Here is a 41,836-nt window from a genome sequence, read left to right as displayed (position 1 = left end):
GACGGAGAAGACGGACCGCATCCCGGCGGGTGTGATACGGACGGACGACGAGCGGACCCACCACTACGACAGCCAGCACCGCCTGGTGTTCTACACGCGGATACAGCATGGCGAGCCGCAGGTGGAGAGCCGCTACCTCTACGACCCGCTGGGCCGCCGGACGGGTAAACGGGTGTGGCGGCGGGTACGTGACCTGACGGGGTGGATGTCGCTGTCGCGTAAACCGGAGGTAACGTGGTACGGCTGGGACGGTGACAGGCTGACGACGATACAGACACAACAGAGCCGGATCCAGACGGTATACGAGCCGGGAAGCTTCACACCACTCATCCGCATCGAAACAGACAACGGCGAGCGGGAGAAAACGCAGCGGCGGAGCCTGGCGGAGAAGTTGCAGCAGGAAGGAAGCGAGGACGGCCACGGTGTGGTGTTCCCGGCAGAACTTGTGAGGATGCTGGACAGGCTGGAGGGGGAAATCCGGGCAGACCGCGTGAGCAGTGAAAGCCGCCAGTGGCTGGCACAGTGCGGGCTGACGGTGGAGCAACTGGAAAAACAGGTGGAGCCGGAATACACACCGGCGCGAAAAGTTCATCTTTACCACTGCGACCACCGGGGCCTGCCGCTGGCGCTCATCAGCGAAGACGGCAATACGGCGTGGAGCGGGGAGTATGATGAATGGGGCAACCTGCTGAATGAGGAAAACCCGCATCACCTGCACCAGCCGTACCGTCTGCCAGGGCAGCAACACGATGAGGAGTCGGGGCTGTATTATAACCGTCACCGGTACTACGATCCGTTGCAGGGGCGGTATATCATCCAGGACCCGATAGGGCTGGCGGGGGGAATAAACCCGTACAGTTATGTTATGAACAATCCTGTGCAATGGATTGATCCATTGGGATTAGCTCATACTTCAGGAAAATGGAAGGACTGTGGTAAAGGTTGTCGAATCCGAATAGATGGCGATGCTGTTGGTGACGGAAGACATTTGCATTGGGAGTGTAAAAATGGGAGTGGTGTAATGGGGGAATTTGGAGGTATGTCCCATGGTGAGGATTACTCATCAGCACCAAATAGCATTAAGAAATGTGCAAAAAAATATGGTTTCGAGCCAGAACCAAGTAAAGATCTGTCATGCAAAACCTCCGGGCTATCAACTACTGATGCGGCTCTTGCAACTGGTGCTACAATTGGCGCAGGGTATGTTATATATAGAGTGATTCGATTTATACCTTCACTTGCACCACCTCTTTGGTGGTCAATACCTGCAAACGTTGTTACTCCATGATTAAAACGGATAATGGAGATTATATAATGAGCGATTTTGACATTGTGAGTTCAATTGACTGGCATGATGGGGTTTTGTTAGAAGTAAAAACGACATTCAAAGAATCTCATTTTAACATGACGTTATTTATTGACATTTATAAAAATGAGAACATTAGGGAAAAAATGATAGTTGAATTTTCTGATGTAGATGATTTAGTGTTCGCTATGGATTCTGCTGAGTTAATCGATAATCACAAGTCAGGTAATATAAGTAATGGGTATATAAAGAAATTAAAAAACAAAAGGATATATAAATTTTTTCTTTATTTTTCTGATGGCTTATTAAGCATGACATTTAAAAATTCACAATTAATAAAACCATTAGAGTAACCAAATAAAAGGACTGGAGGAATCAGGGGAAGATCATTAAAGTTGTGATTATCATCACAACTTTAATCTTGGTTTTACCTTGTTGATTTGATTAAAATTCAATCGCCAAATAATTAAATATATTAGAAAAGGACGTCTGGTGAACATTCAAAGTCTTCTTGAGCATATTCCCATTATTCTTGATCTTAATGAACCCAATGGGCAGGGAAAGATCATCAGAAGTTCACTTTCTGTACTAAATAATTCGCATTTTATGTTTAAAAATTGAGATATTCCTCATTACCTAAAGCTGTTTTTATTGCTTATACATGATCAAATACTCCTTACATAATTAAGGAGAACAAAATGGAACTTAAAAAAATGATGGAACATATTTCTATTATCCCCGATTACAGACAAGCCTGGAAAGTGGAACATAAATTATCGGATATTCTACTGTTGACTATTTGTGCCGTTATTTCGGGTGCAGAAGGTTGGGAAGGTATAGAGGATTTTGGGGAAACACATCTCGATTTTTTAAAACAATATGGTGATTTTGAAAATGGTATTCCTGTTCACGATACCATCGCCAGAGTTGTATCCTGTATCAGTCCTGCAAAATTTCACGAGTGCTTTTTAACTGGATGCGTGATTGTCATTCTTCAGATGATAAAGACGTCATCTCAATTGATGGAAAAACACTCCGGCACTCTTATGACAAGAGTCGCCGCAAGGGAGCGATTCATGTCATTAGTGCGTTCTCAACAATGCACAGTCTGGTCATCGGACAGATCAGGACGGATGAGAAATCCAATGAAATTACAGCTATCCCTGAACTTCTTAAGATGCTGGATATTAAAGGAAAAATCATCACAACTGATGCGATGGGTTGCCAGAAAGATATTGCAGAGAAGATACAAAAACAGGGCGGTGATTATTTATTCGCTGTAAAAGGAAATCAGGGACGACTAAATAAAGCCTTTGAGGGAAAATTTCCGCTGAAAGAATTAAATAATCCAGAGCATGACAGTTACGAAATAAGTGAAAAGAGTCACGGCAGAGAAGAAATCCGTCTTCATATTGTTTGCGATGTCCCTGATGAACTTATTGATTTCACGTTTGAATGGAAAGGACTGAAGAAATTATGCGTGGCAGTCTCTTTTCGGTCAATAATAGCAGAACAAAAGAAAGAGCCAGAAATGACGGTCAGATATTATATCAGTTCTGCTGATTTAACCGCAGAAAAGTTCGCCACAGCGATCCGAAATCACTGGCACGTAGAGAATAAGCTGCACTGGCGTCTGGACGTGGTAATGAATGAAGACGACTGCAAAATAAGAAGAGGAAACGCCGCAGAATTATTTTCAGGGATACGGCACATCGCTATTAATATTTTGACGAATGATAAGGTATTCAAGGCAGGGTTAAGACGTAAGATGCGAAAAGCAGCCATGGACAGAAACTATCTCGCGTCAGTCCTTGCGGGGAGCGGGCTTTCGTAATCTTTCCCTGTATTGTGAAATCATCAAGAGTACATATAGATCATGATAAAGATATTTTTGATGGCCTTGACAAAATCTTGGCTTTTTCCGATAATAATAAACATGAGTATTTTTTATATATAAAGGCATATTGGCTCAGTTTATACTTTTGTGAAATTTCACAGAACGTGAGAGAAAGAGATAAGTTGTCATTTTATTATAATGAATTTTCTGTCCGATTTCCTAATGTTGTCCTATATCCGTCATGCTACAAATTGTAAGGCTTGGCACCTGAAATTCATTGTTAATTCGAGACGCTTGATTGTCCACTATATCAAAACAGTCATACCTCGGAATTTTCTCACATTAGTCCATACGGTATTCAATTTTCGCAACTGTGCCCTGAAATAAAAAACTGCAAAACTGCTTTTTCTTGACCTGTCCCAATCACGCAAGACTACTTTTAGTAGAGACCTCCAGCTATGTCGATTTTAGTGCCACCCGCGCATTTTATACAAAACAGGGCTTTATCAATGAAGCTATAATACGCAATTACTATGATATTGGTGAGGATAAATTAATCTTCACTAAAAATATACAATCGTAAATAAAGTATGCTTTTAACTCATATTGAAACATTGCTTAAGCAACTTGGTTGCTGCATATGATTCTTTAGCCCGCGGTGACTCGCTTGCCGCTGGTAACAAACGTGCCAGCACCTAAGTGATGTAGTGTATTGAGTTTATCATCATCAAACTGCCAGCGGCCTTCGACAAATACCCGTGCGTCTGCCGCTGCTGATACCACCTCGCCAAACAGCGTGTCGTATTTTTCTTGCGCGGAAGTCGCAGGTAGCAAGCGGCACTCCATCCACGCCAGACATTTTTCCTCGACCAGAGGCAAACCAAGTACCGGACCTTTCACAACCGGAATACCATAGCAATTAAACTTATCTTCATCACGCCCCGACACACTTCCCACCGCCCACGTCCAGTTAGTTGCTGCAACACCCGGGATAACGATGCCAAACTTACCATTACGTTCAATCAACTCCCTGGTCCATGTCGATTTATCTACCACAATCGCCACGCGTGGCGGTTCAAACTCCACCGGCATTGACCAGGCTGCTGCCATAATGTTACGCCGCTGGGATTGCTCATCGAAACTGGTGATCAAGACAGTTGGGCCATGATTTAACAGACGGCTGGCATGGTGTAATTCGACGGGGATAAATCGGCTCACGGTATCGCCTCGCTAAGAAGGGTGTTTTAAAAGCGTAGCTCGTAACGCTATAAGTAACGAAATTAACGGGATTGGCGATTTGCGAACGTGATGCATGTCCGCGATCGCACAAAATAGCCGGTGCGGCGTCTATTCCAGGTTATAAGTTGAGAAAACCACTAAGGGAAACGCCTGATGACGCCCATTCTGAATCATTATTTTGCCCGTATTAACTGGTCGGGAGCTGCTGCGGTCAATGTTGATACGCTGCGTGCATTGCACCTGAAACACAATTGCACCATTCCATTTGAAAACCTCGACGTTTTGCTGCCAAGGGAAATACAGCTTGATGATCAATCGCTGGAAGAGAAACTGGTGACAGCCCGTCGTGGCGGTTACTGTTTTGAGCAGAATGGCGTGTTTGAGCGGGTGTTACGCGAGCTGGGGTTTAACGTTCGCAGCTTGTTAGGGCGCGTAGTGTTATCAAATCCGCCAGCATTACCGCCGCGCACCCATCGTTTGTTGTTGGTGGAACTGGAAGGGGAAAAATGGATTGCTGATGTCGGTTTCGGTGGACAGACGCTAACCGCGCCGATTCGTTTAGTTCCCGATCTCGTGCAGATCACGCCACACGGAGAGTATCGGTTGTTACAGGAGGGTGATGATTGGGTGTTGCAGTTTAATCATCATCAGCACTGGCAGTCGATGTACCGTTTTGATCTCTGCGAGCAGCAACAAAGCGATTATGTAATGGGCAATTTCTGGTCTGCGCACTGGCCGCAGTCGCATTTTCGCCATCATTTGCTGATGTGCCGCCATTTGCCGGACGGTGGCAAGCTAACGCTGACCAATTTTCATTTTACCCATTATGAAAATGGGCACGCGGTGGAGCAGCGAAATCTACCAGATGTGGCGTCGTTATATACCGTGATGCAGGAACAGTTTGGTCTGGGCGTAGATGATGCGAAACATGGCTTTACTGTGGATGAGTTAGCGATGGTGATGGCGGCGTTTGATACGCACCCGGAGGCGGGAAAATAATTTATGTCAGGTTGCCGGATGCGGCGTAAACGCCTTATCCGGCATACATAGACCTGATAAGCGAAGCGCATCAGGCAACGGTTTCAGAATTCAATTGCCCATTCGGCATGAAACAAAATCACCGCTGTGCCAGAAATGGTGACTTTCTCCGGTTGGTTATTGCGAATTATCACCGTCACTTCAATCACGCCGTCACGCCCCAATGCGCGCCCCTGATGGCCTTTAACACGCAACACGTTGCCATCGTGGGGCAATACGTTGTGATGTACCAACCATGCACCCATCGGGCCATTGGCATTGCCAGTCACCGGATCTTCCACAATACCAATGGCAGGCGAGAACATACGACCATCGGTTTCGTTTTTGCCTGGGCGGATCTGGAACGGGAAGAAACCATTGCAGCCAATCTGTTTGCTGATAGCGGTCAGCGCAGCAAGATCAGGCGAAAGGGCGTCGATATCCACTTCTGGTTTCAGTGGGATCATCACTTTTGAGTGTCCTGTGGTTGCCACCTGAATTGGCAAGCCTGGCAGAATATCGTCTTCAGTGAGATGAAGCGCGTTGATAATTGCCGTGCGAGCTTCACCTTCCAGCGGTGGCTCAAAGCCCGGCGGACCTTGTTCCAGTGAAATACGATAATCATCATTGTGATTTTCGATAGTCACGCGATGTTTTCCTGCCAGTGACGTTTGCCAGATCGTGCAATTTCCTAAACCTAGCACCTTCGCACGGACATAGTGCGCAGCTACTGTCGCGTGACCGCAAATCGGCACTTCAACCGTTGGCGTAAAGTAGCGGATGCGTACATCGCTGTCGTCGCTGTGCAGCAGAAAAGCAGTTTCGGAATGACCTAATTCGCGGGCGATAAGCTGCATTTGCGCTTCACTGAGATTATCGGCGGGGAAAACAACACCGGCAGAATTGCCGCGAAACGGTTGTGAGGTAAAAGCATCGACGTGGTACACCTGCGGTTTCATTAACGTTCTCCTGTGGCTGGAGAACTATCATAGCCTGCAAGTGGCCGGAGAGCGAAGGGCTATCCGGCCAGGGTGAAAATTATCGCCGCGAACGCACAATCTGATACCGACGAGTAAAGTACTCAAACGGCGCGCTCCACACATGCACCAGTCGGGTGAACGGGAAGAGCAGGAAGATGGTCATTCCCAATACCAGATGCAGGCGGAAAACGAACGCTACGCCGTTAAGCATTTCTGACGATCCACCACGGAAAGTGACAATGCTTTGCGCCCAACCCACCAGCTTCATCATTTCGCTACCATCAGGATACTGTGCTGAAAACGGTATGGTACTTAGCCCCAGCAGACACTGGATCAGCAAAATGCTCATGATGATAATATCCGGCGTAGTGGAAGTTGCACGCACACGCTGATTAGTCAGCCTGCGCCACAGCAGTCCTGCGCCGCCAATCAACGTCAATACACCGCAAATACCACCGAGCACCATCGCCATCTGCTGTTTTACCGCCACCGGCAGAAACCACGCGTACATCCAGTGCGGCGTTAACATGCCGAACAGGTGCCCGAAGAAAATCCCCAAAATACCGATATGGAACAGATTCGACCATATCACCATCCCGCGTTTATCGAGCATCTGACTCGAGGAGGCGCGCCAGGTATACTGCCCGTAGTCGTAGCGCAGCCAGCTGCCGAGGAAAAACACTGTCGCACAAATGTACGGGTAGATATCATAAAAAAAGACGTTCAGATACTGAATCATTTCCCACCTCCCGCACTGATGTCGACATACTGCGGCGCGACATCCTGGCTAAAGCGTCGCTGATATTGATTAAGCGGCGAGCTGTCACACGCCGTGGCGTTATCTTCAATAAACTTCACCTGTTCCTCTTCCCACACCGCATCCAGTGCCTGGCGGGTGTCATCGCGCTCCTCGTTGTTTACTTGTTTTGTGACACTGTCACTTGAAAGTGTACTTCCCGCCAGATGCAGCAGGGCGTCAAACAACGAATACCACGGAGCCTCGCGTTGTTTTAAGCGTCCGCCAAGCAGGGCGAGGATCGGCGCAACGTTGAGCAAGCCTTCTTTCGCCTGATCGTCCGGCAGTACGCTTAAGTACTCCAGATACAGCGGCAGATAATCGGGCAGTTCTCGACAATCCAACTGCAGGCCGACCTTTTCATACTCCGCCAGCAGGTCCACCATTGCCTGGCCGCGATCGCGGGACTCGGCATGAACATGTTCGAATAGCAGCAGCGATGTGGTACGTCCACGGTCAAACACTTCGCACCATTCGGCCTGTTTATCCAGCAGCGGCGCGTTAAGCAGGTTACGGGTAAAATCCGTAAGCATCGGTGCGTCGCGGCGGATCAACGCCAGCGCGTCCTCCTTACATTCCCATAGCAGCTCGTCCGGATACTCCATCAACAGGCCGATCACTTTGAGGATCTGCATTATTCGCCCTCCGCTTTGTCGCGCACTTCGGTGATGTTGATGGCATCGATACGGCTACTGTTGAACAGGTTGAATTTGCTGTCCGAGCCGTGGCAACCGTCGCCAAAGGTAAAACCGCAGCCATTGCGTTCTGCGAAGGCATCGCCCGCCATTTCCCGATGACTGGTTGGAATGACAAAACGGTCTTCATAGTTGGCAATGGCGAGGTAGCGATACATCTCTTCGACCTGGGCGACGCTCAGGCCTACTTCGTCGATGGCACGAGTATCAGTAACGCCTTCCACGGTTTGTGAACGCATATAGTGGCGCATCGCCATCATCCGTTTCAGCGCCCGCAGTACCGGACCGGTATCGCCGGCACTCAACATATTGGCGAGATATTGCACCGGAATACGCAGGCTTTCGATGGCGGGCAGCACGCCTTCGCTTTTCGGCAAACCGCCCGCATCTGCGTAGGACTGAATCGGTGACAGCGGAGGAACGTACCAGACCATCGGCAGGGTGCGGTATTCAGGGTGCAACGGTAGCGCCAGTTTCCAGTCCATCGCCATTTTGTAGACAGGCGAACGCTGGGCAGCGTCAATCACATTTTGTGGAATACCTTGTTTCAGGGCTTCCTCGATCACTGAGGGATCGTGTGGATCGAGGAATACTTCGCACTGGCGTTCATAGAGGTCAACTTCACGCTCGGTGCTCGCCGCTTCCTCGATGCGGTCAGCGTCGTAAAGCAGCACGCCCAGATACCGGATGCGACCCACGCAGGTTTCTGAGCACACGGTGGGTTGGCCTGACTCAATTCGTGGGTAACAGAAGATACATTTTTCTGACTTGCCGCTTTTCCAGTTGAAGTAGATTTTTTTGTACGGACAACCGCTAATGCACAAACGCCAGCCACGGCATTTATCCTGATCGATCAGCACAATGCCGTCTTCTTCGCGTTTGTAGATAGCGCCGCTTGGGCAGGTTGCCACGCAACTGGGATTGAGGCAGTGTTCGCACAGGCGCGGCAGGTACATCATGAAGGTGTTTTCAAACTGCCCGTACATCTCCTTTTGCATGGCCTCGAAGTTGCGGTCACGGGCGCGTTTTTCGAATTCGCCGCCCAACAATTCTTCCCAGTTTGGCCCCCAGATCACTTTGTCCATCCGTTTGCCGTCAATCAGTGAACGCGGGCGAGCAGTAGGGATATGTTTGCCTTCCGGTGCGCTATGCAAATGTTCGTAGTCGAAGGTGAAAGGTTCGTAGTAATCATCAATCTGCGGCACCACCGGGTTGGCGAAGATTTTGGTTATTACGCCCATCTTGCTGCCCAGACGCGGGCGGATCTTGCCATTCACATCACGCACCCAGCCGCCTTGCCACTCTTCCTGATCTTCCCAGTTTTTCGGATAACCAATGCCCGGTTTGGTTTCGACGTTGTTAAACCATGCGTACTCCATGCCTTCGCGTCCGGTCCAGACGTTTTTACAGGTCACCGAACAGGTATGGCAGCCGATACATTTATCGAGGTTAAGCACCATGCCGACTTGCGAACGTATTTTCATTTTTTCGCCTCCTGTACTTGATCGCGACCTTCATCATCCAGCCAGTTAACGTTCTTCATCTTGCGGATCATGATGAATTCGTCACGGTTCGAGCCGACGGTGCCGTAGTAATTAAAGCCCCAGGCCAGCTGCGCGTAACCGCCAATCATATGCGTTGGTTTCGGACAAACGCGGGTGACCGAGTTATGAATGCCGCCGCGTATTCCGGTCACTTCCGAGCCCGGGATATTCATAATGCGTTCCTGAGCGTGATACATCATGGTCATACCCGGCGGTACACGTTGGCTGACCACCGCGCGGGCAGTCAGCGCGCCGTTGGCGTTAAACACTTCCACCCAGTCGTTATCGACAATGGTCAGTTCACGGGCATCGGTTTCGCTGATCCAGACAATTGGTCCACCGCGAGAGAGCGTCAGCATTAGCAGGTTTTCACTGTAGGTTGAGTGAATGCCCCATTTCTGGTGCGGCGTCAGGAAGTTAAGTGCTTTTTCCGGGAAGCCGTTTGGCGGTATCTGGCGCATTTCACTGACGCTACGGGTGTCGATAGGCGGGCGATAAGCCACCAGGCTTTCACCAAAAGCACGCATCCACGGATGATCCTGATAGAGTTGCTGGCGTCCCGACAGCGTGCGCCACGGAATTAACTCATGAACGTTGGTGTATCCCGCGTTATAGGAAACGTGATCGCTTTCCAGACCGGACCATGTGGGGCTGGAGATAATTTTACGTGGCTGCGCCTGAATATCGCGAAAGCGAATCTTCTCGTCCTCTTTGTGCAGCGCCAGATGGGTATGTTCGCGTCCGGTGATCTCGCCCAGTGCCTGCCACGCTTTGACTGCAACATGACCGTTGGTTTCCGGTGCCAGCGCCAGAATCACTTCTGATGCGTCAATGGCGGTGTCAATCAGCGGACGCCCCTGTGCCGGGCCTTCACGCTTGGTGTAGTTGAGTTTGCCGAGGAAATCGATTTCATCCTGGGTATTCCACGAAATCCCTTTACCGCCGTTGCCAAGTTTGTCCATCAATGGCCCGAGCGAGGTAAAGCGTTCATAGGTAGCAGGGTAGTCGCGTTCCACCGCCACAATATTGGGCGCAGTTTTACCTGGAATCAGATCGCATTCGCCTTTGCGCCAGTCGAGCACTTCACACGGCTGTGAGAGTTCTGCCGGAGAGTCATGCAGCAGTGGTTGTAATACCACGTCGGTTTCTTTGCCAAGATGGCCCACGCACACTTGCGAAAAGGCTTTGGCGATACCTTTGTAGATTTCCCAGTCGCTGCGTGATTCCCACGCCGGATCGACCGCCGCAGAAAGCGGATGAATAAACGGATGCATATCCGAGGTGTTCATATCGTCTTTTTCGTACCAGGTGGCGGTGGGCAGAACGATATCGGAGAACAGGCAGGTACTGGACATACGGAAGTCGAGCGTCACCAGCAGGTCGAGCTTGCCTTCAATCGCCGCAGTTTGCCACTCGACTTCTTCTGGTTTGATCCCGTCGCTGGCACCGAGTTCCTGACCCTGAATCCCACTTTCGGTTCCCAGCAGATACTTCTGCATATACTCGTGGCCTTTGCCGGAGGAGCCAAGCAGGTTAGAACGCCAGACAAACAAATTACGCGGATGATTGCTGCCGCTATCTGGTTGTTCGCAGGCCATGCGTAAATCGCCCGATTTCAGCGCCTGGGCGGTAAATTCTGTGGGGGATAATCCGGCCTTGTCGGCTTCAGCTTTAATCCCGAGCGGGTTACGCCCCAGCTGCGGCGCAGAAGGTAGCCAGCCCATACGTTCGGCACGAACGTTGAAATCAATCAGATGACCGCTGTACTTACTGGCATCGGCGAGCGGTGAAAGTAACTCCTGAGCAGAGACTTTTTCATAGCGCCATTGGCTGGAATGATTGTAGAAAAACGAGGTGCTGTTCATCTGGCGCGGTGGGCGGTTCCAGTCGAGCGCAAAGGCCAGCGGCAACCAGCCGGTTTGTGGGCGCAGTTTTTCCTGACCGACATAGTGTGCCCATCCGCCACCGCTTTGCCCGACACAACCGCAGAAGATCAGCATATTGATCATTCCCCGGTAGTTCATGTCCATGTGGTACCAGTGGTTAACACCTGCGCCGAGGATAATCATCGAGCGCCCATGCGTTTTATGGGCAGTATCGGCAAATTCACGAGCGATGGTTTCAATATACTGGCGCGGCACACCGGTAATTTGCTCACCCCAGGCTGGGGTGTACGGTTTGATTTCAGCGTAATCTTTCGCGCTGTTTTCATCTTCCAGCCCGCGATCGAGGCCGTAATTCGCCAGTACCAAATCATAAACGCTAACCACCGGACAGGTGCTGCCATCGGCTAATGTCAGGTTTTTAACGGGTAATTGACGCACCAGGACAGGATCATGTTTTACGCTACGAAAATGCGGATTTTCAATGCCGCCAAAGTAGGGGAAGGCCACGCCTGCAACGGCGTCATGTTGACCAAGCAGGGTTAATGACAATTCGGTTTCCGTACCGGCGGCAATAGATTCCAGATTCCATTTGCCTTTTTCTCCCCAGCGAAAACCAATCGAACCGTTCGGCACCACCAGTTCACCTGCGGTATTAACCGCCACGGTTTTCCACTGCGGATTGTTGCTTTCGCCCAGTCCATCTACCAGGTCAGACGCGCGGATCATGCGCCCGGGTACGTAGCTGCCATCGTCGCGAGGTTCCAGCATTACCAGCATCGGCATGTCGCTGTAGCGGCGGCAGTAGTTGATAAAGTAGTCGCTGGGATTATCGAGATGAAACTCTTTTAAAATCACATGGCCCATTGCCATCGCCAGGGCGCTATCAGTGCCTTGTTTTGGTGCCAGCCACTGGTCGCACAATTTGGCCACTTCAGAGTAGTCAGGGGTAATGGCGATGGTTTTAGTGCCTTTGTAGCGTACTTCGGTAAAGAAATGGGCGTCCGGCGTACGTGTCTGCGGTACGTTAGACCCCCAGGCGATGATGTAGCTGGAGTTATACCAGTCGGCAGATTCCGGTACGTCGGTTTGCTCGCCCCAGGTCATCGGCGAGGCAGGCGGCAGGTCGCAATACCAGTCATAGAAACTTAAACAGGTGCCACCTAACAGCGACAGATAACGTGTTCCGGCGGCGTAAGAAACCATCGACATCGCCGGGATCGGCGAGAAACCGGCAACGCGATCCGGGCCGTAAGTTTTGATGGTCCAGACGTTAGCAGCGGCAATCAGCTGGTTTAGCTCCTGCCAGTTGGAGCGGATAAAGCCGCCGCGTCCACGTACTTGTTTGTAGCTTAGGCACTTTTGCGGATCGTTCATAATCGATGCCCACGCCAGTACCGGATCGCTGTGTTGCTTGAGGGCTTCGCGCCACAGTTCAATCAGTCGTTTACGAATGAGAGGGTATTTCAGGCGGTTAGCGCTGTAGAGATACCAGGAGTAACTTGCGCCGCGCGGGCAGCCGCGAGGTTCATGATTGGGCAGGTCAGGGCGAGTGCGCGGGTAGTCGGTCTGTTGGATTTCCCAGGTCACCAGACCATTTTTAACGTAGATTTTCCAGCTACAGGAGCCTGTACAGTTAACACCGTGGGTGGAACGCACGATTTTGTCGAACTGCCAACGCTGGCGATAGCTGTCCTCCCAGTCGCGGTTGCTATGCATCACCTGTCCGTGACCATCGGCAAAGGTTTCGCCCTTTTGTTTGAAGTAGCGAAAGCGATCCAAAAGTTTACTCATGACATAACTCCTGCTCCAGGAATGAATTGGGATCTGATGCCTTGTCGGGTGCGACACGGTTGTAGCCTGATAAGACGTGTCAGGCATCGATCTCTTATTTTTGGCTGAACTTCCGCCGACCATAAACCAGCCAGGTCAGCAGCACACAAACGATGTAGAAGATTAAAAACACTTTCATCGCGCCTACCGGAGAGCCGGTCATATTGAGCGACATGCCAAACGCCTGCGGAATGAAAAAGCCGCCCACTGCGCCAATGGCTGAGATAAAGCCCAGAGCCGCCGCCGTTTCGGTGACGGCTTCTCTCTGAGCTTGCTCATCACTACCGCCTTTCATCTTCACCCGATAAATGGTTATCTGGCGAAAGATGACGGCGATCATCTGGAAAGTAGAACCACTTCCCAGACCTGCGGTCAGAAACAACCCCATAAATACGGCGTAAAATGCGATGAAATTACCGGAGCCTGTGCCCGGTAAGGTAAGGAACAGCAGGGCGCTGAAAATCGCCATAAAAATGAAGTTGATCAACGTCACCCGCACGCCGCCGAATTTATCGGAAATAGCACCACCAACCGACCGCGCGATGGCACCAATAAATGGGCCAAAGAACGCCAGGCGCAGAATATTCACATCAGGGAACTGAGTTTTCGCCAGCATGGCAAAACCCGCAGAAAAACCGATAAACGAACCGAAGGTGGCAAGGTAAAGCAGGCTCAGCAGCCAGAGATGCAGGCGTTGTAACACTGGCAGCTGGTCGGCAATTGACGCGCGTGAACTGGCGATATCATTCATCCCTGACCAGGCGGCTATCGTGGCAATCGCCAGTAATGGCACCCAAATCCATGCGGCATTCGCCAGCGACATCACCGAACCGTCGGCCTGCGGTACGCCATTGACGCCGAGAAAGGCAAATACGGGTACAAAAATGACCAGCGGTGCAACCAGCTGCATCACACTTACACCTAAGTTTCCTAATCCGCCATTAATCCCAAGTGCGCTCCCTTGTTTGGCTTTTGGGAAGAAGAAACTGATATTGCCCATGCTCGAAGCAAAGTTCGCACCTGCAAAACCGCATAGCAAAGCGATAACGATAAATATCCCAAAAGGAGTATTCGGATTCTGCACGGCAATTCCGAGCCAGACGCAAGGAATAATCAGGATTGCAGTACTAAAAACCGTCCATCGGCGTCCACCAAATATAGGCACCATAAAGGAGTAGGGGACACGTAATAATGCGCCAGAAACGGAGGGTAATGCGGTTAATAAAAAGAGTTGATCGGTAGTGAAATTAAAACCGATTTTATTGAGATTAACAGTAACTGCGCTAAATAGCATCCAGACACAGAAGGCAAGAAGTAGACAACTGACTGATATCCAGAGGTTTCTTCGAGCAATATGTTTTCCTTTATTTTCCCAGAAGGCCGGATTTTCTGGTTTCCAGTCGCGCAAAAGATAACGACTAGTTTTCTCATTTTGCAGTGCCATATTGTTCCTCACATGTACACATTGGTAATGAAAAAAAGACAAAACAGGAGGTAAGGCGCAATAGCCAGTTATTAGAATTAAGGATGAATTAGGTGAAGTGCTGATTGAAAGAATAGATAAGAAAGCGTAACCGCGGGGGCAGAATGGGGATTAAACAGACAGATATGTGTTACTAAATGTAACTAACAAGCTAACCATTAAACGGATGTTAAGCTATGTATGCATGTCATGATCCAACCCTTCAGATGATGAATCCAAAGGGTTTATATTTTTAACAAGACCAGACACTTATAGAATTAGTGATGATTTATTCACTGAAAAGGCCATGAGCTGGAGGAAAACGATCTGTCCAGAAAGTCTATCGGTTCCTCTCTTATCGCCTCATTGTAATAATCGTTATTACAGTAAGTATTGTTTATTTCATCTAATGTCATATTTTTAATTTTTATATTCATCTGATTTACAACTTCTTCTGTTTTATAAGTGTGTATATTATATGGGGTATATGCTTCTTTAATAGTATAGTGAAACAATTCGTTATCCACATCTACTCCGTCAGAGTGAACTTCAAATGCACCAGGCGAAAGAATTGCCAGGCCAGTATTAAGCTTAAGTGCTGGGGAAAATAAATTAAATAACATGAGCTGGATAGTAGGGCAATTGTTCTTCCCAGAAACATTTAAAAAATTTAAGTTTTTGCTCTGTTTTATTATGGGGAATAAAGTTCCAATATCGGACGTATTCTTAGTGTCAATGCGGGTTATTTTATTATTGTCCAGCCTTAAACTTTTGATAGATGAAAGATAAGTCAGGAAATGAAGGTTTATTTTTTCCAACTGATTGTTCGCAGCGTTTAATGTCTGAACATTGCAGAAGTTGCTAAAGAATATTTTAATTTCAGAAAGCAAGTTGTTGTTGATAAGTAACGTATTCAAGTTGGGAAATAAGGTGTTATGTAAACTTGTTAGTTTATTATGGGATAGATCCAGAAGTAAGAGTTCATCTTTATTCCCTGCAACAATATCAGTTAATTGATTGTGGCTGAGATTCAGGTACTGCAACCTTTCGCAACATTCTAATTGCACAAACTCTAGTTGATTATGTGTCGCACTAAAATAAGTAATTGATGAAAGCCTATCTATATCAATATTTCTGAGAGAATTATTATTCATAGATATATGTGTAATGCTTACATTTCTACCTTGAGGAAAATTTATTGACTCAAGAGCATTACTATTCAGACTAAGGTTGATGAGTCTATCGTAGGTGGTTGCATCAAAATGTTTGAGTTGGTTCTCATCAAGATTGATAGAGGTGAAGTTTTGCAGTCCTGGTGGTTGGGTAGTTAAATTAAGCCCTGATAAATCAATATCATTCTGTTTCGACAAAAAAGCACAATTTATCCTTTTAGCGGCTTCGTTTCGGCATTCCGGACGATGGATTTCACCTGTAAGTATGCGTTCTGCTTTCCATTTATTTAATTCGCGCATCCAGTTAAGTTCATTTTTTTCTGGATGTTGCTGTATGGATTGTGGATTTATTTTATTAAATATTGAAGGGAATTTCATAACTGCTCCGTAGTAATGCTTTATTTTAATGATTTATTACCCTTGATAAATCAGGATGTGTTTTATAACTCTGTTGTAAAGGATTGGCTTAACCAATTATTGGATGTTGGACCAAAACCTAAGGAAGGTTTATCCTCATTATGAATATAATAACAGACGGGTGTACCCGTTGGGTCCTTTAGCCCCGAGTGTGAGGGTAGAGAAGAGGAATTTGACTTATAGTCACCAACCCCGTACATGCGATGCATAGGCAGAATGGCTTTTAGTTCTGCGTCAGAAAATATTGTTTCTTCTTCTATTAAGGCGTACTCTCTGGAATAATATTTTGATCTATAACGAATAGACATTGAGTCATTGTCTTTTATATGATTTCCTTCGGAATTCTCGCTTACTTCTACAAGATGTTCATCACTGGTATCGATATTTGTGATTGCCAGGTTATAAGATAAATCAATGGTCACTTCATTAGTGTCATCAATTATATTTCTTACTGCAGTCCAGTACTGCATTTGGGCAAGTGGATCATTGTTGATGCCGTTAACTAATACATGCCAAAGATGTTTTGATGATATTAATTGATCAATGTCATCTGTTGGCAATAAATTGTTATTGCTTAAGTTTAAATATTCTAGTTTTGTAGTGGTTTTCGCGTTTAAATGTGCAATATGGTTGTCGTTTAAAGTGATTTTCTCCACTATGGGGTGATTGTGTAATATTAGGTCATTGATCATATTGTGATGGGCACTTAACTCAATCAGAGATTCTTGCCGGGAGAGATCCAGCGATGCTAGCTTGTTATAATCAAGGTTAAGAAATTTCAGTTTATAACTATCAGAAATATTAATTTTTGTCAGTTTGTTATTTTGCGCTTCCAGATTGACCAATGAATGCTGATTTTTTAAATCCAAATTTTCCAGATTGTTGTGATCAATATAAATATTTTCCAGTTTTGATTCATTTGGAAAGGTTATCGTTTTAATTTTATTAAAGCTGAGGTTGATATTGACGAGGCTGGCATTGTCAGTAAAGTCAAGACAAGTGAGACAATTGTTTTCCAGATTTAACGTGTTAACTGTCGAGGGGATAGGCGGTAACTCACTCAAATCAAGATATGACAAATCAAGAGATGCCATGTTCGAATTGTAAGCTTCTTTAATTCGCTCTACGGCAATTGCTCTTTCTTCACCATTATTAAGCGACTTATTACCCCATTGTGCCAGTCGTTCACAAAAATTGCTGGAGATGGTTTCTTTGTTAGGTAATGCGTTATTTAATTGATAACTGGCATTATTTTTTACACAAGCTGTATTAATATTGGTCATAATCACTCATCAATAAATATTATAGTAAGATGTCCCCGGAGGGTATGGAAGAATATTAATTGAGGTGAATGACCAGAAATATCAAAAATTGCTCATTTTTACTTAAGGAGTCATACAGCAGCACTTAAATCAAAAACCAGCCCAGAGAAGGGCTGGTCAGGAGAGGATGTTAGAACTGATAGGTAATGCCCGTTGCGACGATGTTATCGGTGCGAATATCTACGGCACGGGTAAAGTCGCTTTCATCAATCAGGTTGATTTTATAATCAACATAGGTCGACATATTTTTGTTGAAGAAATACGTCGCACCAACGTCGATATACTCAATCATGTCCTGGTCGCCGTAGCGGCCCAAATCTCTGCCTTTTGATTTCAGGTAAGCGAGTGATGGGCGCAAGCCGAAGTCGAATTGATATTGTGCCACTACTTCAAAACTTTGTGCTTTGTTAGAGATATAACCATCGCCATAGGTGGTCATGTTTAATGTTTCAGCGTAATTAGCTGCAAAGTAGATGTTGTTGGCATCATATTTTATACCTGTAGCCCACAGTTCTGCATTCTTACCGGAGGCATTGAGAGGATTAGCAGCGGCTCTTTCCTGCGCATTTGTCCGATCGGATTTGGTATACACCGCACCGATACCAAAGCCATCATAAACATAAGTTGAGGAGATACCGAAACCGTCACCATTGGCACGCGTGTAGTCAGCACCATAAAGATGACCATTGTCAGTGCGTTCATTTTTGCCTTGATATTGCGCGGCAAAGTTCAGACCTTCAATTAAGCCGAAGAAATCGTAGTTGCGATAGGTTGCCACACCGGTAGTACGGTATGTCATGAAGACATCTTTCTGACTCCAGGTATCGCCACCAAATTCTGGCAACATATCGGTCCATGAACCAATGTCATAGCCGACACCGTAGTTACGACCATAGTCCAGAGAGCCAAATTCACTAATTTTTAAACCTGCATAGGCCAGACGGGTCTTGTTACCGCGCGAGCCGTTGGCTTCATCGTTATAGCCTTTAAAATCATATTCCCAGTGACCAAAACCAATCATTTGATCATTGATTTGCGTTTCTCCTTTAAAGCCGAGACGGGCATAAGTTTTATCACCATCGTCACGCTTATCATCAGTAAAATAACGTAGAGCGGTAACCTTGCCATAAAGGTCGAGTTTATTACCATCCTTGTTATAGACTTCGGCAGCGTGTGCTACGTTCGCAGCTAACAAACCAGTTACAACCACCGCAACTATTTTTAATTTCATTTAACAGAATCCTTTTAATTATCGTTAAACGTATTTTCTAAACGAATTTTAAACGACGTCATTTATAAATGACATACTGTTTTTAAAATGGAATGGTGATTAAACACAATGAGAAAAATAGATGAAATAATATTATTTATCGATATGTGATCGAAGTCGAAATGAAATATAAGGTGAACTACTGGTATTTGAAATTTATTTTTTATATTGTCGGAATTTATCTGATTAACTGCCGGGCCGTAGACCCGACAATTATTTTAGCCACGACGTGTCGCCAGCCAGCAGAGCAGGGAACCGCCGCAGACCATTAGCGCGCCTTGCCAGAACGAGAACGACAGCGGGGCGCTGAGCAGCACGGCTGCAAGCGCTGAGGAAAGGACGGGCGTAAAATACGAACCTACCGCCATAATGGTGACGTTGCCATGTAATATACCGACGTTCCATGCAGCATAAGCAAATCCTAAGGTAAATGCCGCAGAGATGAGTTTAATCATGACTGGCGTGCTAAATACCATTTCTGGTTGTGGCGTGAGAAAATAGTAAACCCACAGACTTGCTCCCGTTAGCAGGACAAAAACGGTAATTCCGTTAAATCCGCGTGCGTATTTATTCGTTACTGTGCAATAGGCTGCCCAGATAAACGCACCAATAAACGCCAGGAAATAACTCAATGGGCTGGTGGTGATATTATTGATGATTTCATCATAATGTAACCCATTGTCACCACCTAACACCCAGCAGACGCCAACCAGGGCTAATAATAATCCTGGTACAATCAGCCAGTTGGTTTTCTGACCATTAAACAGAATGGCAAAGAGAATTGTCAGGCTGGGCCACAGATAGTTCACCATACCCACTTCAATCGCCTGATGACGGGTCGCCGCATATCCTAAGGAAAGCGCCAGACAGATTTCATAGCTGACGAATAACAGACACCCGGCGAGTAAATAGCCTTTCGGGATCTGCCGAATACGCGGAAATCCAACCGTGAAGATTAACAGCAGCCCGCTTAATGAATAGATAGCAGCTGCGCCGCCGACCGGGCCGAGCCCCTCACTGACACCGCGAATCAATCCTACCATCGTGCTCCACAGGACGATCGCTATTAGCCCTATGAGCGTTGCTTTTTGTCGTGTCATGCTCGCTGTTTTGTCTCTCTTGCCGTTAAAAATTAAGCTGAATTTTATAGCATTTTTTTAACTGGCCTGTCAGGCAGTGGTGCGTTTTTCTACCGCTATTGAGGTAGGTCAATTTGCGCAGGCGGATTATTTTGTGGCAAACACGTGTTCTTTTTGATTTCGCGCAAAAAGATTCAGAATTTTACTGTTAGTTTCCTCGCGCAGTAATACCCCTGAAAAAAGAGGAAAGCAATGGACGTCAGTCGCAGACAATTTTTTAAAATCTGCGCGGGCGGTATGGCTGGAACAACAGTAGCGGCATTGGGCTTTGCCCCAAAGCAAGCACTGGCTCAGGCGCGAAACTACAAATTATTACGCGCTAAAGAGATCCGTAACACCTGCACATACTGTTCCGTAGGTTGCGGGCTATTGATGTATAGCCTGGGTGATGGCGCGAAAAACGCCAGAGAAGCGATTTATCACATTGAAGGTGACCCGGATCATCCGGTAAGCCGTGGTGCGCTGTGCCCGAAAGGGGCCGGTTTGCTGGATTACGTCAACAGCGAAAACCGTCTGCGCTACCCGGAATATCGTGCGCCAGGTTCTGACAAATGGCAGCGCATTAGCTGGGAAGAAGCATTCTCCCGTATTGCGAAGCTGATGAAAGCTGACCGTGACGCTAACTTTATTGAAAAGAACGAGCAGGGCGTAACGGTAAACCGTTGGCTTTCTACCGGTATGCTGTGTGCCTCCGGTGCCAGCAACGAAACCGGGATGCTGACCCAGAAATTTGCCCGCTCCCTCGGGATGCTGGCGGTAGACAACCAGGCGCGCGTCTGACACGGACCAACGGTAGCAAGTCTTGCTCCAACATTTGGTCGCGGTGCGATGACCAACCACTGGGTGGATATCAAAAACGCTAACGTCGTAATGGTGATGGGTGGTAACGCTGCGGAAGCGCATCCCGTCGGTTTCCGCTGGGCGATGGAAGCGAAAAACAACAACGATGCAACCTTGATCGTTGTCGATCCCCGTTTTACGCGTACCGCTTCTGTGGCGGATATTTACGCACCTATTCGTTCCGGTACGGACATTACGTTCCTGTCTGGCGTTTTGCGCTACCTGATCGAAAACAACAAAATCAACGCCGAATACGTTAAGCATTACACCAACGCCAGCCTGCTGGTGCGTGATGATTTTGCTTTCGAAGATGGCCTGTTCAGCGGTTATGACGCTGAAAAACGCCAGTACGATAAATCGTCCTGGAACTATCAGTTCGATGAAAACGGCTATGCGAAACGCGATGAAACACTGACTCATCCGCGCTGTGTGTGGAACCTGCTGAAAGCGCACGTTTCCCGCTACACGCCGGATGTAGTAGAAAACATCTGCGGTACGCCAAAAGCCGACTTCCTGAAAGTGTGTGAAGTGCTGGCCTCCACCAGCGCGCCGGATCGCACTACCACCTTCCTGTACGCGCTGGGCTGGACGCAGCACACCGTGGGTGCGCAGAACATCCGCACCATGGCGATGATCCAATTGCTGCTCGGTAACATGGGTATGGCTGGTGGCGGCGTGAACGCATTGCGTGGTCACTCCAACATTCAGGGCCTGACCGACTTAGGTCTGCTCTCAACCAGCCTGCCGGGTTATCTGACGCTGCCGTCAGAAAAACAGGTTGATTTGCAGTCGTATCTGGAAGCGAATACGCCGAAAGCGACGCTGGCTGATCAGGTGAACTACTGGAGCAACTATCCGAAGTTCTTCGTTAGCCTGATGAAATCTTTCTATGGCGATGCCGCGCAGAAAGAAAACAACTGGGGCTACGACTGGCTGCCGAAGTGGGACCAGACCTACGACGTCATCAAGTATTTCAACATGATGGACGAAGGCAAAGTCACCGGTTATTTCTGCCAGGGCTTTAACCCGGTTGCGTCCTTCCCGGACAAAAACAAAGTGGTGAGCTGCCTGAGCAAACTGAAGTACATGGTGGTTATCGATCCGCTGGTGACTGAAACCTCTACCTTCTGGCAGAACCACGGCGAGTCGAACGATGTCGATCCGGCGTCTATTCAGACTGAAGTATTCCGTCTGCCTTCGACCTGCTTTGCTGAAGAAGATGGTTCTATCGCTAACTCCGGTCGCTGGTTACAGTGGCACTGGAAAGGTCAGGACGCGCCGGGCGAAGCGCGTAACGACGGCGAAATTCTGGCGGGTATCTACCATCATCTGCGCGAGTTGTACCAGGCCGAAGGTGGTAAAGGCGTAGAACCGCTGATGAAGATGAGCTGGAACTACAAGCAGCCGCACGAACCGCAATCTGACGAAGTAGCTAAAGAGAACAACGGCTACGCGCTGGAAGATCTCTATGATGCCAATGGCGTGCTGATTGCGAAGAAAGGTCAGTTGCTGAGTAGCTTTGCGCATCTGCGTGATGACGGTACAACCGCATCTTCTTGCTGGATCTACACCGGTAGCTGGACAGAGCAGGGCAACCAGATGGCTAACCGCGATAACTCCGACCCGTCCGGTCTGGGGAATACGCTGGGATGGGCCTGGGCGTGGCCGCTCAACCGTCGCGTACTCTACAACCGTGCTTCGGCGGATATCAACGGTAAACCGTGGGATCCGAAACGGATGCTGATCCAGTGGAACGGCAGCAAGTGGACGGGTAACGATATTCCGGACTTCGGCAATGCCGCGCCGGGTACGCCAACCGGGCCGTTTATCATGCAGCCGGAAGGGATGGGACGCCTGTTTGCCATCAACAAAATGGCGGAAGGTCCGTTCCCGGAACACTACGAGCCAATTGAAACGCCGCTGGGCACTAACCCGCTGCATCCGAACGTGGTGTCTAACCCGGTCGTTCGTCTGTATGAACAAGACGCGCTGCGGATGGGTAAAAAAGAGCAGTTCCCGTATGTGGGTACGACCTATCGTCTGACCGAGCACTTCCACACCTGGACCAAGCACGCGTTGCTCAACGCAATTGCTCAGCCGGAACAGTTTGTGGAAATCAGCGAAACGCTGGCGGCGGCGAAAGGCATCGCCAATGGCGACCGTGTCACCGTATCCAGCAAGCGTGGCTTTATCCGCGCGGTGGCTGTGGTAACGCGCCGTCTGAAGCCGCTGAATGTAAACGGTCAGCAGGTTGAAACGGTGGGTATTCCAATCCACTGGGGCTTTGAGGGTGTCGCGCGTAAAGGTTATATCGCTAACACTCTGACGCCGAATGTCGGTGATGCAAACTCGCAAACGCCGGAATATAAAGCGTTCTTAGTCAACATCGAGAAGGCGTAAGGGGGCGAACAGATGGCTATGGAAACGCAGGACATTATCAAAAGGTCCGCAACTAACTCCATCACGCCGCCTTCTCAGGTGCGTGATTACAAAGCAGAAGTCGCAAAACTTATCGACGTTTCCACCTGTATCGGCTGTAAAGCCTGTCAGGTGGCGTGTTCAGAGTGGAACGACATCCGTGATGAAGTGGGGCACTGCGTCGGGGTTTACGATAACCCCGCCGATCTGAGCGCCAAGTCCTGGACGGTGATGCGCTTTAGCGAAACCGAACAGAACGGCAAGCTGGAGTGGCTGATCCGTAAAGACGGCTGTATGCACTGTGAAGATCCGGGCTGCCTGAAGGCGTGCCCGTCTGCTGGTGCAATCATTCAGTACGCTAACGGGATTGTCGATTTCCAGTCGGAAAACTGCATCGGCTGTGGTTACTGCATTGCCGGGTGTCCGTTTAATATTCCGCGCCTCAACAAAGAGGATAACCGGGTATATAAATGCACGCTCTGCGTCGATCGCGTCAGCGTCGGCCAGGAACCGGCTTGTGTGAAAACCTGTCCGACCGGGGCTATCCACTTCGGCACCAAGAAGGAGATGCTGGAGCTGGCGGAACAGCGCGTGGCGAAACTGAAAGCGCGTGGTTACGAACATGCTGGCGTCTACAACCCGGAAGGGGTCGGTGGTACGCATGTCATGTACGTGCTGCATCATGCCGATCAGCCGGAGCTGTATCACGGTCTGCCGAAAGATCCGAAGATCGACACCTCGGTAAGCCTGTGGAAAGGCGCGTTGAAACCGCTGGCAGCGGCTGGCTTTATTGCCACTTTTGCCGGGTTGATTTTCCACTACATCGGTATTGGCCCGAATAAGGAAGTGGACGATGACGAGGAGGCTCATCATGAGTAAGTCGAAAATGATTGTGCGCACCAAATTTATTGATCGCGCCTGTCACTGGACCGTGGTGATTTGCTTCTTCCTGGTGGCGCTGTCCGGGATATCGTTCTTCTTCCCGACGCTGCAATGGCTGACGCAAACCTTCGGTACGCCGCAGATGGGGCGCATTTTGCACCCGTTCTTCGGCATTGCGATTTTCGTCGCGCTGATGTTTATGTTTGTGCGTTTTGTGCATCACAACATCCCGGATAAGAAAGATATTCCGTGGCTGTTGAACATTGTCGAAGTATTAAAAGGCAATGAGCACAAAGTGGCGGATGTTGGTAAGTACAACGCCGGGCAAAAGATGATGTTCTGGTCGATCATGAGCATGATTTTCGTGCTGCTGGTGACCGGGGTGATTATCTGGCGTCCGTACTTTGCGCAGTACTTCCCGATACAGGTTGTCCGTTATAGCCTGCTGATCCACGCGGCTGCGGGTATCATCCTGATCCACGCCATCCTGATCCATATGTATATGGCATTCTGGGTGAAAGGATCGATTAAAGGGATGATCGAAGGAAAGGTGAGCCGTCGCTGGGCGAAGAAACACCATCCGCGCTGGTATCGTGAAATCGAGAAGGCAGAAGCGAAAAAAGAGAGTGAAGAAGGGATATAATCTCTTTTGAACTTTAAGCTGAAAATGGCGCTTTAAGAAGCGCCATTTTTTTTATTGCGTAACCAGACGGCGTAATCGCGACACATCCACCGTTTTTTCTGCCTCTGCCAGACTCCAGGCGTTTTGCAGATTCAGCCACATTTGCGGCGAACTGCCGATCACCACGGAAAGTTTAATCGCCATTTCTGGTGTCAAAGCTGCTTTTCCGGTCAGCAATCGGCTTGCCGTTGAGGGCGCAATTTCCATTGCTCTGGCAAACTCGCGCAGGCTGACATTAAGTTCGTCCAGTGATTCCTGAATAATGTCCCCCGGGCGGGGATGATTGGCCATTTTCATTAGTGTCTTTACTCTCAGTAGCGTTCCTTCCTACGCAACAATAATCCATTTAGCCATTTCATGTTGGAGAGTGTGCGATGCTGCGACCCGAACATGGCAGTCGCAGCAAAGGCCTCTTAGTGACGGAAATCAATCACCATACGGCCACGGATTTTGCCTTCTTCCATCTCAGTAAAGATGGTGTTGATGTCCGCTAACGGACGCAGGGCGACCTTCGGTACCACTTTGCCTTCGGCGGCAAACTGGAAGGCTTCGGTTAGATCCTGGCGCGTGCCGACCAGCGAACCGACCACTTCAATACCATCCAGCACAAGGCGTGGGATATCCAGGCTCATAGACTCCGGCGGCAGACCGACTGCCACAACACGCCCGCCTGCACGGACAGCATCAACTGCCGAGTTAAACGCAGCTTTAGCTACCGCTGTCACCACCGCGGCGTGAGCGCCACCGGTTTTTTCTTGCACAATTTTGGCGGCGTCTTCAGTGCGTGAGTTAATCGCTAAATCAGCGCCCATTTCGGTTGCCAGTTTTAACTGCTCATCATTGACATCAATGGCGATCACTTTCGCGTTAAAGACATTCTTCGCGTATTGCAGGGCGAGGTTACCCAGACCGCCAAGACCGTAGATAGCAATCCACTGCCCTGGACGAATTTTTGACAGCTTAACGGCTTTGTAGGTGGTGACCCCTGCACAGGTAATGCTGCTGGCCGCCGCCGAGTCCAGGCCATCTGGCACTTTTACCGCGTAATCCGCCACCACGATGCACTCTTCCGCCATCCCGCCATCAACGCTGTATCCGGCATTTTTAACTGAACGGCAGAGCGTTTCGTTACCACTGTTACAGTATTCGCAATGACCGCATCCTTCGTAAAACCACGCCACGCTGGCACGATCGCCTGGTTTTAATGAGGTGACTCCTGGGCCAACTTCTGCCACCACACCGATGCCTTCATGGCCCAGAATTACGCCGGTTTTGTCACCAAAATCGCCATTCTTAACATGAAGATCGGTGTGACATACACCACAACACTCCATTTTCAGCAGGGCTTCGCCATGTTTCAGTGAGCGCAGTGTTTTATCCGTAACGTCAACATGATGATCCTTCGTAACAACTGCAGCCTTCATAGTTCCTCCTTTTCGGATGATGTTCTGCATAGCAGGTGAGGCAAATGAGATTTATTCGCCACTACCCAGTATGGATGAGATCTGAAAAAGGGAGAGGGAAATTGCCCGGTAGCCTTCACTACCGGGCGCAGGCTTAGATGGAGGTACGGCGGTAGTCGCGGTATTCGGCGTGCCAGAAATTATCATCAATGGCCTGTTGCAGAGCTTCGGCGGAGGTTTTCACCGCCACGCCTTGCTGCTGCGCCATTTTGCCAACCGCAAAGGCAATTGCGCGGGAGACTTTCTGAATATCTTTCAGTTCCGGTAGTACCAGACCTTCGCCGTTCAGGACCAGCGGCGAATACTGAGCAAGCGTTTCACTCGCCGACATCAGCATCTCATCGGTGATACGTGACGCGCCGGAAGCAATAACGCCCAGCCCGATGCCCGGGAAAATAAAGGCGTTGTTACACTGGGCGATAGGGTAGATTTTATCTTTCCATACCACTGGGTTAAACGGACTGCCAGTGGCGACCAGCGCGTTACCTTCGGTCCAGGCGATAATGTCCTGCGGTGTGGCTTCCACGCGTGACGTCGGGTTAGACAGCGGCATCACGATCGGACGCGGACAGTGTTTATGCATCTCACGGATGATCTCTTCCGTAAACAGCCCGGTCTGTCCTGAGACGCCAATCAGAATATCTGGTTTTACATTACGCACCACATCCAGCAGTGACAGCACATCGCTGTCGGTATCCCAGTCACTGAGGTTTTCGCGTTTCTGCACCAGTTTGGTCTGGAAAGGCAGCAGGTTTGGCATCTTGTCGGTCAGCAGGCCAAAGCGATCGACCATAAAGACTTTCTGCCGCGCCGCTTCCTCGCTTAATCCTTCGCGCTGGGTCTGGGCGATGATCATTTCGGCAATGCCGCATCCCGCTGAACCTGCGCCAAGGAAGACGATTTTTTTCTCGCTCAGTTGACCACCCGCCGCGCGGCTGGCTGCGATCAGTGTGCCGACCGTTACCGCCGCGGTGCCCTGAATGTCATCGTTAAAAGAACAAATTTCATTGCGATAGCGGTTAAGTAACGGCATCGCATTTTTTTGTGCGAAGTCTTCAAACTGCAACAGCACGTCCGGCCAGCGTTGTTTCACAGCCTGGATAAATTCATCAACGAATTCATAGTATTCGTCGTCAGTGATACGCGGATTACGCCAGCCCATATACAGCGGATCGTTAAGCAGCTGTTGGTTGTTCGTTCCGACATCCAGCACCACCGGAAGGGTATACGCCGGGCTGATGCCGCCACAAGCGGTATAGAGCGACAGTTTACCGATCGGAATGCCCATCCCGCCGATGCCCTGGTCACCAAGCCCCAGAATACGTTCGCCGTCAGTCACCACAATCACTTTAATATTATGGTTCGGCACGTTTTGCAGAATATCGTCCATATTGTGGCGGTTCTGGTAAGAGATAAACACGCCGCGTGAACGGCGGTAGATCTCAGAAAAACGCTCACAGGCTGCGCCGACGGTTGGGGTATAAATAACAGGCATCATCTCATCAAGATGATTGTTTACCAGACGGTAGAAGAGGGTTTCGTTAGTGTCCTGGATGTTACGCAGGTAGATGTGTTTGTCGATTTCGGTTTTGAATCCCTGATACTGGATCCATGCTCGTTCCGCTTGTTCTTCGATGGTTTCGACCACTTCCGGCAGTAACCCCAGCAGGTTGAAGTTACGGCGTTCTTCCATGCTGAAGGCGCTGCCTTTATTCAACAACGGAAATTCCAGCAGTACAGGGCCAGCGTAAGGAATATAAAGCGAACGCTGTTTTTTTGTTTTTGGTTCCATGTCACTCACTCTTTTTTGAATATCCATCCCTGGCACGCTTTTATCGTCTTTGCTTTACCGCCAGGGCGTCGGCCCCAAGTATAAAGCAGATAAAAACAAAAACACCATTGCGCAGGCAATGGTGTTTAATCGTCATTGAGGACTGATGGTTATGAATTACTTTTCAGCGGGGCGTTTTCTGCCGGTTGGGTTATTTACCACGCTGGATTTGTCACCTTCGGTAACTATTTTGCGCTGGTTAGAAATTTTATGGTCCAGTCCAAGAATATGACGTGCCTGACGGTTCGATTTCATTTTAACTCCTCAATCCTGTTGCTAGTTTTAAGGACAACATCGCCGTAGCGAAGAAACACGTGCTAAACCCCTAAATTAGGTTGCCGATCAAGCATAGCACCTTAAAGCGTAGGGTGCTGGCCACTGACCACATAATTGATCGTTTGCTGGTAGATATCACTGAGGATGTCGTTATCAGAAGCTTCCACCCATTTGGTCAGCTCCATGAGAATGTCATCTTCAGTGACAACACCGTGCTCTGCCCGAAGGCCTTGCTCAATGGCATTAACCAGAGCGGGTTCTGCTGTTGAATTTTCTGCCTGATAATAAGTAAACATAGCGATTCTCCGTGTCTGTGTATTTTTGGTGTCTGCTACGGATCGCAGATATATAAAGCACATTCAGCATGGCAAATATTTGCCGCTTCGTTGTTAAGATTAGTCCTGGTTGATAATTTTTATATTATAACACCATGATATTCATAGGGATTGTAATTGGGGCGATCCGATTAATATTGATACAATATCTTTTGGATATATATTCCCCGTTATCTATTGTGGGAATTTAATTTAAGTACAGAGATAATGTTTTCGCCGGATTTTATTCGGAATATCCTGCTTATCCTCGTGCGGTTTCTCACGTAGTCTATAATTTCCTTTTTAAGCCCACAGGAGAGCAACAATGACAATCCATAAGAAAGGTCAGGCACACTGGGAAGGCGATATCAAACGCGGGAAGGGAACTGTATCCACCGAGAGCGGCGTGCTGAACCAACAGCCGTATGGATTTAACACGCGTTTTGAAGGCGAAAAAGGAACCAACCCTGAAGAACTGATTGGCGCAGCGCATGCCGCATGTTTCTCAATGGCGCTTTCATTAATGCTGGGGGAAGCGGGATTCACGCCAACATCGATTGATACCACCGCCGATGTGTCGCTGGATAAAGTGGATGCAGGTTTTGCGATTACTAAAATCGCACTGAAGAGCGAAGTTGCGGTGCCGGGTATTGATGCCTCTACTTTTGACGGCATTATCCAGAAAGCAAAAGCAGGATGCCCGGTCTCTCAGGTACTGAAAGCGGAAATTACGCTGGATTACCAGTTGAAATCGTAAAGCATTGCCGGATGACGCGTCATCCGGCGAACACTTACTGCGCTACCCAACCGCCATCCATATTCCACGCCACCCCACGCACTTGTGCTGCCGCATCCGAACAGAGAAACAGCGCCAGTTCACCCAGTTGTTGCGGAGTCACAAATTCACGAGAAGGCTGTTTTTCTGACAGTAAGGCGTCACGCGCGCTTTCCGCATCTTCGCCTTGCGCAATGCGCTTATCAATCTGCTGTTGTACCAGCGGCGTCAGCACCCAGCCAGGGCAGAGCGCGTTGCAGGTAATACCCGTCTGCGCAGTTTCCAGAGCAATGGTCTTTGTGAGTCCCACCACGCCATGTTTTGCCGCAACATAAGCTGATTTGTCTTTCGACGCTACCAGCCCATGCACAGAGGCAATGTTAATGATCCGACCCCAGTTACGAGTGCGCATTTCTGGCAGTGCCAGACGCGTGGTGTGAAAGACAGAAGAGAGATTGATAGCGATAATGGCGTTCCATTTTTCTACAGGGAAAGATTCAACCGGGGAGACATACTGGATCCCGGCGTTATTCACCAGAATGTCCACACCGCCAAATTCCCGCCGTGCGTAGGCCATCATGTTGATAATTTGCGATTCATCGCTGAGGTCTGCCTCATGATAGCCAGGCGTTTTACCCATACGAGAAACCGCATTGATTGCCGCGTCAACATCACCGAAGCCGTTGAGGATCACTTGCGCGCCAGCGTTTGCCAGTGTCTGAGCAATACCGAGTCCGATACCGCTGGTGGACCCCGTCACCAGCGCAGTTTTACCTTGTAAATTCATGATGATTTTCCTTAGACAATGCCGGTGGTGTAGTACACGCCGATGATAAACAGCACGGCCAGACTTTTAATGATCGTAATTGCGAAGATGCCGCCGTAAGCCTGACGGTGACTCAGCCCAGTAATTGCCAGCAGGGTGATCACAGCGCCGTTATGGGGCAATGTATCCATGCCGCCACTGGCCATAGATGCCACGCGGTGAAAAACTTCCAGTGGAATATTGGCAGCGTGCGCAGCGGCAATAAAAGTGTCGGACATCGCCGCAAGAGCAATACTCATCCCGCCGGACGCTGAACCGGTAATTCCGGCAAGTGTGGTGATGCTGATGGCTTCGTTGAGTAATGGATCAGGAATGGCGGCCAGCGCCTTTGAGAGCACCAGAAAACCGGGTAGGGCGGCGATAACCGCACCGAAGCCATATTCTGAGGCGGTGTTCATCGCAGCCAGAATTGCGCCGCCTACCGCTGTACGGCTTCCTTCTGCCAGTCTTCCATGAATATTGCGATATCCAAAAATCACTACCAGCAAAATTCCGGCAATGAGCGCAGCTTCGACGGCCCAGATTGCGGTGATTTTGGCGACATCTGTGGTAATCGGGGCGGCAAGTCCCGGCAACTCCAGTTGGTGGCTCGCACCGTACCAAACAGGGATCCACCAGGTAAACAACAAGTTCAACAGCCCCACCAGAATCAATGGTGAAATCGCAATGAGTGGGTTCGGTAAATTGATGTTATCTGGTGTTTCAGGTTCATTAAGTAACTCTGTGCCGTAACCTTCATTTTTTGCCTGCGCTTTACTACGCTGCCGCTCCAGATAGATAAGCCCGACGGCAATGATAAACAGTGAACCAATAAGCCCCAGCCACGGCGCGGCCCAGGCGTTGGTGCCAAAGAAACTGGTAGGAATAATGTTCTGAATTTGTGGCGTGCCGGGCAGAGCGTCCATAGTAAAAGAGAATGCCCCCAGGGCCACCGTTGCCGGTATAAGTCGTTTTGGGATGTTACTCTGGCGGAACAGTTCAGCCGCGAACGGATAAACGGCAAATGCCACCACAAACAGCGACACTCCGCCATAGGTGAGTAATGCACATACCAGCACAATCACCGGAATCGCATGCCGCCGGCCGAGAATGTTGATTGCAGCAGCGACAATCGAACGAGAAAATCCTGAAAGTTCAATCAGTTTTCCGAACACGGCCCCGAGCAGAAACACCGGGAAGTACAATTTCACGAAGCCGACCATTTTTTCCATGAACAGGCCGGTAAATGCTGGGCCAACGGCCCCCGGATCGGTGACAAGAACAGCGCCTAATGCTGCGATGGGGGCAAAAAGGATAACGCTGTATCCGCGATAGGCTGCCAGCATTAGCAGCCCAAGCGCAGCAAGGGCGATTAATACACTCATCGGGACTCCTCAATATCGTTGTTATAGTGGGTACAGCGAGAGAAGTTATGGTTTAAGGGCGAAGCGAAGTTGATGTTCCCGACGCTGCTGGATGTACTGCTTCCGCGATTCATCCCAGCAGTAAAATCCCTGACCGCTACGTACGCCGATGTCTCCACGTTCCACTTTTTCGGCAACTAATGACATCATGTCGCTGCCAGTCGCTAGTTCAGGGAGCAGATGGCGACAAATATCCTGCACCGTCGAAAGTCCGGTCATGTCGGCGGCCTCCAGCGGGCCGACCATGGCATAACGTCGCCCAAGCGAGGCGCGCATCACCTGATCCACCACTTCTGCACTGGCGATGCCGCTTTTTACGATATGCAGGGCTTCACGCAACAGTGCAAATTGCAGACGGTTGCCGACAAATCCTGGCGCAGCGCGATCCAGCAACACTGCTTCCAGTTGCAGTGACACAAGCAAGTGTTGCAGCCAGTGCAAATGCTTTGGCTCGGTAACGCTGCCGGGGATAATCTCCACAAGTGGAATGAAGTGCGGCGGATGCCAGAAATGGGCGATCAGCAGTCGTTGCGGGTAGCGCATCTTCGCGGCCAGATCATCGGGCGGCAGACCGCTGGTATTGCTGGCGACAATGGCCTCAGGAGAAATAAGCGTTTCAAGCTCGGTATATAATGCGTGTTTTAGTTCAAGTCGCTCCGGGATCGCCTCAATCAGTAGTTGCGAGTCGGCGATGTCTGCAAGAGAAGTCGTGCCGTGCAGACGTTTAAGCACATTCTCTTTTTCCGGGGCAGTAAACTGTTCGCAGCTAATCAGCTCATCAAGAATTCCGCCTGCAACTACGTGGATTTCTGCAATCCGGCTCTGCTCGGTATCGTACAGCCAGATATCATGACCAAAGCGGGCGAAATGAGTGGCAATCCCCACGCCCATCAATCCGGCGCCCAATACCGCAAATTGTTCAGTTTGCATGGTGTTCTCCTGTGGTTCTTTCCAGTGTCAGCGCCACGCCCTGACCGCCACCGACGCACAGCGTCGCCAGCCCTTTTTGCGCATTACGTCGCGCCATTTCATAAATGAGAGTGACCAGAATGCGGCAACCGGAAGCGCCAATAGGATGCCCAAGTGCGATTGCGCCGCCGTTAACATTCACTTTGTCGCAATCCCAGTTCAGTTCGTCGCCAACGGCCAGCGCCTGCGCTGCGAAAGCCTCGTTGGCTTCAATAAGATCAATATCTTCCAGCGTCCATCCGCAACGCTTAAGACATTCGCGGGTAGCGGCGACCGGACCAATGCCCATAAAGGCAGGATCGACGCCAGAAACGGCATAACCAGCCACCCGAGCCAGCACTGGGAGGCCAAGTTCGGCAGCTTTGCTGGCGCGCATTAACATGACTGCGGCGGCACCATCATTGATGGAAGAAGCATTTCCTGCGGTGACGCTTCCCGCCCCCGGAAGAAAGGCCGGTTTCAGTTGTGCTAGTTTTTCCAGTTGCGTCCCGGAACGTGGTTGTTCGTCGGTATTTACCCTGCGTGGTGGTTTTTTACCTTGTGGTACGCTGACCGGAGTAATTTCGTCTGCAAAGCGCCCGGCTTCCATTGCGGCAGCGGCTTTTTGCTGAGAACGTAGCGCGAATGTGTCCTGTCGCTCGCGACTGATGGCATATTTTTGCGCTAGGTTTTCTGCAGTAATGCCCATGTGGTAATCATTGAAAGCGTCCCATAGTCCGTCATGCACCACGCTGTCTTTCATGCTGGTATGCCCGAGGCGTAAACCTGCCCGTGCGCCATCAATAAAATAGGGCGCGTTACTCATGCTTTCCTGGCCACCTGCGATAATTATCTGTGCATCACCGCAACGGATCGCCTGTACGGCCTGGTGTACTGCTTTCAGACCGGAACCACATACCAGGTTGATGGTAACGGCGGGTGTATCGTGGCTTAACCCGGCTTTGAGCGCCGATTGCCGTGCCGGATTTTGTCCGCTTCCGGCAGTCAGGACCTGACCAAAAATCACTTCGTCGATCTGTTCTGCTGCAAGTGCTGTTTTCTCCAGCAATGAACGGATGGTGGCAGCGCCGAGATCAACCGCAGAAAGTGGGGCGAGAGCGCCATGAAAACAGCCAATCGGTGTGCGCGTAGCGGCAACAATAACAACGTCCTGCATGGTGATTCCTCAGTTGAATTGCATTTCCGGGACATGTTCCGGCACAAACAACTTACCGGCGGTTTTGGCGATGATTTCCGCAACGCTGATTCCCGGCGCGCGCTCGCGCAGAATGAAAGCTCCGTCAGCAATTTCCAGCAGAGCAAGGTCGGTTAAGACGCGTTTGATGCATCCGGCGCCGGTCAACGGAAGGGTACAGTCAGGAAGCAGTTTGGATTCGCCGGATTTGGAGGCGTGGGTCATTACCACAATAATATTCTCGGCACCGGCAACCAGATCCATGGCACCGCCCATGCCTTTAACCATCTTGCCGGGGATCATCCATGAGGCAATGTTGCCATTCACATCCACTTCAAATGCGCCAAGTACAGTCAGATCCACATGACCGCCACGGATCATGGCGAATGATTGCGCCGAATCGAAAATTGCCGCGCCTTTCCGCGCGGTAACGGTTTGTTTACCGGCATTAATCATGTCGGCGTCCAGTTCGTCTTCCGTAGGAAATGCGCCCATACCCAGCAAACCGTTTTCTGACTGCAACATCACATCCATCCCGTCAGGAATGTAGTTTGCCACCAGGGTCGGGATACCAATGCCGAGATTGACGTAATAGCCATCGCGCAATTCGCGGGCGACTCGCATCGCCATTTGTTCACGGGTTAACATGGTCAGGCTCCTTTGCAGCTAAGGGTGCGTTGTTCAATGCGTTTTTCAAATTGCCCCTGAATGACGCGATTAACAAAAATCCCCGGGGTATGGATAGCGGCAGGATCAAGTTCACCAGGTGGCACTATTTCTTCCACTTCCACTACGGTGATTTTTCCGGCAGTCGCCATCAGTGGGTTGAAGTTTTGCGCGGTATGACGATAAATCACGTTGCCGTACCAGTCGGCTTTCCAGCCTTTGACCAGGGCAAAATCACCGGTCATAGCCTGTTCCATAATGTACGGGCGACCGTTGAATTCGCGGACTTCTTTCCCTTCGGCAACGGGAGTACCGTAACCGGTGGCAGTAAAGAACGCCGGGATACCCGCGCCGCCTGCGCGCAGTTGTTCTGCCAGGGTTCCTTGTGGTGTGAGAATCGCCTCCAGTTCGCCGTTAAGCACCTGTTTTTCAAACAAAGCATTCTCGCCAACATAAGAAGCGACGACTTTACGGATCTGTCGGCTTTCCAGTAGTACACCCAGTCCAAAACCATCTACGCCACAGTTATTGGAAACCACCGTTAATCCGGTTACTCCACGGTGGCGAACTTCAGCAATCAGATTCTCCGGGATGCCGCACAGGCCAAAACCTCCTGCCAGAATCGTCATCTCATTGGTAAGTCCTTCAAGCGCCTCGTGATACGTAGCGACCCGTTTATCCAACCCAGCCATACAGTTGCCCTCCAGTTGTCCTTTTCAACATCATTAAGGGCAAAAAATGATTTGTTAATTTTAAATTTGTGACTCATTCATTTGTATTATTTATCAATATAATGTTAATTAAATGTATTCAGTAGGTTAACGGAGTGCCAGATGAAAATGAGCATCAAACAGTTACGCGCGTTTTTAGCGGTAGCTCACACTCTGAACTTTGCCCATGCCAGTGAACGGCTGAATATGTCGCAGCCTGCGCTAAGTCTTGCCATTAAAGGACTGGAAGATGCCTTAGGGGGCGCTTTACTGCTGCGTACTACGCGAAAAGTGACATTAACCCAGGAGGGGGAAACGCTATTGTCGATGGCACGGCCTTTGCTGGCTGACTGGGATAACACTGAGGAGGCCATGCGTCAGCGATTCACGCTCAGGCGGGGCAAAGTCTCGGTGGCAGCGATGCCGTCATTTGCAGCCAACGTTCTGCCTCCGGTGCTGAAAACCTTCCGCGATTGTTATTCAGGGATTAATGTCACCGTGCACGATGTGGTGAATGAGCAGGTGATCGAAATGGTGAGCGAAGGGCGTGTGGAGATGGGTATTGCCTTTGAACCTGACTATTGCGGCCATGTGCATTTTACCCCACTGGGCGTGGATCGGTTTGTCGCTATTGTTCCAGCCGATTCACGACTGGCAAATCGGCAACGCGTGAGTTGGCGGGATTTGCTGACGCTCGATTTTATCACCCTCCAGCGACCGTCAGCCGTCAGGTTGATGCTGGAGGAGCAGTTGGCACAAAGTGGAACGCAACTGGAAGTGGCGCTGGAAAGCCATCAACTGGTTACGGTTGGGCGGCTGGTGGCAAACGGTTTGGGAGGAAGCGCTGTGCCTGCGCTGTGCCGCAGGCAGATGAGCGAACTGGGCGCAGTGTGTCTGGAACTGGATAATCCAGTGATTGAGCGACGAGTAGGCGTACTGCGTTCGTCACACCATAAGCTTTCTACTGCGGCGCAGGCGTTGATGGAAACGTTAAAAAAAACCTATGACGCATAACGTTTCCGTAGACATGCAATAGCCGGATGCCGCGTCCTACAGCGACCGCCAGCACCGGATCTCACGTCCGTCCTCCCTTATTGTTAATGATTGCCGGACTTCACATCCGTGGGTTGCCAGAGGGCAGCGTTCGCGGAAAAAACAGCCTTGTGGCAACGTGCGGTTTCCTGGTAGATCCGTTTTACGTAATGCCCATTCTTCCTCCAGCGGTTTATCAATGGCGGGGAGGGAATCCAGCAATAATCGGGTGTATGGATGTGCCGGAGCTGTCAGCACCTGTTGCGCGTCGCCCAGTTCTACAATCTGCCCGAGATACATCACCGCCACCCGATCGCTCATATGACGTATCACGGAGACATTGTGTGAAATCAGCACATAAGTCAGCTCGCGATTTTCCTGTAGCGTTACCAGTAAATTGAGGATCTGCGCCTGCACGGAGATATCCAGCGCCGAGGTTGGTTCATCAAGCACAATCACGTCAGGCTGCGAAGAGAGTGCTCTGGCAATGGCGATACGTTGCCGCTGCCCGCCTGAGAACGCATGAGGCAAGCGATCGAGATACTCCGGACGAATACCCACCTGCACAGCCAGCTCCTCTGCCAACGCTCGCCGCTGTTGTTCACTACTACGCTTAGCAATCCAGAGCGGTTCCGTGATGATGCGCCACACCGGTAAGCGCGGATTAAGCGAAGAGAGCGGGTCCTGAAACACCATCTGCATAATGCGTTGTGATCCTGAACGGATGTACTGCCCGTGGCTCGGTTGCAGCATACCCATTAAAAGCTGTGCGAGGGTGCTTTTGCCGCAGCCTGACTCACCGACGATCCCTAAGGTTTCACCACGACGGATCTGTAAATCAATACCATTGATGACATGAACATGTTCCGTAGTTTTACCAAGCCAGTTTTTTCGGGCCGGGAAATTGATATGGACGTCGCGTAACGTTAATAACGTGTCAGACACTAATGACCTCCTGCTGAGGATACCAACAGGCGCAGCGGTGGTTGTTGTCACCACACGCTGTCAGCGCCGGGACGTTTTCACACTGTGCACCTGCCGCATAGCAACGATCGCGAAAAGCGCAGCCGTCAGGCAAATGGGTGAGGTTTGGTACCGTCCCCGGAATAGCGGGTAATGGCTGGCGCGGTATTCCATGTTCCGGTGCGCATTGCAGCAAACCAATGGTATACGGATGCCGGGGATGATGGATAACGTCTGCCGTCACGCCGCTTTCAATCACGCTTCCGGCATACATCACGTAAACGCTATCGCACAGTTGCGACACCACGGCCATATCATGGCTGATGAACAGTACCGCAGTTCCACTGGCGCGGGCTTTATGTTTAAGCAGACGCAGTACCTGCAACTGTACCGTGACGTCCAGCGCCGTAGTCGGTTCGTCGGCAATAATCAATTGCGGCTCGCAGGAGAATGCCAGCGCAATCATTACCCGCTGGCGCATACCACCTGAAAGCTCAAACGGATAGCGCGACATAACTTCCACGGCATCCGGGATTTGCATCTCTTCCAGCAGGGCAATCGCTTTAGCTCTGGCTTCCCGACGACTTATTGGTTGATGATGGCGGATCACGTCCATCATCTGAAGACCTATTCGACGTGTCGGATTAAGGGTGGTCATCGGTTCCTGAAAGATCATCGCCACTCGTGCGCCGCGCCACTGACGAAGCTGCTTTTCCCGAGCGTTAAGAGCATCTTCTCCCAGCAGTGAAATATGTCCCCGATGTACGCAATAACTGCCCGTCGGTAACAGACGCATAATCAACATTGCAGTGACTGATTTACCCGAGCCGGATTCTCCCACCAGACCGACAATTTCACCGCGGTTGATTTTCAATGACACATTGTTGAGCGCGTGAACGTCGCCGTTAAAACCGGGGAAACTCAAATGCAGCTGTTGAATGTCCAGAACGGGTTGGGTCATGACTGCTTTCCTCCTGCTTTCGGGTCAAGCAGATCGCGAATACCATCGCCAAAGAGATTAAACCCGACGGCGGTAAGCAAAATCGCTGCCCCCGGAAATGCGCAATACCACCATTGATCGAGCACATAGTTGCGACCATTCGCCACCATCGCCCCCCATTCAGCACTCGGTTGTTGAGCACCCAGGCCAATAAATCCCAACGTGGCGGCCATTAAAATCGCGCTACCGATATCCAGCGATGCCTGCACAATCAGCGGCGGCAGGGAGTTACGTAAAATATGCCAGTTGATCAGATGCCAACGCGACGCACCAAAGGTTTTCGCCGCCTGAACATAGGTATACTGGCGAACAACTAATGTTTGCCCCCGCGCCAGGCGCACATAAAAGGGAATTCGCACAATAGCAATCGCCAGCATGGCGTTAAACAAACTCGGCCCGAGAGCGGCTGCCAGTGCCATTGTCAGCACCAGCGAAGGAATCGACAGCATAATGTCCATGATGCGCATGATAATCGCGTCTGCGCGTCCGCCAAGCACACCGGATAGACACCCGAGTAGCGACCCCATCATACCTGCAATGGCGACCACCACTAATCCGGCGAGAATTGATTGCTGACTGCCGACCAGTACGCGGCTAAACAGATCGCGTCCCACTTCATCGGTGCCAAACCAGTGCGCCGCAGAAGGCGGCAAAAGGCGGGCGGTTAAATCAATGGCGTTGGGATCATGCGTCGCCAGCCACGGTGAAAAAATCATCATCAGTAGCATTAATACAATGATGACTGCGCCGGTCACGGTGAGCGGACTGCCTTTCAGCATCCATACCAGTTTTGCACCGTTAAATCGCGTTTGTTTTTGTGGGCGTACGGCGGACGTTTCCTCGCTTAGCATCATTCACCACCTCCACGTCCGATACGCGGATCAATCCACAAATAGAGCAAATCCACCACCAGGTTGACCAGCACATAAGCAAATGAAACCACGACGGCAAAGCCCATCACTGCCGGGAAGTCGAGCGCCTGTATTGATGTTACTACCCATGCACCCATTCCGGGCCAGGCAAAAACGGTTTCGGTGAGCACTGCGCCATACAACAAATCGCCCAGCGCCAGACCCAATACGGTAATCGAGGGGATCAACGCATTGGGTAGCGCATAACATAAAACGATATACCAGCCGGGCAAGCCGCTGGCCCGGGCGGTACGAATGTAATCTTCACTCAATTGTTCCAGCATCGCTGAGCGGATCTGGCGGGCGACAATCCCCAGGTGAACGAACGCCAGCGTTAATGCCGGTAAGATGAGATGTTGCAGCACATTGAAGAAGACTTCACCGTTACCTTCAAGCAGCGCATCGAGCAGATAAAAGCCGGTAACGTGCGTTGGTGGATCCAGCCAGTCATCAAGCCTTCCGCCGCCGGGAAGAATTTGCAGATGACCATAAAACAGCACAATGACGCCCAGCCCAAGCCAGAACGCAGGTGTGGAGATTCCGGTAATGGCCATTATTCGCACCAGATGATCCAGCCAGCGATTTCGCCAGACTGCAGAGAGTATGCCCAGCGGGATGCCAATCAGGAGTGCCAGCAGCAGGGCACAAAAAGCCAGTTCCAGCGTCGCCGGGAAAAATATGCGCAACTCTTCCAGCACCGGACGCCCGGTACGAATGGATGTTCCCAGGTCACCCTGAAACAGGTCGCTGACGTAGCGGTAAAACTGTACGTACAGTGGCTGGTCCAGTCCCAGTTGCTGGCGAATATTATCCACGATAGCATCGCTGGCGCGGTCACCCGCCAGTAACCGCGCCGGATCGCCGGGGATCAGGTGCGAGATAATAAACGTTATCACACAGACGCCCGCCACCACGAGCACCAGCCCCCAGCAGCGTTGGCGTAAAATACTCCAGAAGGTCACGTTATTTACTCATGGTATTGATATTGAAGACCTGTTCCAGCATGGGATTGAACACAAAGCCTTTCACCTCTTTGTTCATCGCCAGTTGGTAGTTTTTCTGGAACAGGTACACATAAGCAGCGTCATCAATGACGATTTTCTGTGCCTGCTGGTAGTCCCGGGTACGCTGCGTCTGGTCGGTGGTCGCTAGCGCATTGCGCAGTAGCTTATCGACCTCACTGTTTTCATAGAACGAGCGGTTACCCGGCAGACCTTTTTTGTCGGACTCAAACCAGTAATTCATAAACATATACGGGTCGGCAAAATCCGGGCTCCAGTTGCCAATCGCAATGTCGTAATCACCTTTACCCACTCTGTCGCGCATGGTGGCGTTCGCCAGCTTTTCCAGCTTCACGTTGATGCCCAGCTTGTTGAGACTGGATTGTGTCGCCAGAGCAATAGGCTCCCAGTTCGGATCATTATCAGAATAGAGAAACGTCAGGCTGGTGGGTTTGCTCGTCACTTTATCCCATTCGGCTTTGGCTTTCGTTTCGTCATGGTTGTATTGCATTGCCGTCGCATCGTATCCCCACATGCCTTCCGGAATCGGGCCGCGCATTTGTTTTCCGTTACCACTCAGAATGCCGTTAACCATACCCTGATAATCGGTAGACCAGGAAATGGCCCGACGCAGATCCGCCTGATTAAGTGGCGCTTTGCTGTTATTCAGATACAGATAGGTGACGCGCAGTGACGGATACTCTGCCACATTGACTTTGTTTTCCTGCTTCAGTGCGTTGAGTTGATCCACCGGCAGCGCATCGGCAATGTCAATGTCGCCACGGGAGAGTTGCAGGCGACGGGAGGCACTTTCACCGATAATTTTTACCGATACCCGTTTGAAATTCGGTTTATTGCCGGGGTAATGCGGATTTGGCACCAGAACTAATTGCTGACCTTTTTGCCAGCTTTTCAGCATAAACGGTCCGGAGCCAGCGGTATTTTGCGCGAGGAAACCACGGGCATCATCCGCCGCATGCTCCTTTAAGACCGCCGGATTGATAATGGATGCACCGTCATTCGCCAGCGTGTAGAGGAACGGTGCGAATGGCTGGCTAAGGGTAAACCTCACTGTATGTTCGTCGGGAGCATCAATCTTTAAATCTTTGGGAAATGCTTCTGCTGGCCCCTGGCCGATTTTTAGTAACCGCTCAAAAGAGAGTTTTACTGCTTCGGCAGTGACAGGTGTGCCATCGGCAAATTTAGCATTGTCCTTCAGGGTGAACGTCCACTCTTTTTGATCGTCAGACGCTTTCCAGCTACTCGCCAGATCGCCTTCAACGTCGGTTGAGCCTTTATCACCGTCCGTTTTGTACTGAACCAGTCGCTGATAAGACGGATAGGTCACTGTCCAGTCGTTATTATCAATTGTTACCGCCGGGTCGAGGGTTTGTGGGTCGGCAGCTTTACCGATCACCAACATATCTTTCGGTACGGCGGCGTGCGCAACCGGCATTGTTGTGGCAAGGACGATCGCGAGCAATGTAGGACGAAACGATATCGATCTCTTCATGACAGTTTCCTGATTAACTGGCGTGCTGTGTGCCAGGGGATATAAAACAGGTGAATTGATCAGCGAGTAGTGGGTAACTCGCTGCCTGGGGTAATTCGAAGTGCCACCATTCGCTCGGGATACCGACAAAGCCACCGCCAGTCATAATCGCATTCAGCAACAGCCGATTGCGCTGAGCGGCGGGCGGGACGGAAGGGTGATAAGCATGGGAACGTTCGTGCATTTCATCGAACTCTGCACCCATATCCAGGATGTTCCCGTGCTCATCACGAAGC

35 protein-coding genes and 2 pseudogenes (1 of these 37 cut by a window edge) are annotated in these 41,836 nt (G+C 50.0%); 9 read left to right on the top strand and 28 right to left on the bottom strand.

Annotated elements, in window-relative coordinates; genetic code table 11:
• The 3 genes and pseudogenes from ACJHXB_RS06845 to ACJHXB_RS06835 form a co-directional block, all read left to right on the top strand.
• Positions 1-1,288, top strand: a 1,288-nt coding sequence (locus ACJHXB_RS06845) for an RHS repeat-associated core domain-containing protein (RefSeq protein WP_227467362.1), incomplete at its 5' end; no start/stop codon positions are given.
• A gap of 26 nt (positions 1,289-1,314) precedes the next feature.
• A complete protein-coding gene (locus ACJHXB_RS06840; protein WP_001279015.1) occupies positions 1,315-1,659 on the top strand; it encodes a hypothetical protein in 345 nt (114 codons plus the stop codon).
• A gap of 345 nt (positions 1,660-2,004) precedes the next feature.
• A pseudogene (locus ACJHXB_RS06835) lies at positions 2,005-3,140 on the top strand (ISAs1 family transposase).
• Between the two features lie 651 nt (positions 3,141-3,791).
• Here ACJHXB_RS06835 and ACJHXB_RS06830 read toward each other — a convergent pair.
• Complete coding sequence (locus ACJHXB_RS06830; RefSeq protein ID WP_000085928.1) at positions 3,792-4,361, bottom strand: flavin reductase family protein; 570 nt, start codon at positions 4,359-4,361, stop codon at positions 3,792-3,794.
• Between the two features lie 174 nt (positions 4,362-4,535).
• Between ACJHXB_RS06830 and nhoA the strand changes: the two genes are divergently transcribed.
• Positions 4,536-5,381 (top strand): N-hydroxyarylamine O-acetyltransferase, encoded by an 846-nt coding sequence (nhoA, locus tag ACJHXB_RS06825; RefSeq protein ID WP_000187930.1) that lies wholly within the window; start codon positions 4,536-4,538, stop codon positions 5,379-5,381.
• 83 nt (positions 5,382-5,464) lie between these two features.
• On the opposite strand, the gene ACJHXB_RS06820 is transcribed toward nhoA, so the two are convergent.
• From ACJHXB_RS06820 to yddG, 10 genes and pseudogenes are all read right to left on the bottom strand, one after another.
• Positions 5,465-6,358: a PhzF family isomerase gene (locus ACJHXB_RS06820; RefSeq protein ID WP_000804396.1), complete on the bottom strand. Its 894-nt coding sequence runs from the start codon at positions 6,356-6,358 to the stop codon at positions 5,465-5,467.
• Between the two features lie 79 nt (positions 6,359-6,437).
• On the bottom strand, positions 6,438-7,118 hold the full coding sequence (narI, locus tag ACJHXB_RS06815) for a respiratory nitrate reductase subunit gamma (protein ID WP_000617123.1): 681 nt from the start codon (positions 7,116-7,118) through the stop codon (positions 6,438-6,440).
• Positions 7,115-7,810 (bottom strand): nitrate reductase molybdenum cofactor assembly chaperone, encoded by a 696-nt coding sequence (gene narW, locus ACJHXB_RS06810; RefSeq protein WP_001166369.1) that lies wholly within the window; start codon positions 7,808-7,810, stop codon positions 7,115-7,117. The genes narI and narW overlap by 4 nt, the downstream gene beginning before the upstream one ends.
• Positions 7,810-9,354 carry a nitrate reductase subunit beta gene (gene narH / locus ACJHXB_RS06805; RefSeq protein ID WP_000702551.1) on the bottom strand — a complete coding sequence of 515 codons (1,545 nt, stop codon included), beginning with the start codon at positions 9,352-9,354 and terminating at the stop codon, positions 7,810-7,812. The genes narW and narH overlap by 1 nt, the downstream gene beginning before the upstream one ends.
• Entirely contained in the window at positions 9,351-13,091 is a 3,741-nt protein-coding gene (gene narZ, locus ACJHXB_RS06800; RefSeq protein ID WP_001468879.1) for a nitrate reductase Z subunit alpha, read from the bottom strand. The genes narH and narZ overlap by 4 nt, the downstream gene beginning before the upstream one ends.
• Before the next feature lie 94 nt (positions 13,092-13,185).
• Entirely contained in the window at positions 13,186-14,574 is a 1,389-nt protein-coding gene (gene narU / locus ACJHXB_RS06795; protein ID WP_001207933.1) for a nitrate/nitrite transporter NarU, read from the bottom strand.
• A gap of 311 nt (positions 14,575-14,885) precedes the next feature.
• Positions 14,886-16,142, bottom strand: a complete 1,257-nt coding sequence (locus ACJHXB_RS06790) for a leucine-rich repeat domain-containing protein (protein WP_000671708.1) — start codon at positions 16,140-16,142, stop codon at positions 14,886-14,888.
• Positions 16,143-16,585: 443 nt separating this feature from the next.
• Positions 16,586-16,873, bottom strand: a pseudogene (locus ACJHXB_RS06785) (leucine Rich Repeat family protein); the annotation flags it as partial.
• A 760-nt stretch (positions 16,874-17,633) separates the two neighbouring features.
• The gene (gene ompC, locus ACJHXB_RS06780) at positions 17,634-18,734 is read right to left on the bottom strand and encodes a porin OmpC (protein ID WP_000768393.1); all 1,101 of its coding nucleotides are present in this window, start codon (positions 18,732-18,734) and stop codon (positions 17,634-17,636) included.
• 257 nt (positions 18,735-18,991) lie between these two features.
• A complete protein-coding gene (gene yddG, locus ACJHXB_RS06775; RefSeq protein ID WP_000198203.1) occupies positions 18,992-19,873 on the bottom strand; it encodes an aromatic amino acid efflux DMT transporter YddG in 882 nt (293 codons plus the stop codon).
• Positions 19,874-20,104: 231 nt separating this feature from the next.
• Here yddG and fdnG point away from each other — a divergent pair, with 231 nt between their 5' ends.
• Genes fdnG through fdnI form a run of 3 tightly spaced genes read left to right on the top strand, consistent with a single transcriptional unit; the run spans position 20,105 to position 24,695 of the window.
• A complete protein-coding gene (gene fdnG / locus ACJHXB_RS06770) occupies positions 20,105-23,152 on the top strand; it encodes a formate dehydrogenase-N subunit alpha (RefSeq protein ID WP_015912497.1) in 3,048 nt (1,015 codons plus the stop codon).
• 12 nt (positions 23,153-23,164) lie between these two features.
• Positions 23,165-24,049 carry a formate dehydrogenase N subunit beta gene (fdnH, locus tag ACJHXB_RS06765; protein WP_069906136.1) on the top strand — a complete coding sequence of 295 codons (885 nt, stop codon included), beginning with the start codon at positions 23,165-23,167 and terminating at the stop codon, positions 24,047-24,049.
• A complete protein-coding gene (fdnI, locus tag ACJHXB_RS06760; protein WP_000045646.1) occupies positions 24,042-24,695 on the top strand; it encodes a formate dehydrogenase-N subunit gamma in 654 nt (217 codons plus the stop codon). The genes fdnH and fdnI overlap by 8 nt, the downstream gene beginning before the upstream one ends.
• 51 nt (positions 24,696-24,746) lie before the next feature.
• Here the strand turns inward: fdnI and ACJHXB_RS06755 are convergent, their stop codons facing one another.
• The 5 genes from ACJHXB_RS06755 to bdm form a co-directional block, all read right to left on the bottom strand.
• Positions 24,747-25,031 (bottom strand): HigA family addiction module antitoxin, encoded by a 285-nt coding sequence (locus ACJHXB_RS06755; protein WP_000781370.1) that lies wholly within the window; start codon positions 25,029-25,031, stop codon positions 24,747-24,749.
• 116 nt (positions 25,032-25,147) lie between these two features.
• Positions 25,148-26,158, bottom strand: a complete 1,011-nt coding sequence (gene adhP, locus ACJHXB_RS06750; RefSeq protein WP_000642406.1) for an alcohol dehydrogenase AdhP — start codon at positions 26,156-26,158, stop codon at positions 25,148-25,150.
• 133 nt (positions 26,159-26,291) lie between these two features.
• Positions 26,292-27,989: a malate dehydrogenase gene (gene maeA, locus ACJHXB_RS06745; RefSeq protein ID WP_000433462.1), complete on the bottom strand. Its 1,698-nt coding sequence runs from the start codon at positions 27,987-27,989 to the stop codon at positions 26,292-26,294.
• Positions 27,990-28,145: 156 nt separating this feature from the next.
• A complete protein-coding gene (gene sra / locus ACJHXB_RS06740; protein WP_000841554.1) occupies positions 28,146-28,283 on the bottom strand; it encodes a stationary-phase-induced ribosome-associated protein in 138 nt (45 codons plus the stop codon).
• 101 nt (positions 28,284-28,384) lie between these two features.
• Entirely contained in the window at positions 28,385-28,600 is a 216-nt protein-coding gene (gene bdm / locus ACJHXB_RS06735) for a biofilm-dependent modulation protein (protein ID WP_000495766.1), read from the bottom strand.
• 343 nt (positions 28,601-28,943) lie between these two features.
• Here bdm and osmC point away from each other — a divergent pair, with 343 nt between their 5' ends.
• Positions 28,944-29,375 carry a peroxiredoxin OsmC gene (gene osmC / locus ACJHXB_RS06730; protein ID WP_000152305.1) on the top strand — a complete coding sequence of 144 codons (432 nt, stop codon included), beginning with the start codon at positions 28,944-28,946 and terminating at the stop codon, positions 29,373-29,375.
• 34 nt (positions 29,376-29,409) lie between these two features.
• On the opposite strand, the gene ACJHXB_RS06725 is transcribed toward osmC, so the two are convergent.
• Genes ACJHXB_RS06725 through ACJHXB_RS06700 form a run of 6 tightly spaced genes read right to left on the bottom strand, consistent with a single transcriptional unit; the run spans position 29,410 to position 35,123 of the window.
• Complete coding sequence (locus ACJHXB_RS06725) at positions 29,410-30,180, bottom strand: 3-hydroxybutyrate dehydrogenase (RefSeq protein WP_001053160.1); 771 nt, start codon at positions 30,178-30,180, stop codon at positions 29,410-29,412.
• A gap of 11 nt (positions 30,181-30,191) precedes the next feature.
• The gene (locus tag ACJHXB_RS06720; protein ID WP_000114549.1) at positions 30,192-31,583 is read right to left on the bottom strand and encodes a GntP family permease; all 1,392 of its coding nucleotides are present in this window, start codon (positions 31,581-31,583) and stop codon (positions 30,192-30,194) included.
• A gap of 45 nt (positions 31,584-31,628) precedes the next feature.
• Complete coding sequence (locus ACJHXB_RS06715) at positions 31,629-32,552, bottom strand: 3-hydroxyacyl-CoA dehydrogenase family protein (RefSeq protein ID WP_001192841.1); 924 nt, start codon at positions 32,550-32,552, stop codon at positions 31,629-31,631.
• Complete coding sequence (locus ACJHXB_RS06710) at positions 32,542-33,747, bottom strand: acetyl-CoA C-acetyltransferase (RefSeq protein ID WP_001154415.1); 1,206 nt, start codon at positions 33,745-33,747, stop codon at positions 32,542-32,544. Before ACJHXB_RS06710 ends, ACJHXB_RS06715 begins: the two co-directional genes overlap by 11 nt.
• 9 nt (positions 33,748-33,756) lie before the next feature.
• Positions 33,757-34,413 (bottom strand): CoA transferase subunit B, encoded by a 657-nt coding sequence (locus ACJHXB_RS06705; protein WP_000957779.1) that lies wholly within the window; start codon positions 34,411-34,413, stop codon positions 33,757-33,759.
• Between the two features lie 2 nt (positions 34,414-34,415).
• Complete coding sequence (locus tag ACJHXB_RS06700) at positions 34,416-35,123, bottom strand: CoA transferase subunit A (protein WP_000907687.1); 708 nt, start codon at positions 35,121-35,123, stop codon at positions 34,416-34,418.
• A 141-nt stretch (positions 35,124-35,264) separates the two neighbouring features.
• Here ACJHXB_RS06700 and ACJHXB_RS06695 point away from each other — a divergent pair, with 141 nt between their 5' ends.
• Positions 35,265-36,155, top strand: coding sequence for a LysR family transcriptional regulator (locus tag ACJHXB_RS06695; RefSeq protein WP_000784070.1), 891 nt, complete (start codon positions 35,265-35,267; stop codon positions 36,153-36,155).
• 36 nt (positions 36,156-36,191) lie between these two features.
• On the opposite strand, the gene ACJHXB_RS06690 is transcribed toward ACJHXB_RS06695, so the two are convergent.
• The 6 genes in view from ACJHXB_RS06690 to ddpX are tightly spaced (at most 13 nt apart) and all read right to left on the bottom strand, a layout consistent with a single transcriptional unit that may run on beyond the window.
• Positions 36,192-37,118: an ABC transporter ATP-binding protein gene (locus ACJHXB_RS06690; protein WP_001285564.1), complete on the bottom strand. Its 927-nt coding sequence runs from the start codon at positions 37,116-37,118 to the stop codon at positions 36,192-36,194.
• Positions 37,111-38,097 (bottom strand): ABC transporter ATP-binding protein, encoded by a 987-nt coding sequence (locus ACJHXB_RS06685; protein WP_000193512.1) that lies wholly within the window; start codon positions 38,095-38,097, stop codon positions 37,111-37,113. The genes ACJHXB_RS06690 and ACJHXB_RS06685 overlap by 8 nt, the downstream gene beginning before the upstream one ends.
• The gene (ddpC, locus tag ACJHXB_RS06680; protein WP_000979620.1) at positions 38,094-38,990 is read right to left on the bottom strand and encodes a D,D-dipeptide ABC transporter permease; all 897 of its coding nucleotides are present in this window, start codon (positions 38,988-38,990) and stop codon (positions 38,094-38,096) included. Before ddpC ends, ACJHXB_RS06685 begins: the two co-directional genes overlap by 4 nt.
• A complete protein-coding gene (locus tag ACJHXB_RS06675) occupies positions 38,987-40,009 on the bottom strand; it encodes an ABC transporter permease (RefSeq protein WP_000145092.1) in 1,023 nt (340 codons plus the stop codon). The genes ddpC and ACJHXB_RS06675 overlap by 4 nt, the downstream gene beginning before the upstream one ends.
• Before the next feature lies 1 nt (position 40,010).
• A complete protein-coding gene (locus tag ACJHXB_RS06670; protein WP_000830536.1) occupies positions 40,011-41,561 on the bottom strand; it encodes an ABC transporter substrate-binding protein in 1,551 nt (516 codons plus the stop codon).
• A 13-nt stretch (positions 41,562-41,574) separates the two neighbouring features.
• Positions 41,575-41,836, bottom strand: partial view of a D-alanyl-D-alanine dipeptidase gene (gene ddpX / locus ACJHXB_RS06665; RefSeq protein WP_001285824.1) — the 3' end only. The gene runs 320 nt beyond the window's last position; only the last 262 of its 582 coding nucleotides appear in the window; its start codon lies beyond the right edge, outside the window; its stop codon occupies positions 41,575-41,577.

It is taken from the genome of Escherichia sp. WS3227_2 (genome assembly GCF_046486495.1).
Lineage (GTDB): Bacteria > Pseudomonadota > Gammaproteobacteria > Enterobacterales > Enterobacteriaceae > Escherichia > Escherichia coli.
The sequence above is the reverse complement of the archived record's forward strand: the minus strand, read 5'-3'. Positions and strand labels throughout refer to the sequence as shown.

Bases quoted from the DNA above. Each gene is read 5' to 3' on its own strand.
- ACJHXB_RS06840 (WP_001279015.1), top strand. From the start codon at position 1,315: ATGAGCGATTTTGACATTGTGAGTTCAATTGACTGGCATGATGGGGTT.
- nhoA (WP_000187930.1), top strand. From the start codon at position 4,536: ATGACGCCCATTCTGAATCATTATTTTGCCCGTATTAACTGGTCGGGA.
- ACJHXB_RS06820 (WP_000804396.1), bottom strand. From the start codon at position 6,358: ATGAAACCGCAGGTGTACCACGTCGATGCTTTTACCTCACAACCGTTT.
- narI (WP_000617123.1), bottom strand. From the start codon at position 7,118: ATGATTCAGTATCTGAACGTCTTTTTTTATGATATCTACCCGTACATT.
- narW (WP_001166369.1), bottom strand. From the start codon at position 7,810: ATGCAGATCCTCAAAGTGATCGGCCTGTTGATGGAGTATCCGGACGAG.
- narH (WP_000702551.1), bottom strand. From the start codon at position 9,354: ATGAAAATACGTTCGCAAGTCGGCATGGTGCTTAACCTCGATAAATGT.
- narZ (WP_001468879.1), bottom strand. From the start codon at position 13,091: ATGAGTAAACTTTTGGATCGCTTTCGCTACTTCAAACAAAAGGGCGAA.
- narU (WP_001207933.1), bottom strand. From the start codon at position 14,574: ATGGCACTGCAAAATGAGAAAACTAGTCGTTATCTTTTGCGCGACTGG.
- ACJHXB_RS06790 (WP_000671708.1), bottom strand. From the start codon at position 16,142: ATGAAATTCCCTTCAATATTTAATAAAATAAATCCACAATCCATACAG.
- ompC (WP_000768393.1), bottom strand. From the start codon at position 18,734: ATGAAATTAAAAATAGTTGCGGTGGTTGTAACTGGTTTGTTAGCTGCG.
- yddG (WP_000198203.1), bottom strand. From the start codon at position 19,873: ATGACACGACAAAAAGCAACGCTCATAGGGCTAATAGCGATCGTCCTG.
- fdnH (WP_069906136.1), top strand. From the start codon at position 23,165: ATGGCTATGGAAACGCAGGACATTATCAAAAGGTCCGCAACTAACTCC.
- fdnI (WP_000045646.1), top strand. From the start codon at position 24,042: ATGAGTAAGTCGAAAATGATTGTGCGCACCAAATTTATTGATCGCGCC.
- ACJHXB_RS06755 (WP_000781370.1), bottom strand. From the start codon at position 25,031: ATGAAAATGGCCAATCATCCCCGCCCGGGGGACATTATTCAGGAATCA.
- adhP (WP_000642406.1), bottom strand. From the start codon at position 26,158: ATGAAGGCTGCAGTTGTTACGAAGGATCATCATGTTGACGTTACGGAT.
- maeA (WP_000433462.1), bottom strand. From the start codon at position 27,989: ATGGAACCAAAAACAAAAAAACAGCGTTCGCTTTATATTCCTTACGCT.
- sra (WP_000841554.1), bottom strand. From the start codon at position 28,283: ATGAAATCGAACCGTCAGGCACGTCATATTCTTGGACTGGACCATAAA.
- bdm (WP_000495766.1), bottom strand. From the start codon at position 28,600: ATGTTTACTTATTATCAGGCAGAAAATTCAACAGCAGAACCCGCTCTG.
- osmC (WP_000152305.1), top strand. From the start codon at position 28,944: ATGACAATCCATAAGAAAGGTCAGGCACACTGGGAAGGCGATATCAAA.
- ACJHXB_RS06725 (WP_001053160.1), bottom strand. From the start codon at position 30,180: ATGAATTTACAAGGTAAAACTGCGCTGGTGACGGGGTCCACCAGCGGT.
- ACJHXB_RS06720 (WP_000114549.1), bottom strand. From the start codon at position 31,583: ATGAGTGTATTAATCGCCCTTGCTGCGCTTGGGCTGCTAATGCTGGCA.
- ACJHXB_RS06715 (WP_001192841.1), bottom strand. From the start codon at position 32,552: ATGCAAACTGAACAATTTGCGGTATTGGGCGCCGGATTGATGGGCGTG.
- ACJHXB_RS06710 (WP_001154415.1), bottom strand. From the start codon at position 33,747: ATGCAGGACGTTGTTATTGTTGCCGCTACGCGCACACCGATTGGCTGT.
- ACJHXB_RS06705 (WP_000957779.1), bottom strand. From the start codon at position 34,413: ATGTTAACCCGTGAACAAATGGCGATGCGAGTCGCCCGCGAATTGCGC.
- ACJHXB_RS06700 (WP_000907687.1), bottom strand. From the start codon at position 35,123: ATGGCTGGGTTGGATAAACGGGTCGCTACGTATCACGAGGCGCTTGAA.
- ACJHXB_RS06695 (WP_000784070.1), top strand. From the start codon at position 35,265: ATGAAAATGAGCATCAAACAGTTACGCGCGTTTTTAGCGGTAGCTCAC.
- ACJHXB_RS06685 (WP_000193512.1), bottom strand. From the start codon at position 38,097: ATGACCCAACCCGTTCTGGACATTCAACAGCTGCATTTGAGTTTCCCC.
- ddpC (WP_000979620.1), bottom strand. From the start codon at position 38,990: ATGATGCTAAGCGAGGAAACGTCCGCCGTACGCCCACAAAAACAAACG.
- ACJHXB_RS06670 (WP_000830536.1), bottom strand. From the start codon at position 41,561: ATGAAGAGATCGATATCGTTTCGTCCTACATTGCTCGCGATCGTCCTT.